Origin of the sequence: Asticcacaulis sp. (assembly GCF_051954415.1) — a bacterium.
Lineage (GTDB): Bacteria > Pseudomonadota > Alphaproteobacteria > Caulobacterales > Caulobacteraceae > Asticcacaulis.
This window is the reverse complement of the sequence record NZ_JBQCHT010000043.1, coordinates 57672-105180: the sequence shown is the minus strand read 5'-3', so window position 1 is coordinate 105180 and position 47509 is coordinate 57672. Positions and strand designations below refer to the sequence as shown.

Here is a 47509-nt window from a genome sequence, read left to right as displayed (position 1 = left end):
CATGATGTGGCCGGCCATCTTCCCGCTCGGCATCCGCGGCCTGGGCAAGCTGACCGAGTTCGGCGCCGCCTTCCTGGTCATGGGCATCATCGGCGGCGCGGTCATCCCGCAGCTCTTCGCCCACCTCAAGGACCAGTACGGCTTCCAGCTCGTCTTCCTCTGCCTCATGGTGCCCTGTTATGCATATATCCTCTTGTTTGGATTCGTGGCGGGGAGAAAGGCGAAATAGCACCGTGTTGAAAAAGGGTGTAATTTTGCTACAAGGCAGGCATGACTGTATTGAACGACATCCTGACCACCATACGCGAACGCGTCCCGCATGAAGAGGGCGTCAACCTGAAGATCGGGGAGGAAATTCTGCGCGATCCCGCCACCGTGGTCGATGTAAGTATAAAGAGCTTCGCCAACCGCATCGGGGTCAGCGAGCCTTCGATCATTCGTTATTGCCGCTCAATCGGTTGCGACGGCTTCAAGGAATTCAAGAAGCACCTTGCGCAGTCCCTGGTACTGGAACAGAAATTCGCCAAGCCCCCCACCTCGGTCGGCGGTGAGGAGGGCAGCAGCCAGACCGGCGACGAACGCTTCGAACGCCTCACCACCAGCGTTGCCATCGCTCTGCGCTCAGTCAGCGAAACCGAACATTTCGAGCAGATCGACACGGCGGCGAAGACGCTGATGGCGTCTCCCATGATCGCCGTCTTCGGCCTGGGTGGTTCGTCCGCAACCTTGGCCATGGAGGCGCAGAACCGTCTGTTTCGCTTAGGCTTGCGCGTTGTCGCCCACGTCGATAGCTATATGCAGCGGATGACGGCGGCCACACTGAAAAAGGGCGATACGGTCCTGATTATCTCAGCCACCGGACAGCCCGAAACCCATGCCGAAAGCGCCCGCATCGCCCGCAGCTACGGGGCGACCTGCATCGCCATGGCGCCGCTGAAAAGCCCTTTGGCCAAAGCCTCGGATATCCTGATCCCGATCGAGTTGGCGACGGATGTACCCTATCATCAACCCAATCCGGTGCGTTTCGCCCAACTGTTTGTGCTCGACTGCATCGCCGATCGTGTGGCTCTGATCCTGGGCCGGCCGGCGATGGAAACTCTGCGCCGGGTGTCCTCCGCCGTTTCGCCGCAACAGCATTACCTGCCTACGGGCGATTAACGGGCGTCATATCCAGCGTCAGTACCTCGAAAGGTTTCAGATGCAGGGTGACGGGCTTGCCGGCTGTCAGCGTCATAGTTGGTGTCTTGGCGCCTTTCCAGGGACTGCGGGCTGTGTAGATCGTGGCGGCATCCATTGGCAATTCGAGCGCAATGCCGATATCCACCGCGAAGTCCTGCGCCTTGTCGGACGGATTGCGCAGGGTGATGATGCCCTTCCGCGGTGCCCAGGCCGCCCAGCCATAGACATCCAGCCGTCCCGGATCGCCGCCGATCCAGTGGGTGTCCTTCAGTACATCGGCATTGGCGCGGGACCAGTTCGCGGCCTCGGCGAGATTATCCCAGTCCGAGTCTTTAAGCAGGGAGGGGGTTATGTACATTTCCTGCAGGGCGGTGCCGCTGCCGAAATAGGAACGAATTTCGTCGGCAAATTCACCCTTTGGGTCGTTGTCGAGGCCGGGTGCATGCTGGGCATAGATCAGACCATGCACCATCAGCGAATTGAGCGGGAAGAGCGGCCCGCCGACCACAATATTCCTGTAGGTTTCACGGTCACGATAGGTCATCCATCGCTGGCGGGGAGAACCGACACCCGTAAAGGCGTGATCCTGGCCGCCGTGCCAGATGGAATCAGCGTACATCAGCCAGGCCGGTGAGGGATAGGTGCCTGTGGTGACATTTATGAACAGGTCCGGCCGGGCTTTGCGCAGGTCATCGATCAGGTGGATGGCGGCGTCGAAATCGCTGTTGAACCGGCTGCCGGGAAAGACCTTGGCGGCATTACCTGTGCCATCGAGTTTGAACTGGTTAACGCCCTGAGTGGTGACCAGTTCGAGCGTAACCTTACGGAAATTGTCGTAATATTTCGGACCTGACAGGGCGAAGCCGCCATCGATAACCTCATAGCCGGTGTTCGGCACATTGGCGATGCGCGCCGCCTTGTTCTTGTTGTAGCCGCCCCAAGGCGACAGCCAGGCACCAGGCGCCGCACCATATTGCGCGGCGGCGTAGCGCAGGGGAACGAAGCCGTTTGGAAAAGCCTTGCTGAACGCCCATCGGCCGCTGAGATCGTCCCAGCCATCATCCAGCAGGAAGGAATCGATCTTGACGCCGCGTTTGACGGCCAGTGCCTCCCCAAAGGCATGGATGCGGTCCAGTGCGTCGGCTTCTGTATAGGTGGTGTCGTAACCGATGTCGTACCAGGAATTATAATGCAGGAAGGTGCGATAGGGGTGCGCGCGTTCGGCTTCGATATAGCTGAGGAAATCCCGGCGCAACTGGCCCGGCGCTGTGACGCCTATGACCGCGGAGTAGCTCAGGCTCTGGCCCTTGCGCAGGGGCAGGGCATTATCGATCTGTGTCCAGGCCTCGTCTGATTCCACAATGGCATGGCTGTAGGCGAGCGGATTTTCAAACATCACGTAATCATTGCCGGCAATGACCGGTGAGCCGTTGACCTTGCCGGAAATTTCCGCCCCAGGTGCATTCAGACCCATCAGGCGAACCTGGGGGATCATCTCATCTTGTTTCAACGCCGTGATGATGACGACTTCACGCACATATTTGGCCCCTTCGGGCTGAACCAGCCGCCAGTCAATGCGCAACCGGTTCTCTTTGTCGGTAAAAGTGCCCTGGATTTCCTGCCGCAATTGCGTTTCGGAATGGCGGGAAGCCTTTGCGTTGCCCGGTATGGTTACGACGCGCAAGGGTCCGTCAAGCGTCAGATCGGCCAGGGTCAGGGTCTGGCCCGCGTTCAGCGAAACCATAAAAGGCTCAGTGACGATCAGGGTGCGGCCGTTCAGCTTGTCGGAAAAACGAAAATCCGCCACCTGTCCGCCATCTGCCGTCCAAGTCAGGGCGGCATTCTGGTTGCCGAACGACTGCAAGCCTCCGGCATGGGCAGCCGGATGCAGAGCAGGCAGCGTCAGAAGGACCAGGAGAGAGGCGCAGGCTTTGAGCGGCGACATCGATATTTCTTTTTTGTAGCTTCACTACACACTATGAGCTACAGTTTCGGGGGAAGTCAATTTCTAAAATGAAGCCGGAACAGTCAAGGTGCCGCTCGCGGCTCCGAAAAGCATTAAATCGTATAAATGCCTGTAAAATAATGATTTTTTTCTTCATTTGTCCTGCCTCTATCCGAATGGAAGTATTGCGGATTTGCAACAGAATCCTTCTTAATTGTCATATAATTTTGCAAAATGTGTAACTGGATTTGACATTTGTAGCAAATGTAGCATTTTTGTTGTAGCTCGTGTAGCTGGGAACAGATAAAAAGGGATGATAAGAGGATGAGTATCTGGAAGAACAAATGCAGTGTATCACGCACGGCCCTGACCATGGCCCTGTTTTGCGGCCTGGCTGGCATAACGGGGCAGGCTATGGCCGCGCAGGATGCACCGACCGAGGCGCAAGGTGCCGGCCCCGATGACACCACGTCCGTAGTGGTCGTTGGCTCCCGAAAGGCCCTCAAGACGGCACAGGATCTCAAGAAAACGGCCGATACGGTTGTGGATTCGATCACTGCCACAGATATCGGCGCCTTTCCTGACAAGTCGGTCGCCGAAGCCCTGCAGCGCGTGCCGGGCGTGACCGTCATGCGTTCGGTGGCGGGCGGCGATGTTATGCACTTCCCGGCCGAACCAACCGGTGTGATCATTCGCGGCCTCCAGCAGGTCAAGGCCGAATTCAACGGCCGTGATATCTTCAGCGCCGGTTCGGCCTCGGGTCTGAGCTGGGAAGACGTGTCGCCGGAAATGCTGGCCGGCGTCGATACCTACAAGAATCTCACGGCGGAAATGCTCGAAGGCGGTATCGCCGGTACTGTCAATCTGCGCACCCGCCTGCCATTTGACCAGAAAGGTCAGCTCATCTCCGCTACGATCGAAGGCGATTACGGCGACCTCAGCAAGAAGTGGACGCCGTCGGGCTCGGCGCTTTATTCCAACCGCTGGCGCACTGAACTGGGGGATTTCGGCTTCCTGGGCGATATTGCCTATTCGGAGATCGAGACTACAAGCCAGGGCGCGACCCTGCCGCGCATGATGCCTTTTGCCGCGGGCACTTACACCGACCAGATGAATTTCATCCCGTCGGGCATCAGCTATAACAACACCGTTTATGACCGCACGCGCAAGGGTATCTCCCTGGCCGGCCAGTGGGCCAGCACGGACAACCATTTCAAGGCGACTCTGCAATATAACAAGTCGACCTATGAAAACACCTGGAATGAAGACCAGCTCCTCAGCTTCTGGGCCTGGGTCGATCCGGCCTCCACCACGGAATCGACGGTCTGGACGGACGGCAGCCTGATTGCGCCGCCTGATGCGCCCGGCCTGGGCATCAATGAAGCCGGCGGCGGCACGCCCTTTACCTTCGACAGCAACGGCATGTTCCAGACCGGCGTGATCACCGCTTCGGCCGGCGGCTGGGGCTATGGCAGCATCGCCGACTGGTCCACAGGGGAATATGCCCTTGGGTCCACGGATCAATACGGTACCTACGGTCAGTACGGGATCAAGGACGCCAATGGTCGTGACCTGCCCATCTATCAGCCGTGTCTCAACTCGAACGTCACCCACGCCAATCAGCCCTGCCGTCTGGGGCCATCGGTCAACCTGGCGACCCGCTATTCAACCGAAACCCGCACGGTCGAGGATACGGCGCTCAACTTCATCTGGACACCGACCGACCGCCTGCGCCTGACTTTTGACGCGCAGCACGTCCTGTCCGTCAATACGCACTACGACATCACGTCGCGCAACGGCACCTACGCCAACCTGGCCGTGGACCTGACCGGCGACTTACCGAAACTGAATTTCGAGTTGCCATCCGGCTATAATGTGGTCGGCACAGATCCGATGTCCGATTACCGCAACTATTTCAATGAATCGATCATGGATCACCTGGAAGATTCCAAGGCCACCATGAATGCGGTCCGGATTGATGGCGCCTATATGTTCGATGGTCCGTGGATCAGTGAAATCCGTGCGGGCGTTCGCATGTCGGAACGCGACCAGCTTAATCAGTGGTCGGCCTATAACTGGCAGTCGATTTCCAGCAACTGGGGTGCCAACCCGGCCGATTCCTTCCACCTCGATGCCCCGGCCACGGCCAATTTCGCCGGCTATCCCGGCACCTACTGGCAGACGCGCACCTTCGGCGACAATGGTATGCTGGACGGCCTCATCGGCCAGAGCCAGTTCGTAACCATCAATCCGGAATATCTCAAGGATATCAATTTGATGGAGGCGACGTTCGGCAAGACGGCGCAGTCGGCCGGCGGCAAGACGCCGTCTTCCAACTGGGATCCGATCTGTATGCGTTCGGGCAATATCGCCGGCAGTTGTTTCCAGCCGGGCGAGCTTTTGAATGTCAATCTGAAGCAGGATTCGGCCTATGCCATGCTGAAATTCGGCGGGCCGGATGCGACCGTATTCGGCGGCATCACCCTGTCCGGCAATGTCGGCGTGCGGGTGGTCCAGACCAACCTGACCAGCATCGGCGCAATCAATTTCGCCGTGCCGTTCACATTCGACGAAACGAACTGCGTGCCGTTGTCGCCGGAACAGATTGCCGCGCTTGGCCCCAATCAGTATGCCGTTTCGCCGCAGTGCCTCGCCGCCAACTCGCTCGATGACCAGGCGTTTTCGGACGGCGGTTTTGCGCCATCGACGGTCAAGACCAAGCATACCTACACCCTGCCCAGCCTGAACCTGAAGTTCTCGCTGCCGGATAACTGGATCGTGCGCTTCGCCGCCTCGCGCGGCATGTACATGCCCGATATCGGCCTGCTGAAAAACTACACGACCCTGCAGCGCAGCTATGTGCCGCAGTCGGATATCACCATCGGTAATCCGAATATCGTTCTGGATGGTGCCGGCAATCCGGTCAGCTATATCCATGGCTATTCCGGCAGTACGGGCAATGCCCGCCTGAAGGCCATCACCGCCGATCAGGTTGACCTGTCGGTCGAGCACTATTTCGCCGAGGTCGGGTCGTTCAGCTTCGATATCTTCTCGAAGAAGTTCCACGACTATATCCAGAACGGCACCTTCGTCGTTCCGATAACCCACAATGGCGTCACCCGCGATGTGGCGGTCAATGGTCCGGTCAACGGCGAGGGGGCCAGTGTCAAGGGCTTTGAAGTGGCTTATCAGCGTTACCTGACCTTCCTGCCGGCGCCCTTTGATGGCTTCGGCATCCAGGCCAACTACACCCATCTGCATAATGACGGCGTGAAGAACAGCAATCTGACTCTGGATACGGCGGATGGATCGACCATCACCCGTTCTGCCCAGGACGGCATGATCAATCCTGGTCGTCTGGAGCAGTTGTCTGATGACTCCTACAATCTGATCATCATGTACGACAAGGGATCGTTCGGCGGGCGCCTGGCCTATAACTGGCGCTCCAAATACGTCAATTCGGTCAATGACTGCTGTATCGGTTTCCCGGTATGGAACCAGGCCGAAGGCTTCCTCGACGGCTCGCTGCGCTACGCGATCAACTCGCACACGGAAATCGACCTGCAAGGCACCAACCTGCTCGATACCCGTCCGAAAATCTTCCAGGAAGTTCTGGGGCCAACGGCGGCCAACCCGAATCAGGCGCCGCTACTCTTGCCCGCCGGGACTTTTGCCTTCGATCGCCGTGTTCAGTTGAGCGTGCGGTTCAAGTACTAAAACTCTGGAGGGGTCCGGGCGTTGGTCTGGACCGGCCCATGCTTTCTCCCGCCGTTCCCCGGTGGCATGGTTGTACTCCGGGCGCGCAGCCGATCGGCTGCGCGCCACATTTTTCATTTTAAGAGCAGATAAGACATGACGGACGCCAAACTCCAAAAAGTCGTCATTCTGGGCGGAGGGACAGCCGGCTGGATGGCGGCGACCTGCCTGGCCAAGGTCTATGGCGAAAGCCTCTCCGTCACGCTGGTCGAATCCGCCGAAATCGGCACGGTCGGCGTCGGAGAATCGACCATCCCGATGATCAACCTGTTCAATGCCATTCTTGGTATCGATGAAGCCGATCTCGTTCGTGAGACAGAGGCCACTTTCAAGCTGGGTATCGAGTTTGTCGACTGGACCCGGAAAGGTCACAGCTATCTGCATCCGTTTGGTGCCTATGGCGTGAACATGGAGGGTATTGGCTTTCATCACTACTGGCTGCGACTGGCGGTCCACGAGGGCGCTAAGGACTACGGCCAGTTCAATATGGAAACCCTGGCGATCCGCTCGGGACGATGTGGTCCGACCCAGACCGACCTGCCGCAGATCAAGCTCAACAAGGCGTATCAGTTCGACGCCACCCTCTATGCCGCCTTTCTCAGGCGTTACAGCGAGGCGCGTGGCGTCAGGCGGGTCGAGGGGCGGGTAAACGACGTGCATCGCAACCCTGAGACAGGCGATATCACGAGCCTGATACTCGAAGACGACCGGACGATTGAAGGCGATCTGTTTATCGATTGCTCCGGTTTCGCCGCCCTGTTGATCGGCAAGACACTGGGCGTTCCTTTTCAGGACTGGAGCCAATGGCTGCCGTGCAACCGCGCAGTGGTGGCGCCGTGCGAAACGGCGGGGCCGCCAACCCCTTATACGCGTGTCACGGCCTGTGAGGCCGGCTGGCAGTGGCGGATTCCGCTCCAGCACCGGACAGGCAATGGTTATGTCTTTTGCGATGGTTTTGCCGCCGAAGACGAAGCCACCCAAAGCTTGCTCAGTCGGTTGGAAGGCAAGGCTCAGGCCGAACCGCGCGTGCTCCGGTTCACGGCCGGACACCGCACCCGCATGTGGGAAAAGAATGTCGTTTCGCTCGGCCTGGCGTCCGGGTTTCTGGAGCCCCTGGAATCGACTTCGATCTATCTGGTCCAGAGTGCCCTGGCGCGCCTGATGGCGTTGTTCCCGCGCGGGCCGGTAAATGCCGGTGTTCGGTCGAAGTTCAATGACAACATGAACGCCGAATATGAATGCGTCCGCGATTTCCTGATTGCCCATTACAAGCTGACGGAACGTGACGACACGCCGTTCTGGCGCATGTGCCGCGACATGGATATCCCCGACCGGCTGCAAATGCGGCTGGAGGCTTTTAAAAGCGACGGGGTGCTGCTCGAATTTCCCCAGGATCTTTTCAAGGAGTCGAGCTGGTTTTCCGTGCTGATGGGGCAGGGGCTGCGTCCGAAAACCTATCACCCCTTGGCCGACGCCATGCCGCGGGAGGAGTTCCTGAACCGGATGGGGCAGTTGCGCAAGATGATTGGCCAGCGCGCCTCGGCCCTGCCCACACATAGTCAGTACATTTCTCATCTGAAAGGCCGCCAATGAAGACCTGTCTTTTGCTTCTCCTGATATGGCTGACGCCCGCCTTGGCGGCGGCAACGCCAAAACTGGCCGTGGTCAGCTACTGGGGTCAGCGAGTCGAGAATTTCGACCGCATCCCCGATCATACGGTGGCCCTGATCAACCCTTCCAGCGGCATCCTGGTGAAGGGCTCTGTCGATACGCCGGTCGACAGTCTCGGCGTCTATAAGGATGTCTTCCGCCGAGCCAAAAAGCACGATATTCGTTTCTATGGCTATGTGCCGACTGGCTATTTCAGTCACGACTGCAATTCGGACGGCAAGTGCCAGACCTGGGAACGGATCGAGTCGCAGGTGAAGATCTATTTCGAGAAAATGCCAGACCTTCAGGGCATCTTTTTTGATGAAACCGCACCGGCCGATTATGACTGCGCCCTGTTCAGTGCCGAATACGAAAAGCTGCGGGAACTCGTTGCCAAGTACCGACCCGGTGGAAAGATCATATTCAATGTCGGGATGCCTGACATCTGTGCCGTTGCCGCCACTGTGCCAGGCGAGATGATCGTGCTGTTCGAGAATGACGGCCGGCACTATGTCAATGATTACAAGCAGATCAAGGCGGCCACCGATCAGGCAAAAACCAATGGCACCGAGGTCTGGCATATCATCAACAACATTCCGACCGGTAAGGAATTGGAGGCCGTCTTGCGTGCTTCCGACGTCTATGCGCCGGACTATCTCTACGTGATAGATATCAGTGGCGACTGGCAGGCGGGCTTCGATACCTATGGCGATCTGCCATCCTACTGGAAGGCCGAGATCAGGGCACTGGCCGGCAACAATAAATAAACAGGGACATTCTCATGACACTCAAAACCAAACTCCTGATCGCCGGTGCCGTGATGGCCCTGGCAATGCCGTTTTCGGCCCTGGCTCAACCTGTGGCAAAGGGCGTGTGGCTGGGCAATACGGACGGCGCCGCGAAGACGCCGCCCATGGGTTGGAACAGCTGGAACGCTTTCCGCACCGAGGTCGATGAGGCCAAGGTGATGGGCGCGGCGCAGGCTCTCGTCGATGACGGCCTGGCGAAGAAGGGCTACACCTATGTCAATCTCGATGATGGCTGGTGGTTGAAGCGCCGCCTCACCGACGGCCGCATGATCATCCGCACGCAAATCTTTCCTTCGGCAAGTACGACTGACGGCAATACCAGTTTCCGCGGCTTTACCGATCGCCTGCACGGCATGGGGCTGAAGGCCGGGCTCTATACCGATGTCGGCCATAATGCCTGTTCGCAAGCCTATGATCTGCATTCCCCCAACCTGCCGGAAGGCACGGCCGAGGAGCGCCAGGTCGGCCTTGATGGCCATGTGTCGCAAGATATCAATCTCTATTTTAAAGAATGGGGCTTTGATTACCTAAAGGTCGATGCCTGCGGCCTGGCGGATTTCGCGCCGGATTCGAAGCTGGTCAAAGACAATGGCTATATCGGCCTGACGCCGGAAATCGACCGCGCCTCGCTCAATCGCACAGACAGCGCCAGAGTGGAGCAGCGCTATGCGGCAGTGGCCGCCGCCCTGAAGCAGGCCAATCCGGATAATGACTACGTCTTCTCGATGTGCAACTGGGGCATGGCCAACGTCCGCGAATGGGGCAAGGATGTCGGCAGTTCGTGGCGGACCTCCAGCGACATCACCCCGAACTGGTCGAGTATGCTGCACAACTATGACAGTGCGGTTAAGCGGGCGCTTTACGCCGGACCCGGCCATTGGAATGATCCGGACATCCTGTTCATCGGTGCCGGTGATTTCGATGCGGATCACCTGACTGAGGCGCGTACCCATTTCACGCTTTGGGCCATGATGAACGCGCCGCTGCTGATCAGTTATGACCTCAGAAAAGCGCCGCAATCCCTGCTCGATATCTGGGGTAATAGTGACCTGATCGCCGTCAACCAGGATCCGGCCGGCAACCAGGCCATCGTGGCCTATGATTCCGACGATGCGCAGATTCTCGTTAAGACCATGGCGGATGGCCACAAGGTCGTGGCCCTGTTCAATCGCACGGCCTCGCCGGCAAAGGTTAACCTGCTGGCCAGTCACCTGAAGCTAAAGGGTGATGCCCCCATCCAGCTCACCGACCTGTGGTCGAAAGCCGGCAGCACCTTCACCGGTGAGACCGAAGTCGAACTGGCGCCGCATGAAACCCGTGTCTTCTCGGTTCAGGGCGCGCGCGAGTTGGGTGACGGCGTGTATCTGTCGGAAATCCCCGGCGCCATCAATGTGGCAGACGACGGCGTGCGTGAGCCACAGCTTGATCCGACGGTACACCGCATGATCGATCCGTGGGCAGGCACCCATTCCGGTGGTTCACGACCGCAATATGCCGGCTGGGGCGGCGCGCAGGCGGACATGACACCCTATGCCCAGGCCCTGCAGATCGCCGATCATACCTATGACAGCGGAATCGGCGTACTTGGCAATTCGCTGCTGCAGGTTAAGAATGACGGTTACGCCACCTTCCGCGCCACCGTGGGCATGGACGATTCGACCCCGAACCGCGATCGCGCCGTCACCTTCGCGGTCTATGCCGATGGCAAGCTGGTCGCTAAAACGCCGCCGCTGAAATTCGGCGACGCGGCCCGCGATATCGCCGCCGATATTGCCGGTCATAAGATCATCGAACTGCTGGCGACGGATGACAGCGCGGCCAATGAACAGCCGGTCGTCGTCACTTGGGGCCTGGCTCGGTTACAAAAATAGCCATGCAGCCCTGCAAGAGCCTGACCGGCGTTACGCACGAGACGTTCTGGAACGATATCGTCCCGGCGAACGAACCGGTCGTCTTGCGCGGGCTGTGCGGGGATTGGCCGTCGGTCACGGCCGGGGGACGATCGGACCAGGCCATGGTTGATTACATGCGCCATTTTGACAGAGGCGCGGCGGTTGAATATTTGTCTGCCGCGCCTGATGTCAAAGGCGAATTCTTTTACGGCGATAGCCTGCGTACGCGCAACTTCCGGAAAGGACAGGCGTCGCTGGCTGAGGTTCTGAATCGCCTGCTGGCGGAAACGCAAGCCCCGCCGCCGGCGCTTTATATCCAGTCCACGCCGGTCGATGCGATCCTGCCGGGGTTTCCGGAACAGAACCTCAACCCATTGCTCCCCGCCTTAACCCGGCCGCGCATCTGGATCGGTAATGCCGTGCGTGTCCAGACCCATTACGACCTGTCGGATAATATCGCTGTCGTCGTGGCCGGGAAAAGGCGCTTTACCCTGCTTCCGCCCGATCAGTTGCCTAATCTTTATATCGGACCTTTCGAGCAGACCCTGGCCGGCTCACCTGTCAGCCTGGCAGATATTGAGCGGCCGGACTTTCAGAGATTCCCAAAACTGCGGGACGCTCTTGCTGCCGGGTACATCGCCGAACTGGAACCGGGCGACGCGATCTATATCCCCTACGGCTGGTGGCATCATGTTCGCAGCCTGTCCACGCTGAATGTTCTGGTGAACTACTGGTGGAATGAGGCGCCGTCTCATCTTCAGGCACCCTATGGCGCCTTGCTGCACGCCATGCTGCTGGTGCGCGATATGCCGGTGCGACAGCGGGAGGTATGGAAGACGATGTTCAATCATTTCGTCTTCTGCGAAAACGGCGATCCCGGCGCACACATAGGGTTGAACGATCAGGGAGTCATGGCGAAATTGACACCCGCCCAGCACAGTCGCGCATTGGAACAACTGGTTCTGGGATTGGAACGGCAAAGGCGTGGGCATTGACCTTGGCACCCAACAGGCCGAAACCGGCCACTGCCGCGTTCCAGGTTATGATGGATTGACCAATGCCTTGCCTGGCATCGCCCATGTTTGTCTTCTATCCAATTAGGAAGCCCTTGTTCGAAGGATAGCTCCACTAAGCATGGCCTTATGTATGGACGGGCTGCCGATTCCACGTGAGGTTTCTCATGAATAGCAGAAGTCGCTGATATTTATCCGGCTAGTCTGATCGACAGGTATGTCGCCTTTGGGGGCGAAGGCGACCGGTCAGTTTTGACCCAATGCGGACATTTATAAATGTAAGATTTCGCGTTCTTCGCAAGAGGGGCAGATGTCAGATCGACGCTGCCAGTGACATCCAGATGAAATTCCAATGCCATCTGGCGACGAACAGTTTTATCGCCGCGGGCTGCAACGACAATCTGCTGAAGGCGGCTTTTACAAAAATCTCGACGACGTTTCCGATGAAAATATTGCGGCGGTCGACGTAAATTGAAATCTGCTTCAAGACATTCGCGCCTGTGAAATTAATCGCCGCCTTTAATTTAGCAGATAAATGTGATCTGAACTTTCTATTTAAATGTTTTGTGCTTACAGTTGCAGAAGATGTTATCCGGCAGGTAGATCACTGAATGTTTGTTGAAAAAGACAGCGACCCTAATTCCCTTTTGGGGCGCAATCTGACGGTGGGCCTGCTGGATCATGTGGGCAAGGCTATCGTCACTGGTTTCTACGACAACAAGAGCTTCCCGACGGAGGCCCAACTGGCCGACCAGTACAAGGTCAGTCGCTCGGTCACGCGCGAAGCCGTCAAGATGCTGACAGCCAAGGGTCTGCTCGCCGCCCGCCCACGACAGGGCACGATCATCCAGGCCACACGGAACTGGAATCTGCTCGACAAGGACGTCCTGCGCTGGCTGCTGGAACGCAAGTTCTCCCTGCAACTGCTGCGGCAATTTACCGAGTTGCGCGTCTCCATCGAGCCCAAGGCCGCCGAACTGGCGTCAGGCAGCGCCGGTTATGATGATCTCCAGCGCATCAAGAAGGCTTTCGACCGGATGGTGCTGGCCGATGGCGGAGAGGGCGATCCCACTGAGGCCGACATCGATTTCCATGTCTCGATCCTCTACGCGTCCGGCAATCCGTTCTATTACCAGTTCCAGGAACTGATCCGCACAGCGCTGATGACGTCGATCTCCTTCACCACGCGGGTCAATGGCGTAACGCCGAACATCGAGGCCCATGAGAACATCATGAAGGCGATCTTCGACCGCGATGCCCGCCGCGCCTATGACGCCATGCACCTGATCGTCAATGACGTGCTGGTGGTCATCTACGAACAGGAAGCCCTGAACAAGCTGAAGGCATAAGTCTCAGGGCCCAGGTCTCAGGGCGTGATCACCGGCTTGTCATCGACCCAGTCCAGCGGCGAGATATACATGGCCCTGTAGCGGTGGCGAGCGTCATCGCTGTTGCGCCAGGCATGGTAGGCGATCCAGGTCCGCCCCTGAAAGTCGAAGACACTCTGATGACCGGGCCCCACCAGGTCCGGCTGGCTCTTCAGGATCGGGTTTTCCGGTGCGTCATGGCAGGGACCGACCGGGCCAGTGCAGACGGCATAGCCGGTGGCGTACTTGTCGCTGCCATAATCATTGGCGGCATAGATCATGTAGTATTTGTCGCCGTGCTTGATCATCTGCTCGCCTTCGACCACGCCGCCTTCCCACGGCTGGTCGTTGGTCACGCCGGTAACCAGGGCCGGCTCTCCCTCCAGGTGCTGGCCATCAGCAGTCAGGCGCTGGGCGATAATACCGATCGGCACGCCGCAGCAGTTGCCGTCGGTCTTGACGTAGAGCCACAGGTCATCGCCGTCGCGGAAAGGGCTTGGGTCTATCACGCCAAGCTCGGGGCCGCAGGTCAGGGGCGCCGATTGCGGCTTGAAGGGGCCTTCGGGTGTGTCGGAAACTGCCACGCCGACGCACAGGGTCAGGCCGTCCGGGCGCATCCGCGTCTTGTGCCGGCCCGTGAAATACATGACGTACTTGTCACCGATTTTCATGACTTCCGGCGCCCAGATGTCGGGTCCGCCCGATCGCACCCAGCGCGGCAGCTCAGGCATGGCATCGGTTGGCGCGCTCCAGTTCCTGCCATCGGCTGAGCGCGAAAACGGCACGTTCAGCCGCTTGCCGTCGTGCTTGCCATTGGTCGAATAGGCGACCAGGCCGCCATCGACCGGCAGGACCAGCGGGTCGGGAAAATCGATGTCCAGAACCGGGGCGGCCGCGCGGGCGGGACCGGAGACGAACACCAGGGCAGCGGCCGCGAGAAGGATTGATCGAAGCATGGCAAATCTCTTTCAGGACAGGTTGGTCAGCATGTCATTGATACGGCGCTCGGCATCACCCAGCGCCTGGTCCGTGGGTTTCAGGCCGGCTATGGCTGAAGCCAGTTCGTCGCTCAGCATTTCCTGGATGGCGAACTGGCGCTGCACGCTGATCGGCAGGCCGCGGCCATAGGAGGTGATGGCGACCAGGTCGGCGCGGTGCGGCTGGTTGCGATAGACCGGATCGAGCGCCACGGCTTCCATGGAGGTCAGGTGCCCGGATCGCGTCCACTGGATTTCGTGCTGTGCCAGGTACTTGAGCAAACGAAAGGCGGCCTCGGTCTGGGCGGTGTACCGCCGCTTCACCGGCATGACCCAGGCATGGCCATCGACGAAGGCCGACGGGCCGCCGCCGAACAGTTCCGGATAGGGCATGACGCTGTAGCCCTTGTAGAGCGGCCGTCCGGGCTGGGCGGCCTCGTCATCGAACGCGCCGATCATCCAGGTGCCGACGATATAGACCCCGCCGCCGCCATTGATGAAGGTGGCCGTGGCAGCGGCATATTCCTGGTCCTTAGTGGTCATGTTCTCGGTGTAGATCTGCCGGAACAGGTCGACGATCTGGCGGGCCTGCGGCGTATTCAGGCGGATGTGTTGCGGGTCCGGGAAAATGATCTGGTTCTGGGCCAGCAGGTAGGTATAGAGGTTGCGGGCATAGGCCGCCTTCTCGTTGACCATGGACTGCACGAAATAAGGCTTGCCGGTGGCAGCGCGGAACTGCCGGGCCTGGTCAAGCAGTTCCTGCGGGCTGGAAGGCAGAGTGGGCCGATCATCCTTCGTCACCAGTCCTGCCTTGCGGAACAGGTTGAGATTGATATGGAACAGTTGCGTCCAGGCATCGAACGGCAGGCCGTAGATGTCGCCATCCATGGTCACCGCACGGCGCGCCACCGGCGTGAACTGGTCCGGCGTAATGCCCATGCGCTTCAGGCCGACCGTCAGCGGCATCAGGAGCTTGTGCGTCTGGTAGTCGGGGATGACGGCCATGTGCATGGTGACGACATCCGGCGCGTCGTCCGCCGCAATCTGGGCAGATAACTGATTATAGCCCGGCCATGCCACGGCATTGACCGTTAGGCGGATATCCGGGTTTTCCAGCTCGAAGCGATCGAGCAGGCCGGTAACCAGTTCGCATTCGCCATTGGGGTTGCTGAGGGCTGCGCCGAATTTCGGCACATGGGCGCGACAGTCGCCAAAGATGCGCTGGACCGTCAGCGACGTGCGTCCGTCCGGCTTCTGGCATCCGGCCAGGGCGGAGGCGCCCATCAGGGCCAGTAGTCCGCGCCGGTTCACAGCTTCACCATGCCGGTCACGGCGCGCACAATATGGTGCTGGAAGAGACAGTAGATGATCAGCACCGGCAGGCCCGCCATAACGGCCTCGGCCATCAGTACGCCCAGGCCGGTGATCTCGACATAGTTAGTCTGCGCCGCGGCCATGCCTTCGGTCAGGGTATACATATCCGATCTTGTGGCGGAGATCAGCGGCCACCAGTAGTCGTTCCACGACAGCAGGAAAGTGTAGATGCCGAGGCTGGCCTGGGCCGGTATGGTCTGCGGCAGCAGGATGCGCCAGAAGATGCGGAAGGTCGAGGCATGGTCGAGGCGCGCAGCATCCTCAAGGCCCTTGGGCAGGGCGCGGAAGGTCTCTGTCATCAGGAAGACGCCAAAAGGCGCTGAAAGTCCCGGCAGGACGAGCGCCGCATAGGAGTTGTGCCAGTGGAGGGTGCTGAAGATGTGGTGACGCGTCAGGATGACCGACTGGTCCGGAATGGCGAGGCCCAGCAGCACAAAGCCATAGATCCAGTTGCGGCCGGGGAAGCTTAGGCGGCCGAAGGCGTAGCCCGCCAGTGAAGACAGGGACAGGACGCCAACGACGCCGAGAGCGGAGACCAGCAGCGAATTGAGGAACCAGCGCATGAGCGCGAGGTTGCCGGCCAGTTCGCGGTAATTGTTCAGGGTGTAGGGGCCCAGCGGATTGAACGACACATGGCGCGCCAGGTCCGTATTGGTTCGCAACGACAGGAAGACCGCCCAGACGAGCGGCAGCAGCATGGACACGAGGACCAGGCCGCAGAACACCCGTCGGACATCATTCCACACCCGGCGCGAGGCTGACAGGCTGGCTAACACCTTCATGCGCGCCCCCCTAGTCGTTGGCCGAGCTGCGGCACCAGGGCCACGCCGACGATCAGGGCGAACAGGATCTGCGAGGCGGCGGCGGCATAGCCGACATCCCAGTGATTGAAGCCGGTCTCGTAGATATACAGCACCATCGGTCGCGAGGCGCCATTCGGGCCGCCTTCGGTCAGCAGTTGCGGCTGCCCGAACAACTGAAACTGCAGGGCGCATTCATAGGCGGCCACGATCACGAGGGTCGGCGTCAGCAGGGGCAGGGTTATGCGGCGAAACACGGTCCACGGCGAGGCATAGTCCATGGACGCGGCTTCATAGACGCTAGGTGGCAATTGCTGGAGCGCAGACAGAAAGAGGATCATCGGCAGGCCCAGTCCCCACCAGATGGTAATGAAGGCCATGCTGACCAGCACCAGATGCGGGTCGCTGAAGAAGGCAATCGCCGGCAGGCCTAGCATGGCGGTGACATGGCTGATCAGGCCGCCATCCGGCGTCAGAACCTGGCGCCAGACAATGGTCAGGACGGTCACCGACAGAACCGACGAGGCGAAGACGACGCTGCGGACAAAGGCGGCGAAGCGGCCGGCGCGATTCAGGGCCAAGGCCAGGGCCAGGGCTATGCCGACGAGTGGTGGCACGCACAAAAGTACGAACAAAACACTGTTGCCCATGGCCTGCAGGAAGGTGGGGTCGCGCAGGAGGCGCGTGTAGTTTTCCAGGCCGATGAAGTGTTCGCCACCGAACAGGTTTGCGCGGAACAGGCTGAGGCGCATTCCGGCCAGCACCGGATAAACCAGCAGCCAGACATAGATGACGAGAAAGGGCACGGCGAACAGGAAATTGTTCCATGGCGTGAAATGTCGGCGCGCGATCCTCATGACGACGCGACCACTACGGACGGGTGGTAGGCCACGCCGTCCTTGTCGAACAGGTGCGCGTGGGCGCCGTCCAGTTTCAGGCCGATCGCATCTCCTGGCTGGAGCGGGCTCAGGCCGGGTGCTTCAGCCACGATCTCACGGCCGTTTTCCAGACGGGAATGCACGAATGAATGCTCTCCCAGACGTTCGATGAAATCGATATGCGCCAGAAAGGCCGGTTTACGGGGCGACGATACGTTTACATGCTCGGCGCGCAGGCCGAGGCGCCAGCTCTGGTGAACAGGCAGGGCATCGAAGGGAATGCGCGTGGGGACGACGACGCCGGGAGCGACGATGAATTCGGCAAGGTCACTCTTGCCGCGGCGCAGATCGCCTTCCAGCAGGTTCATCGGCGTGGCGCCGATAAAGCGGGCGACGAAGAGATTGGCCGGGCGGGTGAAGATTTCCTGTGGCGTGCCGATCTGCTGGATCTCGTGATCGTGCAGCACCATGATGCGGTGCGCCAGAGTCATGGCCTCGACCTGGTCGTGCGTTACCATCACGACGGTCGCCGCCAGGGTCTGGCTGAGCCGGGCCAGTTCGCGGCGGGTTTTCAAACGCAGCGCCGGATCGAGACTGGACAGGGGCTCGTCCATCAGCAACAGGTCCGGCTTCTTGACCAGGGCGCGCGCCAGATCGACACGCTGCTTCTGGCCGCCGGAGAGAGTGGCGGGCCGGCGGTCGAGCATATCGCTCAGGCTTAGCATGTCAGCGGTTTGTGAGATGCGGTGGGCAATTTCGGCTGCGGACAGCTTGAGGTTCTGCAGGCCAAAGGACAGGTTGTCGCGCACGCTCATATGTGGATAGAGGGCGAAATCCTGGAAGACCATGGCGATGCCGCGCTCTGCGGCCGGCAGGTCCTGGACCGGACGCCCGTTCAGCCGGATCTCGCCGCCATCGATGGAATCGAGTCCGGCGATCAGGCGCAGTAGGGTCGTCTTGCCGCAGCCAGAGGGGCCGAGGATAACGAAGAACTCGCCCCGATTGATATGGAATGAAATGTCCCGAAACAGCTTCGTGTCGCCAAAAGCCTTGGCGATATTACGAAATTCAAGACCTTCTGAAATCGGGGGCATGCGTCAATACATCTGGATTGAGATGGCGTCTGGGTAACGCCGGGCTTCACCCATAGCCTATCCCAAAAAGGTGGGAAAGGCAGCGCAAGTTTGCGTTTCCTATCTAGGGGCTTCCAGCGGAACGCCTTCTTTCACTGGCTCGCCGAATACCGGGTGTCCGTCGGCGTCCCAGGTGAATGGCTGGATATGTGGGGCGCGCTTCGGCGAACAGCCCATGCCGGGGCCGGAATTGGCGTGGTAGATGATCCAATTGGTCTTGCCGTCGGGCGAGGTGAAGAAGCCGTTGTGGCCCGTGGCATAGACGCCATTGGCAACCGATTTGGACAGGACCGGCTGCGGTGATTTCGTCCAGGCTTTCGGGTCGGTTGGGTCGCTACCCTTGGGCGCACTCAGAAGGCCCAGCGCATAGTCATCCGACCAGCAGGCGCTGGCGGAATAGGTGATGAACAGCTGACCATCCGGTCCCGGCAGGAATTCCGGACCTTCGACGATCTGGCGGCCGCCTTGGCGCTCCCACAGCTGGTCGGGGATGGCGATGATGGTCTCGCCCCCCGTCAGCGTCCACGGATTAGACATGAGCGAGATACTCAGCACGCTGTCCTTGCCGGCATAGGCCGAATAGATGAAATAGCGCTTGCCGCCATATTCGAAGGTGGTGCCGTCAATACCGTGCAGGGCGGTATTGACCTGGCCCTTGTCGATCCAGTTGCCATCCGTGGGATCGGCATTCGCATTTTCCAGCACGAACACGCCACGGTGCGCATCGTCGTCATGACCGGCTTCGGTGGCGGTGTAGTAGAGATACCATTTGCCGTCGATCTTGTGCAGTTCCGGCGCCCAGATGGAGATGGAATTGGCGGCGTCGCGCGGCGGGATCCAGCTCTTTCGCTTGGCCTTCTCAAGCCGCGTAAGGTCGTTGGTCTTCCAGATGGTGATTTTGTTGCCCAGGGTGTGCATGTAATAATAGGTGCCGCCATCGCGCGTCACCCAGGGGTCGGGCCCCGAAGGCAGGAGTGGATTGGTATAGGTATTGGCGGATGGGGCTTCGGCCTTGGCCCCCAGCGGCGCCATTACCATGAGGGCGGTAGCCAGCGCCGGCAGACAGATGGAAATCCTGCAAATCATTTTCCATGCCCTTAATTATATTATTTATCCGACCATAAACAAGATATCATTGATAGACAACAGAATTTTCGTAATTTTGTGCAAGAATATTGCCGGCGGAAAAACAGAAAAAAAAGCCTCCCCGCCTCGGGGTGAACGAGGCCAGGAGGCTTGAGTGCCAGCGAATTTAGGGAACAAGCTGGAGCGAGAAGCCGGACGCCCGCGGCCGGGAAATAGCCGCAGGCGCCGCGCGCAATCTAGTAGTGGAAGTGGACACCGACCGAGTAGACGGTTTCTTCGGTGCGGACACCGAGGGTGTACTGGCCGCCCTGGATGCCGCCAACCGCATTGGTCGCGACGCGATAGGTCTGCATCGGCTTGGCGAACAGGTTATTGAGGTCGACGCTCAGCGAGACATTATCCGAAACCTTGTAACTGCCGGAGAAGTCGACGCGCTGGGTGCCCTTCACATAGACGCAGCCCTCATTGCCACCCCAGTTGGCGCTGGTGTCGCAGTAGCTGAGCCAGCGGCTGCGGGCATTATAGGTCAGGCGGGCCGACCAGGCGCCGTTTTCATACATGCCGGTCAGGTTGCCGGTCAGGCGCGAAACACCCGCCTGGTTCTGGTCCTGCTTGGCACTGCCGTTGGCAATGGCTTCCGGCGTGTTCTTTACATGGCTGTCCATATAGGTCGCGTTGGCCTGGATGCCGAAATTACTGGCCCAGGTCGGCAGGAAGTCAAAGTCGAAGAAGGTGCTGAACTGTACTTCCGCGCCCTTGAAGCCAACATGGGCGGCATTGTACGGCACGGTCAGGCGGACGTTCTGCGTGTCGGTCGGATAGTAGATCGCCGGGTCCGTGTTGGGAACCGGATCGGGACGGTTCGGGTCCTGCGCCGGATTATTGGTGAAGGTCGTGTCCGTGATCCACTTGGTCGTATAGTTGATGAAGCCATCAACCTCGCGGTTGAACAGGTCCGCCGCGAACATGCCGGTCGTGCCAAAATAATGCTCGTAGGTCACATCGAAGTTGTCGGAGGTGTACGGCTTCAGGTCGATATTGCCCGAGCCGCCGCCATCACGGAAAAACTGCTGGCTGGTGCTGTCATACTGAATGACATAGCTTGAGTTCACGACATAGTTCGGATTGAGATCAGAGAAGTTCGGACGCGTCCGGGTCTTGTTGGCCGCCAGACGGATTTGCGTCTTATCCGTCAGGTGCAGGCGCATGCTGGCGGACGGCAGGGTGTCCGTATAGTCGCTGTCCGAGGTGCGTTCCGTGCTGGTCACGCTTTCCTTGCTGTTGACGACGCGCACGCCCACGACGCCATCGACGGGCACATTGCCCAGATTGAAGGCGTAGTTGCCTTCCAGATACCCAGCCAGGGACTTTTCGTCGGCCGTGAAGTGCGCGGCCGGATTGTACGGCGGAACGCCCTGTGGGAAACCGACCAGGGTACGCAGGGCAGAGACATTGTCACGAATGGAGGCGTAGGTCGGCGTCGCCCAACTGCGTATCGTCGGATAATCATCACCCACAAAACCCGGCTGGCTCGTGATGATGTCGAGGCCGGTATTGGGGAAGGTGATGTTCATCCCTTCGACGTTCTGGTAGCGATCGCCGTTGTCGAAGCCGGCCTTTCTTTCCACGGCGCGGACACCGAAGCGTACTTTCGGCAGCCACGACAGTTGGGTGCGGTATTCAGCATCGGTACGGAACTGGATATCACGGCCGCGCGCCGCCAGCTGGCGATCGTAGAAGCCGCGGAAGATCCAGTTGTTGGGATCGGTCATGTTGAAATTATCAAGCGTGACGTTTGTGCCGCCATCGTCATTATAGTCGATATGGACAGTCGGCTGGACAACCGCCTGGCCGTTGACGCTCTGGACGGCCGCAAAGTCCCAGCTGTAGACCGACAGGACGTATTTCGACTGGGTCGAGGCCAGGTCGGCGCTCAGAGTCCAGTCACCGGAGTTCCATTTGCCGCCCACGGCCATCTGCCAGGTGTCGGTGTGGTCGGTGGTTGCCGCCTGCCAACCCTGCATACGGAACGGGTTGGTGACGGTCATGCTTTCGACCTGCTTGCCGTCGTCACTCAGCTCGACATCGCTGTAGTTCGAACCACCCCACAGCGGCACTTCCAGATTACGGTCGGAGGTCTTGGAATTATAGCCCTGGTAGAGGAAGTCGGCGTACAGATCCAACTCCTGGCTCGGGCGCCATTGCAGGGCGGCGTTGGCCGACGGACGTTCGCGGTCATGCTGGGAGTAGTTGATGCCGGGGTCGTCACCAAAGCGGTGACCGTCGACATTGGCACTGATGAATCCGCCCAGGGTACGGGTCGAGTCGAGATACTGGAAGCGGTTGTAGGAGACGTTCAGCAGCGCGCCGACTTCACCCATGCCGGTCATCCAGCGATCGCTGATCAGAAAGTTGCCGTTGGGCGAATACTTCTTGGATTGGTTGGCATACAGATAGTTGACCATGCCGGAGATTTCGTGGCCGCTGAAATCGAACGGGCGGCGGCCGCGGACGTTGATCAGGCCAGCTATGCCGCCTTCAACCTGGTCGGCGGTCGTTGACTTGTAGACTTCCAGGGCGGCGACGTTACCGGCGGCGAAATCCTGCGAGGCGACGAAACGGCCTTCGGCGGTAAAGATATCGCGGCCATTGTAGCTGGTGGCGATGTTTGGAAGCCCGCGCACCAGGACGCTGTCGGCTTCGCCGCCATTACGGCCGACGGTGATGCCGGTCACGCGGGCGAGCGAGTCCGACACGGTGGTATCCGGCAGCTTGCCGATTTCGGCCGACACAACGGCGTCGACGATCTGATCGGAATTTCGCTTGAGAGCGCGCGACGAGGCGGCGCTGCGACGCATGCCGGTTACGACGACCGTGGTGCCGGCGTCATTGGTGTCGCCGGTCGCTTCCGAGGTCTGAGTGGTGGCGGCCGGCTGGCTGTCTTGCGCCATGGCGACACCGCCCCATGCCAGGATAGACATGGTCGAGGCTGTGGCGAGGATATAAGCTTTGAGTTTCATTCCCTGTTCCTGCTTTTAGTTCAGATTGACGCTTCGAGGCCAAGCGCGTTGGACTTGGTATATGATTTATATGATTATTAATGCAATTGATTTCTTTCGTTCAGCGAAAGGCGCGGGCGAAATGATGCAATTATGCTACAATTTAAATTGCTCAGTTATTTCAGTCATGTAGGGTCCGAAAGGACCGCTCGAGCGGAAAAGGGCGCCGGGATTGAGATGGGTTTAGCGCAAGCCCTTAACAATTATAATACTTTTTATTTTCATTAGGTAGCGTGTCTGGTTTAGTGTGGTGATCCCAAACGCCCGTTGCGCACATTTTACCCTTGGTTTCCCTGGTCGTGCTTCGGACTAATTCATTTGTCGTTATTATCGTACAAATTTATTGTCATTGCCCTATTCCGGTGTTACGCCGGCATATGCGCAACGAACCAACAACTTGCCGGACGCAGGGCAGACCTTCCCCGACGGCGCAGACATAAGCGCTTGCCGGAGGAAAAATGGACCGCCAGATTCGGAATATTGTCATTGTGGGTGGCGGATCGGCCGGCTGGATGACCGCCTCTGCCCTTGTCAAGGCCTTGCAGCACGGCTGTGCCATCACTCTGATTGAGTCGGAAGATATCGGCACGGTCGGAGTGGGAGAGGCGACGATCCCGCCGATTCTTCGTTTCAACCAGACGCTCGGTATCAATGAAGCCGATTTTGTGCGGGCCACCCAAGCCTCGTTCAAGCTGGGCATCCAGTTCGTCAATTGGGGCAGGCAGGGGCATTCCTATTTCCATCCGTTCGGCACCTTCGGGCGGCCGTTTGACCTGGTTAACCTGCACCACTACTGGCTGAAAGCGTATGAAGGCGGCCAGGTTACCTCGCTCGATGACTACTGCATGGCCTGGTCGGCGGCGAAGCGGAATCGGTTTGCACCGCCTTCGCACGATCCGCGCCATGTGCTGTCGACCTATGAATATGCCTACCATTTCGATGCCGGCCTCTATGCCGCCATGCTGCGCGCCTATGCGGAGGGCAAGAATGTCAGCCGGCAGGAAGGCAGGATTGTCGATGTCACGCTCGATCCAGAGTCCGGCCACGTCAGATCAGTCACGCTGACGGATGGCCGGGTCGTTGCGGGCGACCTGTTTATCGATTGCTCCGGGTTCCGTGGCCTGCTCATCGAAGGCGCCCTGAAAACGGGATATGAAAACTGGTCTCACTGGCTGCCTTGCGATCGCGCTCTGGCCGTGCCCTGTGCGTCTTCCGCTGAGTTCACGCCCTATACTCGCTCGACGGCGCACCATGCTGGCTGGCAGTGGCGCATTCCTCTGCAGCACCGCACCGGCAATGGCCATGTCTATGCGTCGCAATTCATCAGCGATGAAGAAGCCGCCCGCCTCCTGCTCGATAATCTCGATGGCGAGCCGCTGGCGACGCCACGCCCGCTCGCCTTTACGACTGGGCGCCGTCGCCAGTTCTGGAACAGGAACGTCATCGCGATCGGTCTGGCGAGCGGGTTCATGGAGCCGCTGGAATCGACGAGCCTCTACCTGATCCAGTCGAGTATCGCCAAGCTCCTGACCCTGTTTCCTGACCGTGACTTCGATCCTGTCTTGCGGGATGAATTCAACCGCCTGACCCTGACAGAATTCGAGCGCATCCGCGATTTCATCATCCTGCATTACAAGCTGACCGAGCGCGATGATTCCCCGCTGTGGCGCTACTGCGCCCATATGGATATTCCGGACTCCCTTAAGAATTCCATCGATCTTTTCCGGCGATACGGAAAGATTCCCAGCAAGGAACTCGACCTGTTCGGTATGCACTCCTGGCTGGCCGTGCATATTGGGCAACTCCATTTTCCCGAACGAAACGATCCGCTGGCCGCCTACCGGGAGACGGACGGCATGGCCTGGCTTACCCGCTTCCGTAGCTTAATCGAAAATGCTGCTGAAGGATTGCCCTCCCACAGGGACTATATCAGGACTGCAGGCATGATGGCTCAGCCAGTATAAAAAAAAGCCGGGAGATGTCTCCCGGCTTTTCCTTTATTTCTTCCTGAACGTTTTTTCCGCTTCGGCCGTCATCGCCCTGATCTGCGCCGTTTCGGCCGGCCGGTAAGGCTTGCCATCGGGATAGAAGATATCGTGGAACCAAAGGGTCGGAGGGCTTTTCGTGTAGGGTTTTTCCCATGAATCCCACGGCATGTTGGTCTGGCTCTTGCCCAGCACAAAGCCCCAGTTGATGGCCCCCACATTATACTTGCGCGCCATCGGCAGGGCCGTATCGAAGGTCGAACCGTTACCGCGCGCCATGTATTCGGTCATGATCAGCGGGCGCCCATAGGGTTGCAGCGATTTGATGCGCTCTTCCAGACGTTCGGGCCAGTCATAGCTGTGGAAGCTGATGACGTCCGACTGATCGATCTGCACGCGCTCAACCGCATTCAGCTTGCCGTTCGGCGACCAGTCGTCATTATGCCAGACACCGGAGGTCAGGGGCTGGATCGGGTCTTGCGTACGCGCCCAGGCAAAGACCTGCGGCAGCAGCCTGGCTACCTGCGCGGTCTTGGTCTGTTCGTCGAGTTGCTGGTAATTGCCGCCGCCCTGATTATCGGGCTCGTTCCACACATCCCAGGCCAGGATACGATCATCCCTGGCGAAAGCGCCGACAATACCTTTGACGTAAGCTTCGTACTTGCCCCAGCCGGCCTCATCCATCAGGCCCGCCGTACCTGGCGACTGCACCCAACCGGAATTATGCACGCCGGGGATCGGCGGATGCTGCGGCCCCAGTTTCGGGTTCGGATCCCAGCAGGAATCGAACAGAACTAGCATCGGCTTGATATGATGCTTGGCCGCGATATCCAGCACGATATTGATGCGGCTCTTGAACCCTTCCGGGTCTTGCGCCCATAGCTGGTCCTGCAGGAAGATGCGCATGGTGTTCATGCCGATGCCTTCGGCGTAACCGAATTCCTTGTCGATCTCGGCCGGATTGAAGGTATCAGCCTGCCACATCTCGAACTGGTTGATGGCGTCGGTCGGCAGGAAGTTGGAACCGACCAGCCAGCGCTGCTTCGCGTACCACTGGTTCGCCGCTACTGCTGACCAGCGGGACGTTTCGGCATGAGCGGTGGCATAAAGCCCCTGGGTCGATAAGGTCAGGGTACTCGCCACTACAAATGCCTTCATTACAGATGTCATTTTCATTCGGAAATTCTCTCCAGATCTTATTGCGTGCTGAAGCGGTAGATCAGCGTATTGGAATAGGTTTCGCCCGGATGCAGCAGGGCCGAACCGAAGGCCGGCTGGTTGGGCGTGTCGGGGAAGATCTGTGGCTCCAGCACAAAGGCATCGCCCTCGCGGTAGATACCGCCCGACTTGCCAGACGAGGTGCCGTCAAGGAAGTTCCCGGAATAGAACTGGATGCCCGGTTGGTCGGACAGCAGTGCGAGCTTGCGCCCCGAAGCGTCGTCCTGGACCACGGCCATCAGGCGCGGCGCGTTTGTTTTTTCGCGGCTGGCCACCCAGTTGTGGTCATAGCCGCGGCCGTAGACCAGTTGTTGATCGGAAGCGTCACGGACCCGCGCGCCGATGGCCGTTGGGGTGCGGAAATCGAAGGCCGTACCCTCGACTTTACGCACTTCGCCGGTCGGGATGGCGCCGGAATCGGTTGGCAGGTAGCTGTCGGCCAGTAAGGTCAATTTCGAGTCATTGACGCTATGGACCGAGCCTTCGCCGTTGAGGTTCCAGTAGGCGTGGTTGGTGATATTGACGATGGTCGTCTTGGTTGTGGTCGCCGTATATTTTATCGTCAACTCATTGTTTTCATTTAGTGAATAGGCGGCGTGAACCGTCATCTGGCCGGGATAGCCCATATCGCCGTCGGGGCTGACATATTCCAGCTCGACTGAGGCGTTGTCGCCATCCGCCACCTTCATCACGGTCCAGTTGACCTTGTCGAAGCCCTTGGTGCCACCGTGCAGGGAATTGACGCCATTATTGACCGGCGCCTGGTAGGCCTTGCCATCGACCTTGTACTTCCCCCTGGCGATGCGATTGGCGAATCGCCCGACCGTGGCGCCAAAATATTGGGGATTGGAGATATAGTGATCGAGGTCGGCATAGCCGAGCGCGATATCGGCGGGCTTGCCGCTGCGGTCCGGGGTCACCAGGGCCTGAAGGCTGGCGCCGTAGGTAATGATGGTGGCCGAGGTGCCCTTGTGATTGCTGAGGGTAATGGCCTCAACGACCTTGCCGTCCTTAAGCTTGCCGAATTCGGCACGCTTGGCTTCGGCGCAGTGCCCACCTGTCGCAAATGCACCGGCCACCAGCGCCATCGCGCTGGCCATAACCCAGTTTCGCCCTGTCATGTGTTCCTCTTATTATCTTACAATTACGCCTTTCGATAGTTATCCTATTTATCTTATAATTAAAAGGGGATTTGTTTTTGCTCTGTGGCAAATCCCGAGCTGTCAAAATTTTCAGTGGAAAGATCGGGCGCGAAATGAGGCTCGCTGCACAATATTTATAAAGCCCCGACAGGCATGCCGATTATCGGGATGACAAATAAGGTTAGCGTCATTACGAAATGAAGTTGATGTAGGGGCTCCAGACATCTTGCTCCTGATGCCACCTCGTGAGGATCAGATCGATCTTCGGAATCTCACTGACTCAGTCCGAAATAAAAAGATGGCGCTTCCGCTTAGGCCTCAAACCATATACCGATTGCGCGCTCAGCCGCATATGAAAGCCGAGCGGTTTTCCTGGTCGATGACGCAGTTGACGCACCGCTTTCCCAATATGACGGATTTCGACCGCAAGATGCAAAAGGCCGACCTCCGCTATATCCGTACCAGCGCCGCAGCTCAGAAATCGATCACTGAAAACTATGTTGGGCTGCCTTGCTAAGCCACGGTCAAGGGCCAAGCGACGGTGGAAATCTTCCATTTGCAAACTTGATCGGCCGAGCCATTGACCCACCTCCTATGCCTCCCCCGTTTGCTTTACCCGTTAAAACGTCGTGTTCGCAGAGTGCTTTTACCTGGACGCCGCGCACTTGTCGGGGCGGGGACGATCAACTTCGTCCTGCGGGAGCATTGACTTTACCGATCTTGGTATTTCTCGGTTTCATTTGGCATGTAAACGTCGAGTGAAATAGGCGACGCTGCAGCCCAGAAGCACAAGCCCCACGGCCGCTGTGCCATAGGCCGAGGCCATCAGGAACTGCGCCCACGGCAGGGTCATGCCGCTGAAGTTCTTGAACAAAAGCAGCGCGACCGATCCGAGATAGCCGCTGGCGTCGGCGACATAGATCAGGAACCCGGCCGTGCCCACCAGCCCGCTGGCGGCGATGAAGCGATCGAACAGCAGGGCATTGAACGGCGTATAGGCCAGATAAAGCCCGCCGCCGAGCAGGATCATCCACCACACTGGACCCAGCATGTGCGCCTGAAAGGCGAAGGTGGAGGCGGCGGACAGCACCAGCCCGACGCCGACCATGGCGAGATTGGCCATAAAGGCCAGCCGGTTGTTCCTGAACAGGGCCAGCAGGCACATGGCGGCCAGCACCACAATGCCTATCGGCAGTTCGGAGGCCGTGAAGATCTCGGCATTGTCCTTGAACCCGAGGTCCGTCCAGATTTCGGCGGCGAAATTGTCGCGGAAATCGCGCAGGGCGGTCAGGCCAATATAGATGACGACCAGGGCAACTAGGCCGGGGGCATAGGCCGAAAAGGTGGCTTTACGGGCGGCCTTGTTCATCGGTGCGCGCACCACGCGGGCAGCCTCGTCTTCCGGCGAAGGCGGCGGTAGTTGCGACAGGCCGAGTACGCAGATCAGCAGTAGTGGCGCAAAAATGAGCCCGGTGACCGCCGGCATCCAGAATTCGTTGGCATAATGCGCCAGCATCACCCACTTGCCGACCGACTTGACCACACCGGAGGAGACAATGAAGCTGGCGCACAGGATGGAGCCGAGGACTTCCGAGACGCGGCGGCCTTCGAGGAAGCCGAACACCAGCCCCCAGATCAGGCCCAATGACAGGCCGTTAAAGAACAGGCAGGCGATATTCCAGGGCGCGGGCACAGTGGCGAAGGCCACCAGGGTGGCTTCGGCAAAACCGATCAAAAGCAGGATGGCGACGGCGCGATATCGTCCCGGCAGTTCGGAGATCACCTTGACGCCGATCATCTTGGAAAGCGCGTAGCCGAAGACCTGCGAGATGACGAGCGCGATCTTGTAGTCGACGATGAAGCCGGCCACATCGGTGAAACTGGCCACCGCAAAGGGCTTGCGATAGGCATACATGGCGAAATAGGCGCCGAACGCCATCAGGCCGCCATAGAGGGCGAAGACGACGGGCGGGGCTTTGGCCAGCCAGGCAGTGAAGCCGGACAGTCTGGCAGTGGGCATGGGGGCGTCGATAGTGCTCATGGCGGGCCTCAGATACGGATTTCGGTCGGCAGTACGCCGGGATAGACGCCGGCGGTGATGCGGGCTTCGAGTTCGGGCAGCAGGCCGGCGATGTCGGCGACGCTGTTCACTACGAAATCCGCGCCGGCGTTGCGCAGGCCTTCCGCTGACGCTGATACAAAGGTTTTGCGATCCTCTGATGACAGGGCGGTGAATTCGGCGAGATCGAGTCCGGTGCCGTTGCCGCTGGCCGCTAGGCCAATGGTCCAGACCCCGGCTTCACGGCCCTCCTGGATGCCGACCGTGGCGTCATCGACCTTGACACAGGCGCGGGCGGGCCAGACGCCGAGGTCGACCATGGCTTTCCAGGTCATCAGCGGTGAGGGGCGGCCTTGCGCGGTCTCTCCGGCGCAGACCACGAGATCGGGCGCATAGCCCTGCGCAGCCGCAGCCGGCAGGATACCGGCCATCATTTCGCGGCTGTAGCCAGTGCCGGAACCGATGCGTATGCCTTTTGCGCGCAAGTCCTTCACCAGATCGGCCGCGCCGGGGATCAGCACGGCGCATTCGGTGGCGGCGCGTTCCATCAGCGGGCCAATGGCATCAAACAGGTGATCGATATCGGCCGGACCGGCGTCATGGCCCTTTAGTTGGCGCCATTGCTTGCGCATCGGCTCGCGGCTGAGGATGGCGGTGATATGGGCGCGCTTGGCCATGCCCATGTCGGCGCGGGCCTCGGCGGTGCTGAGGTCGATGCCTTCGAGCGCGAAGACCGATTGCAGGGCGCGGACGGGGGCGAGGCTGCCGAAATCGACCATGGTGCCGGCCCAGTCGAAGATGAAGGCTTTAATGGGAGATGTCATGTGAGACCTCAAAAGCTTTGGAAAGTGCGTTCGGCGATGCCGAAGGCAGTGGAGGCGCCGGCGCCGCAGGTGGCAACGACGAGACGAACATCGGGCAGGGGCTGGTCGATCAGGAATAACTGGTCGGTCGAGGTGGCGTAGGTGCCGCTCCAGCGTTCGATGACGGGCGGGGGTGAGCCGAGCACGGCGCGGTATTCATCGAGAATAAGCTGGTCCACAGCCTCGGAGGTGAAAGGCTCCGGCGCGTCGTGGTAATGATGACTGTCACCGACGACGAGCGAACCGTCGGCGCTCTGCACCACGATCAAATGGACACCATTGGCCAGTTGCGCCGCGTGTTCGGCCTCAAGGCGCGCTTTCAGCGCGACAGCTTCCGGCAGGTCGGCATAGCCGAGATAACGGATCAGGCTGAGATCAGACATCACGGCGCCCGGCAGACGGAAGCCGGGACTGACCAGGCGCATCATCTGCAACTGGCTGCGCGAGACATTGCGCGCCTTGATACGATCGGTGAACAGGCCGGTCAGGTCGTCACCGGGACAGACGATGATCCGTTCGGCGCGCATTTCGCCCATAGAGGTCGCCAGCCGGCCGCTGTCCACGCCGGTGACGGTCACGCCGTAAAACAGGTCGGCGCGCTCACTGAGCCAGGCGGTGAGCTTCGGGATGGCGGTGCGCGATTCAACGCGGATATCATGCGGTGAATGCAGGACTGCGCGCTGGCCCTTCGCCAGAAAGGGAGTTTCCGCCGATGTCAGCAGGCGGCATCCCGCGCCCATTTCGGTGTCGAGAAAAGCGCGCAGCACGTCTTCAGACTCAGCATAGCGGGCGCTGATATAAAGGCCACGCTGCTCGATGGCGATACCGGCCTGTTCGGCGGCTTCCAGCCAGATATTGCGCGTTCGCATGGCCAGGGCGTGAAAATCGCCGCGCTGCTGGCCGGTGACGGTGATGAAGCCGAAATTGCGGATAGAAGCGCCGGTGGCGCGGGCGTGGCGCTCGAACAAGGCCACTTTCAGGCCGGCTTTTACCGCCGTCCAGGCGTGGGCGAGGCCGATGATTCCGCCCCCGACGATAGCGACATCATAGGTAGGCGTCATCAGACGACCATCGCGCCGATGCCGGGATCGGTGCGGCTGGCGCGGCCGGTTTCGATGTGGCCGGCATAGCGGCGAAGCCACTGGTCATTGCCGCTGATCTTCAGGGTCAGGTCGTACCAGTGATCGGATGCGGCGAGATCGAGCCGAATAGTCTGCACGCCATTGGCCGGCAGGGTCAGGGTACGGTCGGCCTGGCTGTAGCGCGGATCATTGACCAGACTGATCTCGACCGGGGCGCCACTGGTATTCTGCAGGGCGAGGCTCAGTTCGCCGGTCTTTATACCGCTTTGGGCGTTTTCACTGACCACGACCATGACCGGATCGGGCACAAGCTTGTCGTCGTTGCGCTGGCGACCTTTGAAGTGGCGGTAGAAGCCGTTCGGACCGTGCACGGCCAGGTCATAGACTTCGCGGCCGCGATGATTCCACTGGCCGGCCTGATAGGACTGGCCGGCATCAAGCGTATAGCGCCACGGCCCGGTGACGTTATAGGGCGCGTAGTCGTGGATGGTGAAGACCGCCGCCTTGGTGCCGGTGTTGCCGAGATCGACCAGCACCTCCTTGCCGGACTGGCGGATATTGGCGCCCAGGGCATAGGGCAGGGGCCGCGCCGGGCGTTGTTCGGCCGGCTGGCCACCGGCGGTCTGCACATCGGGGATCTTCAGCGAGGGCTGCATGGCGGCATGGGCCAGGCGGGCCTTGTAATCGTCGGTCGAAGGCAGGTTCAACTGCGACAGGTCGGCGTTCGGGGTCTTGAAATCAAAAGCCGATGTCAGGTCGCCGCTGATGGCGCGGCGCCAGTCGCTGATGTTCGGCTCCATGACGCCGAAACGCTTTTCGAGGAACTTGAGGGTCGAAACGTGGTCGAAAACCTCGGAGCAGACATAGCCGCCGCGGCTCCACGGCGAGACAACCATGGCCGGGACGCGGATGCCGAGGCCAAGCGGCTGCAAGCCTTTATTGGGGTTGCCCGGCTCGTCGCCATAGTCCTTGAATTCACCGGCCACGCTGACACCGCTCCAGCCTTGTGTGTCGTCGGCGGGCGGTGAGGGCGGCAGCATGTGATCGTAGAGGCCCCCGGCCTCGTCATAATTGATAATGAAGACGGTCTTGGCGAAGACTTCCGGATGGTCGGTCAGGGCCTCGATCAGCTTGGCGCAGACATTTTCGCCATCGGCGGGTGTCCAGCTTGGATGTTCGGAAAGCGCCGCAGCGGTGACGATCCATGACACCTGGGGCAGCCTGCCTGCGGCGATATCGGCGCGGAAGGCCTCGACCAGTTGCTGGCCGTCGGAACGCGTGCGATCGGTGCCGGTCTTGTGCTCGGAAACCCACGAGCGGCCGCGCTTATAGAGGTTAGAATTCTTGTCGCACGGACGGAAGGGCTTGAAGACCGACAGGATATTGTCGCCGAAATTGTCGTATTCCTGATAGACCTTCCATTCGATGCCGGCTTTTTCCAGCCGCTCGGCATAGGTGGTCCAGGTATAGGCGTCGATCGGCCGGTCCTCGGCCATGTCGGCGGAAGGGGTTTCATCCTCGCCGTAGTTGGACAGCACCGGCTCGCACCCCACCTTACCGGCGCCATTGCACCCGGTCCACAGGTGCAGGCGATTCGGATAGGTCTGGGTCAGGGTCGAGCAATGGTAGGCGTCGCAGATCGTGAAGTTGGCGGCCAGCGCATGGTAAAACGGCAGGTCAGAAGCCGTATAGTGCGTCATGCGGTTATGCAGTTGCTTGGAAACGCCCCACTGGTCGTAGTGGCCGCCATTGACGATAATCGTCGCAGCATCGTGGCCCTGGTCGGCGCCATCGACGACATAGGCATTGGCGGTCTTCGAGTCGGCCCAGTAGGGCATGACATAGCCGTCCGGATGCTGGTCGCTGGGTTGACGCCAGACGCTGTGGCCATTGCGCAGGCGAAGCGGGCGGGGGTCGCCCTGGCCGCGCACGCCGGGGAAGGTGCCGAAATAATGATCGAAGGCGCGGTTTTCCTGCATGAAGATGACCACATGCTCGACATCCATGATTGTGCCGGTCCTGTTGTTCGCCGGAGTCGCCATCGCTTTTTGCAGGGAAGCAAAGGCGGCGGTGCCTAAGCCTGCGGCGGCCATTTGCAAAAGCTGGCGGCGGTTGGCGGAAGGTGTGGTCATGAAGCAGGCCCTGCGGAAATCTGTTGATTGCTGGTATAGACCAGACAATTTTCGCGGTGCTTGAATTTTTCATGACAATTTTGTCGCGTAAGTTTCACATGACTGGGGCGAAATTCATTTGTGGCAGGGCGTGCACATTGGTATAGACCAGATAGTTGTTCTTATGAATCGAGACCTTGATGACCCTGCCCGCCGATCGCGTGTCCCTGCCTGCTGATAATGCCCAGGATTTTATCGATCATGTGCAGGAGACCTATGCCAGCCGGGGGAATGACCATTATGGCGAGGACATCAGCCAGCGCGAGCACGCCGAACAGTGCGCCCATCATGCCCGCGCTGAGGGCGCCAGCGATGAATTGATCGTCGCTGCCCTGCTGCATGATATTGGTCATCTGCTGCACAAGTTCGGCGAGGACGCGGCGGATCGCGGCATAGATACAAGGCATGAGCGCATTGGTTCCGGCTTCCTGGCCCGTCATCTGCCGAAGGGCGTTACCGAGCCGATCGCCCTGCATGTCCGCGCCAAGCGCTACCTGGCCACCACCAATCCGGCCTATCTCGAATCCTTAAGCGGGGCGTCGCTGCAAAGCTTCACCCTGCAGGGGGGCGTCATGAGCGCGGAAGAGGTCGAGGCCTTCCTGGCCGAGCCCTATCATATGGATGCGCTGAAGCTGCGGGCCTATGACGAGCTGGGCAAGGTGGTCGGCCTGGAGATGGCCGGCTTCGACACCTATCTGCCGATGATCGCAGGCCTGGCGGCATCGCGGTAGCAAAAGCCCGCGAACTGATCTATGGGCGTTAGATCGCTGTCCGCTACCTTGCCTGAAAGTTTGTACGCATGACCACCAAACGCTCGCTTGCCCGGCCCGACTGGTGGATGGACATGGCCGAAGCGGGATCGGAAGCCGGCAACCTGCGGCATTATCTCGGTGTGCGCGACAGCATTGCGGCTCGGATTGAAAGCGGCGCCCTTGCGCAGGGCGCCTGCCTGCCGTCCGAGCGTCAGTTGCAGATCGGCACGGGGGCGGCGCGCGGCACTGTGCGCGCGGCCCTGATCCAGCTTGAGGCCGAAGGCCTGATCTACCGCAAGGACCGTTCGGGATGGTACGTGGCGCCGCCGCCCGTGGTCTATGATCCGACCCGCCTGGAAGGCTTTATGTCCTATGTCAGCGCCCAGGGGCGCGTTCCCCTGACGGAGACCCTGTCGGCCCATGAGATAGCCGCGCCGGTGGCTGTTGCCGAGATACTGTCGATTGCGCCCGATGCGCCGATTTATGAGATTCGCCGTCGCCGCTATATTGATGGACGGGCCGTGCTGCTTGAACGCATCTATGTTCTGCCTGAGGTGGCGCCCGGCGTGATCGAGCACAATCTCGATCAGTCTTTGACCAGCTTGCTGCGGGACAATTACAATATCAGCCTGGAGCGCAACTGGGTGGAGATGCAGCCCTGCGCCCTGACCGGCGATGAGGCCAGCGCCCTGCGCATCAAGACGGGCCTGCCGGGCCTGCGGCTTCGGCGCATTTGTTATGATGCGCTCGGGCGTGTGGTGGAATACGATATCGAACACTGGCGTCATGACGCCCTGAAGGTCTGTGTCGATATTCGCGGCCGCTGACAGCGCATACACCCGGTCTTATATATGGATTTACCACCGGCCGGGCCGGCATGATCGACCGTAACTTGATAATGAACCACGAATATGTGACAATTTTATGTAAATATTTCTAAGTTTAAATAATATTTCTTTAGTCTAACGAAACTGGTTTACTCCAGATTTATTTTAATACATTCAGTAATGGCTTCATATTAACAATCATGGCTTGGTGAAAAACTTGCCTGATGAGCTTTCGGCGGACGTCGGAGGGTGCGAGCTCCTGCGCCTTTCGTCCTGCCGAATGGCTTCAATTCAGGCAGTGTCGTGACGAGGAGGGTCTCCTCGCACCAGTGCGAAACGAAGCGGCGCATTCCAGGCTGTTTGACACGATCGGAGACTTTCATGCCTTCCCCTCTCTCGCTGCCGGCCAGGCAGACCGTCAACTTCCGCAACCGCATTCTTATGAGCGTCGCCCTGGGCGCCCTTAGCGCCCTTATGCCTGCCCTGGCCGCCGCTCAGGACACAGCATCTGCGACCATGTCAGCCGATGACACAACGGAGGTCGTCGTCACAGGCTTTCGCAAATCACTGGGTGCGGCGCGTGATCTAAAGAAAAAATCGGATATCCAGAAGGACGTGATTGTCGCCGAAGACATGGCGAAATTCCCGGAACTGAACCTGGCCGAATCCCTGCAGCGCCTGCCGGGCGTACAGATCACCCGCGAAGCCGGCGAGGGCCGCCGCATCTCCCTGCGCGGCCTTGGTCCTGATTTCAGTCGCGTGCAGCTTAATGGCATGGAAGTGTTGGGCAATGTCGACTCCGCCCAGGACAGCCGCGGCCAGCGCACCCGCGACCGGGCGTTCGATTTCAATATTTTCGCCTCGGAACTCTTCTCTAAGGTCGAGGTGGAAAAGACCTTCCAGGCGTCCCAGAACGAAGGCGGCATGGCCGGCACGGTCGGCCTGTTCACGGGTAAGCCTTTCGATTATGGTCCCGGCCCGAAAGCCGCAGTTGTGGCAAAACTGGGCACCAATCAATATACCAAGGATGCGCAACCGCGCGTCGCTGGCCTGTTCAGCTATAACTGGGACAACAAGTTCGGTGCGCTGATCTCGGTTGCCTACACCAAGCGCGAGACCACGGAGCAGGGCCACAATACCTATAACTACAGCCATCTGGGCGCGACAACGCTGGATGAGAACGGCAACCCTCAAGGCGATGCCTACAATCTAATCGCCAAAGGTCTGGATATCTCCCATCTGAGCGCCGCGCAGCAGAGCCGCTTCCTGGCGGGCGATCTGTATTTCGCCGATGGCAACCGCATTTCCTCCTGGGACGCCAAACTGGAGCGTCTGGGCGTGACGGCGGCCTTCCAGTGGAAGCCGACCGACAATATGGAGCTGACGCTTGACATGCTGCATGGCGAGGTCACGACCCATCGTGATGAACTGCACCTCGCCACGCGACCGCTGAACGGCTTCGGTTCTACCACACTCGATGGCGCGAAGGGGGCGCCCTGGCCCGCGCAATTCCAGAATGGCTCGGTGCTCAACGATTTCAGGGTCGATAACAGCGGTTATGTCACCATGACCGATGTCAGCAATGTCACCTTCGGCAGCGAACACCGCCGCGAACTGAACGAAAACCGCTTCAATCAGGCAGCCCTGACCCTGAAGTGGGACGTTTCCGATCGCCTGTTGATTGACGGTCACATCGGTTACGAGAAGTCGACCTACGAAACGCCCTATGATGACAAGCTGTATATGCGCGCCAAGGGTAACCTGATTGCCGATTATGGGATCGACGGCAAATCGGCCTCGTTCTCTTATCCGGGCTTTGATGCGACCGACCCTGCCAATTACGCGATGGATAACTTCTACTACCGCGCCTTCCACAATCAGTCGGAGTTGAAAGAAGGCGTGCTGAACGCGCGTTACAAGCTGAGTGACATCTGGACCCTGCGAGGGGGCGTGGCTTACCACAAGTTCACACAAGGCGGCGCCGACTATTTCTATGACGGTGGCGTTAACGGGACTACCGGGGAAATGCGCGGCGATTCCGTTGCCGACATCACCTCGGTATTCACCAATGAATTTGGTTCGTGGCTGATCGGCGATTACGACAAGGCATTCGCAAAGTATGACGAATACCATCGCCTGGAAGCGAAGCCCGATGGTACGGGCGGGGTCATTCAGGACATCGAGAACGTCTATGAAACCTCGGAAGAAACCGTTTCCGGCTACGTGCAGGCGGACTGGGACAGCGAGCTTATGGGCAAGCGCTTCCGTGGTAATATCGGCCTGCGCAGCTACGAAACCAAGACGCACTCGACCGGGTGGATCCAGGGCGACAGTTACGCTTATCTGGGTACGACGGACGTGAAGGGCAGCTATTCCGGTATCCTGCCGGCTCTGAATACGGTTCTGGAACTGACGCCGGAGGTGCTTTTGCGCTTCTCTGCCACGCAAAACCTGAATCGTCCGGGACTGGGTTCCATGGCCGCCAAGGGCAGTGCTTTCAAGGATGAGGATAGCGGTAAGATCAGCGCGTCTCGCGGCAACCCCAACCTTAAGCCCTATAAGGACAACACCCTCGACCTGGCGGTGGAATATTATTTCGGCAAGGTGGGATTGCTCTCGGCGGGCGTATTCCAGAAAGACATCACCAATTTCATCAGTTCGGCTGACTATACGGTCGAAGATGGCAATGCGCTCACCTTCGCTCAGGCGGGTATCCCGGCAGGCACGGTTCCGGGCGCAACGGCCGACACCCTCATTGATGAATTCTCGATGCCGATCAACGTATCCGGCACCAGGAAGATAACCGGTGTGGAACTGGCGGCGCAAAGCCAGCTATCCTTCCTGCCGGCACCGTTCGATAACTTCGGCGTGGTGGCAAATTACACCTATGTCGATACACCGCCTGAGATCACCGGCATATCGCAGACCAGCTATAACGCCACGCTCTACTATGAAACCAAGACCTGGGGCGCGCGCGCATCCATGAGCCATCGCAGCAAGTGGTTCAGCGGACGCAACCCCTCCGTGATGAGCGCCGACACGCGCGGTTTCCAGGGCTCGACCTACATAGATGCCGCAGCCTTCTGGAACGTCAACACGAACCTGCAACTCACCCTGGATGCGGTTAATCTGACCAACCAGAAGGATACGCAGTTCTGGGGGCAGAACGAGTACCTCTACAATCAGAACCAGAGCGGCACGACCTACATGGTCGGACTGAGCTATAAATTCTGATAACACAAGCTGACGGCCTGACGCTCCTGCCTTTCTCAGGCGGGAGCGCCTTGGTCTGTCGAAATTTCACCAAATCATGATCATTTCCCATCGTCACCGTTTCATCTTCGCCGCCGTGCCCAAGACCGGCACCCATGCCGTGCGCCAGGCCCTGCGTGAACAGCTTGGTGACGAGGATGTCGAGCAGGTGGGGCTGTTCGTGAACAAGCGCTTGCCATGGCAAGAGCTGGCGGCGATCCAGCATGGCCATCTGTCCCTGCAGCAGGTGCGGCCCTATCTTGGCGAAGACGCCTTCACCGGCTATTTCAAATTCGCCTTCGTGCGCAATCCCTTCGACCGCTTTGTCTCGTATTGCGCCTTCATGCTGCGCGGTGGTGACGATTTCCGGAAATGGCCGCGCGAGGCCATGCACCATTTTCTGTTCCGTGATCCTCCGGAAAAGCACATCCTGTTCCAGCCGCAGGCGTCACTACTGGTGGCTGGGGATGACAGGACCTTATTGACGGATATGGTCGGTCGAGTGGAGGACATGCAGGGCTCGTACGATTCCATCTGCGCGCGGATCGGTATTCCCTCGCGCCCGCTTGACCGCGTCAACGGCACAAAGCGCGATGATTATCGCCTCTATTACGACCAGGCCCTGATTGACGGGGTAGCCGCGCGTTATGCCCGGGATATCGAACTGTTCGGCTACAGCTTCGAGGGGCTGCGATGACGACCAGGCCTGCCGCCAATCCTCGCAAGACCACGGGCGTCCGTCCCCTCGGTCCCGTCGATATCTCCGCTCTGAAAGCGGCCGTGCTGGCCATTCCGGAAGATGTCTGGGAGGTGGAAAATGCCGCCAAGCCGAACCGGTTCGACGTTCTGGATACGACGCGTCATATCGTCTTTCGTTTTATCGATGACACCCGTGACTGGCGCGGATCACACGACCGGCCGGCCTGGGCGCAGTGGCGCAACCTGTTGGAGCCAGTGCTTGCGCAGGCGGTCAGTGGTTATGGCTATGCGCGTGGCGTATTTCCGCGGGTAATGCTGGCCCGGATGCCGGTTGGTGGAATAATCCATCCGCATATCGACGCCGGTCCGGCGGCGAAGTGGCCGCACAAGATACACATTCCCCTGACGACAAACCCCGGCGTGGTGTCCTTTTTCGGCGGCGCCGAACGCAGGTTACCGGCGGGCGAGGCGGTGGAGGTCGATAATCTCGGCCCGCACTGGGTGCGCAATGACGGCGCTAGCGACCGCATTCACCTGATCTTCGAATATTACGACGCCGACCAGCCGGAGCCGGACTGGCTGGAACCTTTCCTGCTGTCCTGTTCTTTGGCGGGAATGACGCGATGACCATTACGGATATCGACGCCGATTTACAAGACCGCGACGCCTTGCTGCAGCAGGCCCGGGATTTGCGCAGACGCCAGCGTATTCCGGAGGCCCTGGCCGTCCTGGTGCGGCTGGAGGCGGCATATCCTCGCTTCAGTCGCCTCTACCAGGAACGTGCGCATTGTCATATAGGGCTTGGCGATGCGCACGCGGCCATGGCTTCGCTGCACGCAGCGGTACGCCTCAATCCAACCCTGCCGGCGAGTTGGGATATGCTGGAACAGCTCAGTAGACGCACAGGCGATACCGCCCTGGCGTCCATGGCGGCACAGCATCTTGCCACCCTGAAGCAGTTGCCCAGGGAAGTGGTGATGGCCAACAGCCTGCTGGCTGATGGCGACCTGGACCCGGCGGAACAGATCATCCGTGATTACCTGCGCCGGGAAGGTGGCAATGTCGGTGCACTGCGTCTTCTGGCGCGAATCCGCCAGGAAAGCGGCGCGACGGAAGAGGCCGAGGCCCTGCTGGAAGCGGTGCTCGCCAACGCACCGGATTATCATGAGGCGCGGCTGGATTACGCCATGGTGCTGTTGCAGCAGCAGAAGCACCTGCCTGCGCGGCAACAGGCCGAGCACCTGCTCGCCTATGATCCGGACAACCGCGATTATCTCAAGCAATATGCCGCCGCCTGCATCGGCCTCGGTGACTACGAACCTTTGATCTCCATCTATGAACGGCTGCTGGCCGGGGAGGGATTATCCGCCGCCGAAATCGCCGATTTGCGGCTGTGGCGGGCGGCCGCGCTGAAGATCACCGGCAACCAGGCGGAGGCCATCTCTGACTATCGCGCCGCGCTGGAGGCCATGCCCGATCAGGGCGCCGGCTGGTTTGGGCTGGCCAATCTGAAGACCTGGCGCTTCAGCGACGACGACATCGTGCGCATGAGGGCGGTGGAATCCGCCTCGGATATTCAGGACATGGATCGTGTCTATCTCTGCTTCGCCCTGGGCAAGGCGCTGGAGGACCGGGCCGAATTTGAGGGCTCGTGGGCATATTACGCCCGAGGCAATGCGGTGCGTCGTCAAACCGCCCGCTATCGCCCGGAAGTGGCGGAGGCCGCTCTCGCCCGGTTTAAATCGGTCTTCACCGCTGAATTTTTCGCCCAACGCGCGGGCTGGGGGCTGGCAGATCCGGCCCCCGTCTTCGTCCTCGGGCTGCCGCGTTCGGGGTCGACCCTGATCGAACAGATCCTGGCCTCCCATTCGCAAGTCGAAGGCACGCAGGAACTGACCCTGATCGGACGCTATGCGGCCGAGCTGTGCGGCCAGGACCCGGAATGCGGCCTGCCGCTGGATATCGAGGCTCTGCGGCGCCTGTCCCCAGACGCGGCGCGCGCACTGGGCGAGCGTTTCCTCGCCGAGACCCGCGCCTTCCGGCGGCTCGGCAAGCCGTTCTTCATCGACAAGATGCCTAACAATTTCTGGCACATCGGCCTGATTCATCTGATCCTGCCGCGCGCCACCATCATCGATATCCGGCGTGAACCCATGGCCTGCGGTTTCAGCAACCTCAAGCAATTGTTCGGAACCATAAATCAGGAGTTCTCGTATGATCCTGTCCATATGGGCCGCCACTACCGCGCCTACCTTGACCTGATGCGCCATTGGGACGAGGTGCTGCCGGGCCGGGTGTTGCGCGTGCATTATGAGAATGTGGTTGGTGATATCGAAGGCAGCGTGCAGCGAATGCTTAGGCATTGCGGCCTGCCTTTCGAACCGGCTTGCCTGGCCTTTCACGAGACACGGCGCAGCGTGCGCACCCCCAGTTCCGAGCAGGTGCGCCGGCCGATCAACCGCGAGGGACTAGATCAATGGCAAAACTTCGCGCCGTGGCTCGATGACCTGCGCAATGCGCTGGGTGACGCCCTGACGGATTACAGGCGCTGATATGAAGCTGTCGCAACCCTTCTTCCAGCTTCCCGTCCTGCTCGACGTAGGCCGTTTGCAAGCCGAGGTGGCGGCCCTCCCGGTCGAAGCCTGGGTATCGCATCCCGACGGGGTGCCCGGAAACAGCGCGGCGCGCCTGATCAGCGCCAATGGCGCCGAGACGGATTCCGTCCACGGCCAGATGCTGCCGACGCAGTGGCTGACAGGCACACCCTATCTGCGTCAGGTCCTCGCCGGCTTCGGCGTGGTGTGGGGCCGTTCGCGGCTGATGCGCCTGGCACCGGGCGCCGGTGTGCCCGAGCACGCCGATATCAATTACCATTGGCACACTCGGGTGCGGCTGCACATTCCGGTTTTTACGGAGGCGGGGGTGCGTTTTCACTGCGACGGGCAATCGGTGCATATGGCGGCCGGCGAAGCCTGGATCTTCGACAACTGGCGCAGGCACCATGTGGAAAACAAGGCCGGTTCCGATCGTATCCATCTGGTCGCCGATACCACCGGCACGGCGGGTTTCTGGCGTTTTGCGACCGGGGAAGCGCTGCCGCGCGCGCAATGGCGGACGATGCCCTGGAGGCCGGACATCCATCCTAAGCTTCTGACCGAGCGCAACCAGCAATCACCGGTAATGCCGGCCGCCGAGGTGCAGTGGCTGATCGACGACCTGCGCGCCGAGCTGATAGCCATAAATGGGAACGCCGATGCCGCGCGGTTTGGCCATTTACTGGAGAGTTTCGTGCAAGACTGGCGTCAGCTCTGCGCCCTGCATGGCACGGATGGGCGGGGGCGGCCGGAATTTCTGCGACTGGCGGGGGCGGTACATGACGCGGCGAAGGCGCTCAGCCTGGGCCTTGTCATGCGCACCAACGGCGCCGGCGCGCTGCTGGTGCTGGAAAAACGGGTGCTGCAACATCTGCTTACCGATGATGCGACTAAGCCATTTTCAGAAGGGCATATTGATAATCGGTAGGGGGGGCTGCCCACAACCAAATCCGTAAGGCAGAAATGTCAGGCGGCTTTTGTGCATCTGAAAGCCCGGTCCATCACGCAGCCTTCACGTCGTTTCGGGTCATGTAAAGCCATAAGGCGATGCCCAGGCCCAAGAGGCACAGGGCGGCCATGAAGCCATAGCCGCGGGCGCCGAAGGCTTCGTATATGGTGCCGGAGAACACCATGCCAAATCCCGTCAGTGTGCCGCTGGCATAGGCCGAATTAATCGCCTGTCCTAGGCCCTCATAGCCTTGAGGCACCAGCAGGAAGACCAGTTCGAGGCCGGCGAGATAGACGGCGACGAAGGTGAGGCCATGCAGGGCCTGCATGGGCCACAGCAGCCAGATGTCGGATGTGACCGACATAAGGCCCCAGCGCAGAACGCCGGCGGTGGCCCCAAGCATGAGCAGCCTCCAGGGGCCGAGGCGGTGGCGGAACCGCCCGCCCAGGCCGAGAAATACCAGTTCGCTCACAACCGCGAAGGCCCACAGGTAGCCGCAAAGGGTGGGCGACAGGCCGTCCCTTTCCCAGAGCAGGGTTGAAAAGGCATAATAGTAGCTGTGTGCCGCCTGCATGCAGCCTAACGCGATGATCAAAAGCACGAAGCGCTTGTTTTTCAGCAGAGTTGCCAGGCGTGTCAGGCTGGGAATGTCCCGGCGCGACAGCAATAACGGATCGATTCGCGCGCTGGCAGGCAGCAGGAACCTTGCCGCCAGGCTTACCAGCAGCGCCGAGGTGACCATCCAGGCCAGGACCGCGTCCACCCCCACCATCTGGAGCAGGTAGCCCAGGGAAATATTGGCGAAGATGAAGGCGGCCGATCCGCTGGCTCTCACCCAGGAAAAACTGAAGCCGCCGCTGCGTCCCAGTTGCATGGTCATGGCATCCAGCAGCGGTGTAATGCTGGCGATGGCGGTAAAGCCTATGCTGAACAGGCCGATGAACCAATAGAAGCGTTCGGTGGTGGGAACCGAAATGACGCCCATCAGGACATAGGCCGCGGTGGCTGACAGAGCCAGGCATAGAAGCGGGGTCCTATACTTGATGAACCGGTCCGCCCATAATCCGGAAAGGGGGCCGGTGATGGCGCGGGCAATCAGTGGAACGGCCAGAATCCAGCCAATCTGCGTGGCTGACATCCCATTCTGTCGCAGCCAGGAAGGCAGGAATGGCAGGCTTGCACCGGTGCCTGCGCACAGAAGTCCATAAAAAATGGCTTGCCTGAGCATGGTGCCGACCTGGCGCGGTGATTGCGCCATGCCGGTCGAATTGGCCGCCGGCTTTATCCCCGTGTCCTGGGTTGTACCCATTGAATTGTGTATCCGCTCAACTGGAACGTGGTCATTTTAAATATGATTTATAAATTTTAAAGAGCGCGATTTTATCGACAAATTCAAGAAAATTGTTCTTCGGCTCATGTTTTAGCGATAAATAATGTGATTTATGCGGCGCTTGGTCGGCTGCTCCTATCTGTCACCACAGGACGGCATAGATGATTGTCAGCACGACCAGAACGCCAACGGCGGCAATATTGAAGGCGCGCGTGGTCCGAAAGTCTATCCGGGTCAAATCCACGACCGCTTCTGAAGACGGCTCGCTTGTCATCAGCGAGATGCCGATACAGGTGAGCAGTGAGATCCAGAAGACCCAGCCGACCCGATTAAGAAACGGCATGTCGGGTATGTGCCCGGTAATCCATGCGGGGAAGGCGCCATTAATCTCCGGGTGCTGATGGAGGTGGGCGGCGCCGTAAAAGGCGCACGACATGATGAAACCAATAGCGATCGCCGAAAAGGCACCAGCGGTCGTGCAGCGTTTCCAGCACATGCCGAGCGCGAAGATCACCACTATGCCTGGCGCGAAAAACCCCGTCAGACTCTGACCAAACTGGAAGACCTGGTCAAAATTGCCGAGCAGGGGTTTGGCGACCAGAATGGCAATCGCCAGAGCGCCGACCGAGGCGATCCGCCCGATGGACACCAGTGTCTGATCCGAAAGGGCGGGAAAGGTCGGCTTTACGATATCCATGGTGAATATGGTGGCGATCGAATTGATCTTTGAGGCCGAGGAGGCGACGATCGCCGCCGCCAGCGCCGCGAAAACCAGGCCGAGACAGCCAGGTGGCAGCAGGGTCATCATGGTCGGGTAAGCCTGATCGGAACGGGTGATATCAGGGGCCAGGACGAGGGCGGCCATGCCGGGCAGGACAACGATGACCGGCATAAGCAGTTTGAGATAGGCGGCGAAGGCGATGCCTTTTTGCGCTTCCGGCAGGGATTTTCCGGCCAGGGCGCGCTGGATGATGTACTGGTTGAACCCCCAGTAGGACAGGTTCATGATCCACATGCCGCCGACCAGGACGGCGATGCCCGGCAGATCCTTGTAGTGCGGACTGGTTTTTGGCAGGATCATATGAAAGTGGTCGGGAAAGCGTGTCATCAGGACATGAAAGCCGTTGGCAATGCCGGGCAGTGAAGTCTGGCCGCCGATCTGGCTCAGCGTGACCGCCAGAATGATCAGGCCGCCCAGGGTCAGGAGCGAAACCTGGACCACATCGGTCAGGGCGACGGCTTTCAGGCCGCCGGAAAACTGATAGGCCAGGGCAAAACACCCGAGCAGGATCAGGGCCAGCATCGGGTCCATGCCGGTGACCGTGGTGACCGCGGTTCCGCCCAGCCACAGGATGGCCGTGAGATTGATCAGTATGTATTGGCCCAGCCAGAATATGGCCATCAGGTAACGGACGCTGGGCCCGAAGCGCCGGGCGAGGAAGCCCGGCATGGTGAGACTGCCGGTGCTGAAGAATACGGGCAGCACGAACTTGCCGACCAGCAGCAGGGTGGCGGCCGACATCCATTCATAGGAGGCGACCGCCAGGCCGATGCGAAAACCCGAACCGGACATGCCGATGATCTGCTCGGCCGAAATATTGGCGGCAATAAGGGAGGCGCCTATGGCCCACCAGGGCAACTGGTTGCCGGCAAAGAAATAGCCCTTCGGACTTTCCCGGACATTAGCGCTGCGATTTGAGACAAATTGCGCCAGGCTGAAAATGGCCAGCGCATAGATGAGGGTGATGGCGATATCGAGGGGAGATAGAAAATTCGAAGTCATCGCATCCCGCCTGTGCCGAACGGGTCTTTGATACGCTTCGGCGTGCCCGGACTCCGTTCGTAATTCATTGCCTGCGGCAGGTCCATATACACTTCGATCTTTTGGGCGGAGACAATGGTGGCGACGAAATGTCGCGACATTTAATCGCATTAATGTGCGCGGTAATCCGGATGTCAACAGGGCTCAATTTCATGCCTTGCTACACTTTGGCGTTTAGTGGGTGGTAGTGCTGCATAAATAAATCGTACAAATTTACTTGCGTTGAAAAATAAGTGTGATTTAATGGCGGTGAGCTTTAGACTTGCCTTGTTGTCGGTGCGCGTTTGGTGCCGGTCGCCGCCTAAGGTTCTGGAAGGGTTCAGTCTCCCTGGTCCCTTCTCAACTCGACCACTGTCGCTTGGGTCGTCGCCGTGTATTGTCCTGCCTGACCGACCGTCCCCGTGTTGGTGGGGCGAGGCTGTACACGGCTTTTTTCGGGCTTGAATAATGTAATTTACTGCCACAGGTAAAAGTAATTTTCACAGGCGCTTGTGCTTCTACCATTTGTACGATAATTCAGTGTGTGATGACGAATGAATAAAGGCAGGGCACAATGCTTTCCAAGCGGGACATATTGAAATCAATATCGGCAGCCGGCCTCGCGGGAGGTTCGCTAGGCGGCGCAGCGCCGGCACTGGCGGAAATCGCTGATGGCCCCTTCAAGCCGAATTGGGACTCTCTGAAAACCCTGTATCAGGCGCCTGACTGGTTCCGGAACGCGAAGTTCGGTATCTGGGCTCATTGGTCTGTGCAATGCGTGCCTGAGGATGGCGACTGGTACGCTCGTGAAATGTATTTGCAGGGTAATCATCACTACGATCACCACTTGAAAAACTATGGCCATCCGTCGGATTCCGGCTTTATGGAACTGACCAACATGTGGAAGGCCGAGAATTGGAATCCAGATGAACTGCTTGATCTGTATAAGGCGGCCGGCGCCCGCTACTTTGTGGCTCTGGCCAATCACCACGACAATTTCGACAATTATGCGTCGAAATTCCACGATTGGAATTCAACCCGCATCGGCCCCAAAAAAGATCTTATCGGTATTTGGGCCAGGGCTGCGCGCGCGCGCGGCTTAAGATTTGGGGTGTCAAATCATTCTGCTCATGCCTGGCACTGGTTTCAGACAGCCTATGGCTATGACCCTGAAGGTGCGCGTGCGGGTGAGCGCTATGATGCGTTCAAGCTCACGAAATACGATGGTGCAGGCAAGTGGTGGGAGGGGCTTGATCCGCAGGCTTTATACGCGGGGGCCGTAATGCCGTTGCCTGACGGGATCACAACAATCGCCGCCGCCGATGCCTGGCACGAACTTAATGATCGTGTGTGGGACGAGAATCCTCCGGCGCATAATCCGGCCTTCGTGCGTCAGTGGTATCTGCGCTGCAAGGACCTTATCGACAGTTATCAACCCGACTTGTTGTATTTCGATAATTTTGACCTTCCATTAGGACAGGTTGGCCTGGATATCGCCGCCCATTTTTACAACAGTTCTTCCGCCCGAAATGGTGGCCGTGTGGATGCTGTGATAAACACCAAGAATATACCTGAGGATCGTCGGGCAGCGGTCATCGAGGATGTCGAGCGGGGGTTCAGGGCTGACATAGTGCCGCATCCATGGCAGACCGACACCTGCATCGGTGACTGGCATTATAATCGTCAGCGCTATATCGATAAATCTTATGTGCCGGCTGCCGCTGTGGTCCATCGCCTTTGCGATGTTGTCTCGAAAAATGGAAATCTATTGCTTAGCATTCCTGTGCGCGGGGATGGGTCAATCGATAGTGAAGAACGCCGCATTGTAGAAGAAATTTCGTCGTGGACAGCCCGGTTCGGGGAGGCC

35 protein-coding genes and 1 pseudogene (1 of these 36 running past the window's edge) are annotated in these 47509 nt (G+C 59.4%); 19 read left to right on the top strand and 17 right to left on the bottom strand.

Annotated features, from left to right (window positions below):
- Nucleotides 1-229, top strand: a pseudogene (locus ACTHND_RS16460) (glucose/galactose MFS transporter); the annotation flags it as partial.
- Between the two features lie 41 nt (nt 230-270).
- On the top strand, nt 271-1158 hold the full coding sequence (locus ACTHND_RS16455) for a MurR/RpiR family transcriptional regulator (RefSeq protein ID WP_440179056.1): 888 nt from the start codon (nt 271-273) through the stop codon (nt 1156-1158).
- On the opposite strand, the gene ACTHND_RS16450 is transcribed toward ACTHND_RS16455, so the two are convergent.
- Entirely contained in the window at nt 1145-3124 is a 1980-nt protein-coding gene (locus tag ACTHND_RS16450) for an enterotoxin (protein WP_440179055.1), read from the bottom strand. The two genes, ACTHND_RS16455 and ACTHND_RS16450, sit on opposite strands and share 14 nt — an antisense overlap.
- A 324-nt stretch (nt 3125-3448) precedes the next feature.
- Here ACTHND_RS16450 and ACTHND_RS16445 point away from each other — a divergent pair, with 324 nt between their 5' ends.
- The 7 genes from ACTHND_RS16445 (at nt 3449) to ACTHND_RS16415 (ending at nt 13593) form a co-directional block, all read left to right on the top strand.
- Entirely contained in the window at nt 3449-6841 is a 3393-nt protein-coding gene (locus ACTHND_RS16445; RefSeq protein WP_440179054.1) for a TonB-dependent receptor, read from the top strand.
- Between the two features lie 135 nt (nt 6842-6976).
- The gene (locus ACTHND_RS16440; RefSeq protein WP_440179053.1) at nt 6977-8473 is read left to right on the top strand and encodes a tryptophan halogenase family protein; all 1497 of its coding nucleotides are present in this window, start codon (nt 6977-6979) and stop codon (nt 8471-8473) included.
- Complete coding sequence (locus tag ACTHND_RS16435; protein WP_440179052.1) at nt 8470-9297, top strand: spherulation-specific family 4 protein; 828 nt, start codon at nt 8470-8472, stop codon at nt 9295-9297. Before ACTHND_RS16440 ends, ACTHND_RS16435 begins: the two co-directional genes overlap by 4 nt.
- A gap of 14 nt (nt 9298-9311) precedes the next feature.
- Complete coding sequence (locus tag ACTHND_RS16430) at nt 9312-11210, top strand: NPCBM/NEW2 domain-containing protein (RefSeq protein WP_440179051.1); 1899 nt, start codon at nt 9312-9314, stop codon at nt 11208-11210.
- 2 nt (nt 11211-11212) lie between these two features.
- The gene (locus ACTHND_RS16425) at nt 11213-12226 is read left to right on the top strand and encodes a cupin-like domain-containing protein (protein WP_440179050.1); all 1014 of its coding nucleotides are present in this window, start codon (nt 11213-11215) and stop codon (nt 12224-12226) included.
- Between the two features lie 370 nt (nt 12227-12596).
- Nucleotides 12597-12719 carry a hypothetical protein gene (locus ACTHND_RS16420; protein ID WP_440179049.1) on the top strand — a complete coding sequence of 41 codons (123 nt, stop codon included), beginning with the start codon at nt 12597-12599 and terminating at the stop codon, nt 12717-12719.
- A 136-nt stretch (nt 12720-12855) separates the two neighbouring features.
- Nucleotides 12856-13593 carry a FadR/GntR family transcriptional regulator gene (locus tag ACTHND_RS16415; RefSeq protein WP_440179048.1) on the top strand — a complete coding sequence of 246 codons (738 nt, stop codon included), beginning with the start codon at nt 12856-12858 and terminating at the stop codon, nt 13591-13593.
- A 17-nt stretch (nt 13594-13610) separates the two neighbouring features.
- Here the strand turns inward: ACTHND_RS16415 and ACTHND_RS16410 are convergent, their stop codons facing one another.
- The 7 genes from ACTHND_RS16410 to ACTHND_RS16380 form a co-directional block, all read right to left on the bottom strand.
- Nucleotides 13611-14567, bottom strand: a complete 957-nt coding sequence (locus ACTHND_RS16410; protein WP_440179047.1) for a glycoside hydrolase family 43 protein — start codon at nt 14565-14567, stop codon at nt 13611-13613.
- Between the two features lie 12 nt (nt 14568-14579).
- A complete protein-coding gene (locus tag ACTHND_RS16405; RefSeq protein WP_440179046.1) occupies nt 14580-15899 on the bottom strand; it encodes an ABC transporter substrate-binding protein in 1320 nt (439 codons plus the stop codon).
- On the bottom strand, nt 15896-16744 hold the full coding sequence (locus ACTHND_RS16400) for a carbohydrate ABC transporter permease (protein WP_440179045.1): 849 nt from the start codon (nt 16742-16744) through the stop codon (nt 15896-15898). Before ACTHND_RS16400 ends, ACTHND_RS16405 begins: the two co-directional genes overlap by 4 nt.
- Nucleotides 16741-17619 (bottom strand): carbohydrate ABC transporter permease, encoded by an 879-nt coding sequence (locus ACTHND_RS16395; RefSeq protein WP_440179044.1) that lies wholly within the window; start codon nt 17617-17619, stop codon nt 16741-16743. Before ACTHND_RS16395 ends, ACTHND_RS16400 begins: the two co-directional genes overlap by 4 nt.
- Nucleotides 17616-18734, bottom strand: coding sequence for an ABC transporter ATP-binding protein (locus ACTHND_RS16390; protein ID WP_440179043.1), 1119 nt, complete (start codon nt 18732-18734; stop codon nt 17616-17618). The genes ACTHND_RS16395 and ACTHND_RS16390 overlap by 4 nt, the downstream gene beginning before the upstream one ends.
- A 99-nt stretch (nt 18735-18833) precedes the next feature.
- Complete coding sequence (locus ACTHND_RS16385; protein ID WP_440179042.1) at nt 18834-19859, bottom strand: glycoside hydrolase family 43 protein; 1026 nt, start codon at nt 19857-19859, stop codon at nt 18834-18836.
- A gap of 236 nt (nt 19860-20095) precedes the next feature.
- Nucleotides 20096-22879, bottom strand: a complete 2784-nt coding sequence (locus tag ACTHND_RS16380; RefSeq protein WP_440179041.1) for a TonB-dependent receptor — start codon at nt 22877-22879, stop codon at nt 20096-20098.
- Between the two features lie 497 nt (nt 22880-23376).
- Here ACTHND_RS16380 and ACTHND_RS16375 point away from each other — a divergent pair, with 497 nt between their 5' ends.
- Entirely contained in the window at nt 23377-24882 is a 1506-nt protein-coding gene (locus tag ACTHND_RS16375; RefSeq protein ID WP_440179040.1) for a tryptophan halogenase family protein, read from the top strand.
- Between the two features lie 33 nt (nt 24883-24915).
- On the opposite strand, the gene ACTHND_RS16370 is transcribed toward ACTHND_RS16375, so the two are convergent.
- On the bottom strand, nt 24916-26079 hold the full coding sequence (locus ACTHND_RS16370; RefSeq protein WP_440179039.1) for a 1,4-beta-xylanase: 1164 nt from the start codon (nt 26077-26079) through the stop codon (nt 24916-24918).
- A 20-nt stretch (nt 26080-26099) separates the two neighbouring features.
- A complete protein-coding gene (locus tag ACTHND_RS16365; RefSeq protein ID WP_440179038.1) occupies nt 26100-27242 on the bottom strand; it encodes an aldose epimerase family protein in 1143 nt (380 codons plus the stop codon).
- A gap of 373 nt (nt 27243-27615) precedes the next feature.
- Here ACTHND_RS16365 and ACTHND_RS16360 point away from each other — a divergent pair, with 373 nt between their 5' ends.
- Nucleotides 27616-27780, top strand: a complete 165-nt coding sequence (locus tag ACTHND_RS16360) for a hypothetical protein (protein WP_440179037.1) — start codon at nt 27616-27618, stop codon at nt 27778-27780.
- Nucleotides 27781-27999: 219 nt separating this feature from the next.
- Here ACTHND_RS16360 and ACTHND_RS16355 read toward each other — a convergent pair whose 3' ends face one another.
- From ACTHND_RS16355 to ACTHND_RS16340, 4 genes are read right to left on the bottom strand one after another with little or no spacing between them, the layout of a single operon-like run.
- Nucleotides 28000-29304 (bottom strand): DUF5690 family protein, encoded by a 1305-nt coding sequence (locus ACTHND_RS16355; protein ID WP_440179036.1) that lies wholly within the window; start codon nt 29302-29304, stop codon nt 28000-28002.
- Between the two features lie 8 nt (nt 29305-29312).
- On the bottom strand, nt 29313-30146 hold the full coding sequence (gene phnX, locus ACTHND_RS16350) for a phosphonoacetaldehyde hydrolase (RefSeq protein ID WP_440179035.1): 834 nt from the start codon (nt 30144-30146) through the stop codon (nt 29313-29315).
- Nucleotides 30147-30154: 8 nt separating this feature from the next.
- Entirely contained in the window at nt 30155-31246 is a 1092-nt protein-coding gene (locus ACTHND_RS16345) for a TIGR03364 family FAD-dependent oxidoreductase (RefSeq protein ID WP_440179034.1), read from the bottom strand.
- Complete coding sequence (locus tag ACTHND_RS16340; protein ID WP_440179033.1) at nt 31246-33399, bottom strand: phosphocholine-specific phospholipase C; 2154 nt, start codon at nt 33397-33399, stop codon at nt 31246-31248. Before ACTHND_RS16340 ends, ACTHND_RS16345 begins: the two co-directional genes overlap by 1 nt.
- Nucleotides 33400-33578: 179 nt before the next feature.
- On the opposite strand from ACTHND_RS16340, the gene ACTHND_RS16335 reads away from it, so the two are divergent.
- The 7 genes from ACTHND_RS16335 (at nt 33579) to ACTHND_RS16305 (ending at nt 42490) form a co-directional block, all read left to right on the top strand.
- Nucleotides 33579-34169, top strand: coding sequence for an HD domain-containing protein (locus tag ACTHND_RS16335; RefSeq protein ID WP_440179032.1), 591 nt, complete (start codon nt 33579-33581; stop codon nt 34167-34169).
- A 68-nt stretch (nt 34170-34237) separates the two neighbouring features.
- Nucleotides 34238-35017, top strand: coding sequence for a UTRA domain-containing protein (locus tag ACTHND_RS16330; RefSeq protein ID WP_440179031.1), 780 nt, complete (start codon nt 34238-34240; stop codon nt 35015-35017).
- Between the two features lie 381 nt (nt 35018-35398).
- Nucleotides 35399-38251 (top strand): TonB-dependent receptor, encoded by a 2853-nt coding sequence (locus ACTHND_RS16325; protein WP_440179030.1) that lies wholly within the window; start codon nt 35399-35401, stop codon nt 38249-38251.
- A gap of 76 nt (nt 38252-38327) precedes the next feature.
- Nucleotides 38328-38966 (top strand): sulfotransferase family 2 domain-containing protein, encoded by a 639-nt coding sequence (locus tag ACTHND_RS16320; protein WP_440179029.1) that lies wholly within the window; start codon nt 38328-38330, stop codon nt 38964-38966.
- Nucleotides 38963-39595 carry an aspartyl/asparaginyl beta-hydroxylase domain-containing protein gene (locus ACTHND_RS16315; protein ID WP_440179028.1) on the top strand — a complete coding sequence of 211 codons (633 nt, stop codon included), beginning with the start codon at nt 38963-38965 and terminating at the stop codon, nt 39593-39595. The genes ACTHND_RS16320 and ACTHND_RS16315 overlap by 4 nt, the downstream gene beginning before the upstream one ends.
- Complete coding sequence (locus ACTHND_RS16310) at nt 39592-41520, top strand: sulfotransferase (protein WP_440179027.1); 1929 nt, start codon at nt 39592-39594, stop codon at nt 41518-41520. Before ACTHND_RS16315 ends, ACTHND_RS16310 begins: the two co-directional genes overlap by 4 nt.
- A 1-nt stretch (nt 41521) precedes the next feature.
- Nucleotides 41522-42490 (top strand): aspartyl/asparaginyl beta-hydroxylase domain-containing protein, encoded by a 969-nt coding sequence (locus ACTHND_RS16305; protein WP_440179026.1) that lies wholly within the window; start codon nt 41522-41524, stop codon nt 42488-42490.
- 73 nt (nt 42491-42563) lie between these two features.
- On the opposite strand, the gene ACTHND_RS16300 is transcribed toward ACTHND_RS16305, so the two are convergent.
- The 3 genes from ACTHND_RS16300 to ACTHND_RS16290 all read right to left on the bottom strand — a co-directional run bounded on the left by ACTHND_RS16300 (nt 42564) and on the right by ACTHND_RS16290 (nt 45764).
- Nucleotides 42564-43820: an MFS transporter gene (locus ACTHND_RS16300; protein WP_440179025.1), complete on the bottom strand. Its 1257-nt coding sequence runs from the start codon at nt 43818-43820 to the stop codon at nt 42564-42566.
- A gap of 163 nt (nt 43821-43983) precedes the next feature.
- Nucleotides 43984-45624 carry a sodium:solute symporter family transporter gene (locus ACTHND_RS16295; RefSeq protein WP_440179024.1) on the bottom strand — a complete coding sequence of 547 codons (1641 nt, stop codon included), beginning with the start codon at nt 45622-45624 and terminating at the stop codon, nt 43984-43986.
- A complete protein-coding gene (locus ACTHND_RS16290) occupies nt 45621-45764 on the bottom strand; it encodes a hypothetical protein (RefSeq protein ID WP_440179023.1) in 144 nt (47 codons plus the stop codon). Before ACTHND_RS16290 ends, ACTHND_RS16295 begins: the two co-directional genes overlap by 4 nt.
- A 452-nt stretch (nt 45765-46216) precedes the next feature.
- Between ACTHND_RS16290 and ACTHND_RS16285 the strand changes: the two genes are divergently transcribed.
- Nucleotides 46217-47509: the 5' portion of an alpha-L-fucosidase gene (locus tag ACTHND_RS16285; RefSeq protein ID WP_440179022.1), read on the top strand. 339 nt of this gene lie beyond the right edge of the window; only the first 1293 of its 1632 coding nucleotides appear in the window; the start codon lies at nt 46217-46219; its stop codon lies beyond the right edge, outside the window.

What these genes read in the sequence shown, in the direction of transcription:
- ACTHND_RS16455 (WP_440179056.1), top strand. Translation starts at nt 271, where the DNA reads ATGACTGTATTGAACGACATCCTGACCACCATACGCGAACGCGTCCCG.
- ACTHND_RS16450 (WP_440179055.1), bottom strand. Translation starts at nt 3,124, where the DNA reads ATGTCGCCGCTCAAAGCCTGCGCCTCTCTCCTGGTCCTTCTGACGCTG.
- ACTHND_RS16445 (WP_440179054.1), top strand. Translation starts at nt 3,449, where the DNA reads ATGAGTATCTGGAAGAACAAATGCAGTGTATCACGCACGGCCCTGACC.
- ACTHND_RS16440 (WP_440179053.1), top strand. Translation starts at nt 6,977, where the DNA reads ATGACGGACGCCAAACTCCAAAAAGTCGTCATTCTGGGCGGAGGGACA.
- ACTHND_RS16435 (WP_440179052.1), top strand. Translation starts at nt 8,470, where the DNA reads ATGAAGACCTGTCTTTTGCTTCTCCTGATATGGCTGACGCCCGCCTTG.
- ACTHND_RS16430 (WP_440179051.1), top strand. Translation starts at nt 9,312, where the DNA reads ATGACACTCAAAACCAAACTCCTGATCGCCGGTGCCGTGATGGCCCTG.
- ACTHND_RS16425 (WP_440179050.1), top strand. Translation starts at nt 11,213, where the DNA reads ATGCAGCCCTGCAAGAGCCTGACCGGCGTTACGCACGAGACGTTCTGG.
- ACTHND_RS16420 (WP_440179049.1), top strand. Translation starts at nt 12,597, where the DNA reads ATGCCATCTGGCGACGAACAGTTTTATCGCCGCGGGCTGCAACGACAA.
- ACTHND_RS16415 (WP_440179048.1), top strand. Translation starts at nt 12,856, where the DNA reads ATGTTTGTTGAAAAAGACAGCGACCCTAATTCCCTTTTGGGGCGCAAT.
- ACTHND_RS16410 (WP_440179047.1), bottom strand. Translation starts at nt 14,567, where the DNA reads ATGCTTCGATCAATCCTTCTCGCGGCCGCTGCCCTGGTGTTCGTCTCC.
- ACTHND_RS16400 (WP_440179045.1), bottom strand. Translation starts at nt 16,744, where the DNA reads ATGAAGGTGTTAGCCAGCCTGTCAGCCTCGCGCCGGGTGTGGAATGAT.
- ACTHND_RS16395 (WP_440179044.1), bottom strand. Translation starts at nt 17,619, where the DNA reads ATGAGGATCGCGCGCCGACATTTCACGCCATGGAACAATTTCCTGTTC.
- ACTHND_RS16390 (WP_440179043.1), bottom strand. Translation starts at nt 18,734, where the DNA reads ATGCCCCCGATTTCAGAAGGTCTTGAATTTCGTAATATCGCCAAGGCT.
- ACTHND_RS16385 (WP_440179042.1), bottom strand. Translation starts at nt 19,859, where the DNA reads ATGATTTGCAGGATTTCCATCTGTCTGCCGGCGCTGGCTACCGCCCTC.
- ACTHND_RS16380 (WP_440179041.1), bottom strand. Translation starts at nt 22,879, where the DNA reads ATGAAACTCAAAGCTTATATCCTCGCCACAGCCTCGACCATGTCTATC.
- ACTHND_RS16375 (WP_440179040.1), top strand. Translation starts at nt 23,377, where the DNA reads ATGGACCGCCAGATTCGGAATATTGTCATTGTGGGTGGCGGATCGGCC.
- ACTHND_RS16370 (WP_440179039.1), bottom strand. Translation starts at nt 26,079, where the DNA reads ATGAAAATGACATCTGTAATGAAGGCATTTGTAGTGGCGAGTACCCTG.
- ACTHND_RS16365 (WP_440179038.1), bottom strand. Translation starts at nt 27,242, where the DNA reads ATGACAGGGCGAAACTGGGTTATGGCCAGCGCGATGGCGCTGGTGGCC.
- ACTHND_RS16360 (WP_440179037.1), top strand. Translation starts at nt 27,616, where the DNA reads ATGAAAGCCGAGCGGTTTTCCTGGTCGATGACGCAGTTGACGCACCGC.
- ACTHND_RS16355 (WP_440179036.1), bottom strand. Translation starts at nt 29,304, where the DNA reads ATGAGCACTATCGACGCCCCCATGCCCACTGCCAGACTGTCCGGCTTC.
- phnX (WP_440179035.1), bottom strand. Translation starts at nt 30,146, where the DNA reads ATGACATCTCCCATTAAAGCCTTCATCTTCGACTGGGCCGGCACCATG.
- ACTHND_RS16345 (WP_440179034.1), bottom strand. Translation starts at nt 31,246, where the DNA reads ATGACGCCTACCTATGATGTCGCTATCGTCGGGGGCGGAATCATCGGC.
- ACTHND_RS16340 (WP_440179033.1), bottom strand. Translation starts at nt 33,399, where the DNA reads ATGACCACACCTTCCGCCAACCGCCGCCAGCTTTTGCAAATGGCCGCC.
- ACTHND_RS16335 (WP_440179032.1), top strand. Translation starts at nt 33,579, where the DNA reads ATGACCCTGCCCGCCGATCGCGTGTCCCTGCCTGCTGATAATGCCCAG.
- ACTHND_RS16330 (WP_440179031.1), top strand. Translation starts at nt 34,238, where the DNA reads ATGACCACCAAACGCTCGCTTGCCCGGCCCGACTGGTGGATGGACATG.
- ACTHND_RS16325 (WP_440179030.1), top strand. Translation starts at nt 35,399, where the DNA reads ATGCCTTCCCCTCTCTCGCTGCCGGCCAGGCAGACCGTCAACTTCCGC.
- ACTHND_RS16320 (WP_440179029.1), top strand. Translation starts at nt 38,328, where the DNA reads ATGATCATTTCCCATCGTCACCGTTTCATCTTCGCCGCCGTGCCCAAG.
- ACTHND_RS16315 (WP_440179028.1), top strand. Translation starts at nt 38,963, where the DNA reads ATGACGACCAGGCCTGCCGCCAATCCTCGCAAGACCACGGGCGTCCGT.
- ACTHND_RS16310 (WP_440179027.1), top strand. Translation starts at nt 39,592, where the DNA reads ATGACCATTACGGATATCGACGCCGATTTACAAGACCGCGACGCCTTG.
- ACTHND_RS16305 (WP_440179026.1), top strand. Translation starts at nt 41,522, where the DNA reads ATGAAGCTGTCGCAACCCTTCTTCCAGCTTCCCGTCCTGCTCGACGTA.
- ACTHND_RS16300 (WP_440179025.1), bottom strand. Translation starts at nt 43,820, where the DNA reads ATGGGTACAACCCAGGACACGGGGATAAAGCCGGCGGCCAATTCGACC.
- ACTHND_RS16295 (WP_440179024.1), bottom strand. Translation starts at nt 45,624, where the DNA reads ATGACTTCGAATTTTCTATCTCCCCTCGATATCGCCATCACCCTCATC.
- ACTHND_RS16290 (WP_440179023.1), bottom strand. Translation starts at nt 45,764, where the DNA reads ATGTCGCGACATTTCGTCGCCACCATTGTCTCCGCCCAAAAGATCGAA.